Below are 56,014 nucleotides of genomic sequence, written 5' to 3' on the forward strand. Positions count from 1 at the left end.
CCATCACGCCGAGCACGCGCGCGACCACCGGTTCGGGCAGGCCGCGGGAGAACAGCGCCACCGCCGAGGTCCACAGCGCCAGCACCAGCGCCCACAGCAACAGCGAGCCCTCGTGCGCGCCCCAGACCGCCGAATAGCGGTACAGCATCGGCAGCAGCGAGTTGGAGTTGTCGGCCACGTACTTGACCGAGAAGTCCTGGGTGACGAAGCCCACCGTCAGGATCGCGAACGCGCCGGCCACCAGCAGCAGCTGGGCATGCGCGGTGGGCCGGGCCAGCGCCATCAGGGCGGCATTGCCGCGATGGGCGCCGATCAGCGGAAGCGTGCCCTGCAGCAGGGCGACGAGCAGGGCCAGGATCAGCAGGATCTGGCCGATTTCAGGAAGCATGCGGAGCTCCGGTTGCGTGCGCGGCGACGCCGTCGGCCGGCGTCAAGGCGCCTGCTCCGCCGGCGGCGGGGTCGGCACGTTGTGCTTCTCGTGCGCGAGGCCCATCTTGTCGGCCACTTCCTTGGGCATGTAGGTCTCGTCGTGCTTGGCGAGCACGTCGTCGGCGACGAACACCCCGTCCTGCATGCGACCGGTGGCGACCACCGACTGGCCCTCGCGGAACAGGTCCGGCAGCAGGCCGGTGTAGCTGACCTCGAGCAGGGCATCGCCGTCGGTCACCAGGAACCTGGATTCGAGCGAGCCTTCCTCGCGCTTGAACGAGTTCTTCTCGACCATGCCGCCGAGGCGGAAGCGGGCGCGCTCGCCGGCGTCGCCGCGCAATACCTCGACCGGCGTGTACAGGTAGGCGACGTTGCGCTGCAGGGCCATGGCCACCAGCGCGGTGGTGGCGCCGGACGCGAGCACCAGCAGCATCACGAAGATCAGCCGGCGGCGGCGGACGGGGTTCATCGGCTCAGTTCTCCCTGGGGGGCGGCGGCAGGGCGGGCACGGCGTGCACGCAGGCGCGCGGCACGCAGCTCACGGCGGATCTGCAGGCGCGGGGCGAGGAAATCCCAGAGCAGAACCACGACGAACACGGCGTAGGCGCCGATCACGTACGGAAGATAGCTCATGGCGCATCTCCGGAGAGGCGACGGATCCAGTCCTTGCCGGCCTCGCGGCGCAGGTTGTCGGCGCGCGCACGCGCCAGCAGCGAGCCGACGAACCAGAACTTGGTGCCGATCACCATCCACCACAACGGCGCGATCATGCTCGCATCCATGCTCGACTCGCCGAACACGCGGATGGTCTGGCCCTGGTGCAGCGAATCCCACCATTCGACCGAGTAGCGGATGACCGGCAGCAGGGCGACGCCGACGATGGCCAGCAAGCCGGCCGCGCGCGCCGCGCTGCGGCGGTCGTCGCTGGCGTGGTACAGGCCGATCACGCCCAGGTACAGGAACAGCAGGATCAGCTCCAGGGTCAGACGCGGGTCCCAGTCCCACCAGGTGCCCCACATCGGCTTGCCCCAGATCGAGCCGGTGGCCAGGGTGATGACGGTGAAGGCGGCGCCGATCGGCGCGCAGGCCATGGACAGGATCTCGCACAGCTTGATCCGCCAGACCAGGCCGATGGCGGCGTACAGCGCCATCAGGGCGAACACGAACATGCTCATCCAGGCCGCTGGCACGTGGATGTAGAGGATGCGGGCGCTGTCGCCCTGCTGGTAGTCGGCCGGCACCTCGAACAGGGCCAGCCAGATGCCCACGCCCATCGTCAGCAGCGCGGCCAGGAAGCACCAGGGTGCCCAGCGCGCCGCGAAGCGGTCGAAGTACGGGGGTGAGCCCAGTTGGTGGAACCAGCGCATCACCGGATTCATGGACAGAGTCGCATCGCTTGCTGGGGTCAACGCCGGCCTGGACCAGCGCCTGGCAGGCATCGGGCCTTGCATTTTTTCAGACTATGCCCCGCTAGCCAAGCGAAGCCGGGCCACGGTCGCCAGGACCGTGGCCCGCGCTGGATCACGGCTTGAGCGTGATCGAGCCCTTCATCATGGTCGAATGACCCGGGAAGCTGCAGAAGAACGCGTACGGGTCGGTGCCGGCCAGCTTGGCCACCGGGATCTTGAACGAGGTGGTTTCGCCGCCGCCGATCACCTTGCTGTGGGCGATGACGCGGGCGTCGCCGGCCTTGACGTAGTCGGCGGCGATGCCGGCCTTGACGCCGTCGGCGTCCACGCCCTTCATGTCGGCGGTCTTGGCGATGACCACGTTGTGGCCCATCACGTTGCGGGCCATCTTGCCGGTGTGCTTGAAGTTCACGGTGAACTCCTTGCAGCTGCGGCTGATGTCGATGTTGCCCAGGTTGTACTTCATGGCGTCGTTGCCTTCCAGATCGATCGAGCAGGTGGCGGCCTGGGCGAACGGAGCGGCAGCGAGCAGGGTGGCGGCGAGCAGCAGTTTGCGGATCATTCGGGGTCTCCTGTGACCTTGCGGTGTTGTGCAGTGCGATTCTGTCCCCGCCGCGCGCGGGGTGCCTTGATCCGAGTCAAGGACAGCCGGTGGCGGGCGCGGATGCGACAACCGTTCAGCCCTGCGAGATACGGATCGCCGCCGCCGCCGCGATCGGCGCCAGCACCGCCGAGGCGACCAGGCCGGCCGCCATCAGCAGCAGCGCGCCGCTGGCATCCAGGCCCTGCGCGCTGGCCGCGACCGACCCGGCGCCGAACACCAGCACCGGCACGTACAGCGGCAACGCCAGCAGCGCCACGAGGATGCCGGAGCGCTTCAGGCCGACGGTCAGCGCGGCCACGACCGCCCCGAGCAGGCCCAGCACCGGCGTGCCCAGCAGCAGGGTCAGCATCAGCATGCCCAGCTGCGCGTGCGGCAGGTACAGCAGCTCGCCCAGCACCGGCACGGCCAGCAGCAGCGGCAGGCTGGTGGTCAGCCAGTGGCTGGCCACGCGCACTGCCACCAGCCAGGCCAGCGGCACCGGCGCCAGCAGCCACTGCTCCAGCGAGCCGTCCTCGGCATCGCCGCGGAACAGACTGTCCAGCGACAGCAGGCCGGCCAGCAGCACCGCCACCCAGATCGCGTACGGGGCCACGTGCTTTTCCAGCACCTGGCGCTCGCCGCCCATGGCCAGCGCGAACATCACCACGACCATCAGCGCGAACAGCGCCGGCTGCAGCGCATCGCCGCGGCGCCGCCAGACCAGACGCAGATCGCGCTGCAGCAGGGCCCGGGCCGCGCCGAGCAGGGACGGCGCGCTCATGCCGCCGCTCCCAGTTCCAGCATCCGCGTGCGCACCGGCGGCGCGGCGTAGGCGCCATGCGTGGTCAGCAGGGTCGCGCCGCCCTCGCGCAGATGCGCGGTGACCATCCGGTTGACCAGGTTGATGCCTTCCAGGTCCAGGTTGGCGTACGGCTCGTCCAGCAGCCACAGCGGTGCCGGCGACAGCCACATCCGTGCCAGCGAGAGCCGTTTCTTCTGCCCGGCCGACAGCTGCCGGGCCAGCGCGTCCTCGTAGCCTGACAGGCCGACGATGGCCAGCGCGTCTTCCTGGCGCTGGTTCGCCCGCTGGCCATGCAGGCCGCACAGGAAGTCCAGGTTCTCCAGCACCGACAGGTCGCCCTTCTGCGCATGCAGATGGCCCAGGTAGGCGATGGCCTGCGCGCGCAGCGCCGGCGCGGCCGGGCGGCCCTCGATCGCGATGATGCCGCTGTCGGCCTGCAGCAGGCCGGCCAGCACGCGCAGCAGCGTGGTCTTGCCCGAGCCGTTGCCGCCCTGGACCAGCAGCGCTTCGCCCGCGTCGACCGCGAAGTCGAGCGGGCCGAACACCGGCGTCTCGTTGCGCGAGAACGCCAGACCATGTGCGGCCAGCAGCGGGGCAGGGGTAGGCGTGGCGGTCATTCGGGGCGCGGCACGGGACACCGCTGTCTGCATCCGGGAACGGCGCGCATTGTAGCCGGCCGCATGTCCGCGGCCTTGATCGCGATCATGGGGCCGCCCAGTGGGTGCTGCGTGGGATGATGTCGGCCCTCGCATGGCACCGGTCGTGCGCAGCACGGGAGCGGGACGGCGGATGCGGTGGCGTTGGCAGGAGGCGTGCGGTCGGATCACGCGTGCGGTGGCGGGGCCGCCGACGCGCTGGCGCCTGCTGCGCTGGATTCTGGCCGGCCTGCTCGTGCTGCTGCTGGCGTTCGACCTGGCGTTCCCGCCGCCGTTGCCCGAGGCGGCGGGCACGGCGACGGTAGTGGTGGCCGCCGACGGAACGCCGTTGCGTGCATTCGCCGACCGCGAGGGCGTGTGGCGCTACCCGGCGCAGGTCGATTCGGTATCGCCGCTGTTCGTGCAGGCGCTGCTCGGCTACGAGGACCGCTGGTTCCGGCGGCATCCGGGGATCAATCCGCTGGCGATGGCGCGCGCGGCCTGGCAGTGGCTGCGCAGCGGCGGCATCGTGTCCGGCGGCTCCACCCTGACCATGCAGGTCGCGCGGATCCTCGACGGCGGGCAGACCCGCAGCGCCGGCGGCAAGCTGCGGCAGATGCTGCGTGCGCTGCAGCTCGAAGCGCGGCTGTCCAAGGACCAGATCCTGGCGCTGTACCTGCAGCGTGCGCCCTATGGCGGCACCATCGAAGGCGTCGAGGCCGCCAGCTGGGCCTACCTGGGCAAGTCCGCCGCGCAGCTGTCGCACGCCGAGGCCGCGCTGCTGGCGGTGCTGCCGCAGGCGCCGAGCCGGTTGCGTCCGGACCGGCACCCGGAGGCGGCGCGTGCGGCGCGCGACAAGGTGCTGCGGCGGATGCAGGATCTCGGCGTCTGGGACGCGGCCGCGGTGGACGATGCCAGGATCGAACCGGTGGTGGCGCGGGTGCTGCAGCCGCCGATGCATGCCGCGTTGCTGGCGCAGCGGCTGCGTGCGGCCGATCCCCGCGCGCAGCGGATCGAGACCACGCTGGACATGGACCTGCAGCGCGCACTCGAGGAGCGGGTCACCGCGTACTTCTCGTCGCTGCCGCCGAAGACCTCGGCCGCGCTGCTGGTGGTCGACAACGCCAGCATGGAGGCGCGCGCCTACGTGGGCTCGGTCGCGTTCGGTGACGCCGCGCGCCTGGGGCACGTGGACATGGTGCGCGCCTGGCGCTCGCCGGGCTCCACGCTCAAGCCGTTCCTGTACGGCATGGCGCTGGACGACGGCCTGATCCATTCCGAAAGCCTGCTGGTGGACGCGCCGCAGGATTTCGGCGGCTACCGCCCGGGCAATTTCGACACCGCCTTCAACGGCCCGATCGGCGCGGCCAGCGCACTGCGGCTGTCGCTGAACGTCCCGGCGGTGGACCTGCTCGACCGGGTTGGCCCGGCGCGCTTCGCCGCGCGCCTGGACAATGCCGGCGTCGGCCTGCGCTTTCCGCGCGGCAGCCGGCCCAACCTCGCGCTGATCCTGGGCGGCACCGGCGTGCGCCTGGAGGAACTGGTGGGCGCGTTCGCCGCCTTCCAGCGGGGTGGCGTGGCCGGGCAGGTGCGCTACACCCCGGCGCAGCCACTGCGCGAGCGGCGTCTGCTGTCGCCGGGCGCCGCGTGGATCGTGCGCGAGGTCCTGCAGTCCAATCCCCGCCCCGGCTATGGCGGTGGCGCCTTCGATACCGGCAGCCGCCCCGGCGTCGCCTGGAAGACCGGCACCAGCTACGGCTTCCGCGATGCCTGGGCGGTCGGTGGCACGCGCCGCTACACGGTCGGGGTCTGGGTGGGCCGGCCCGATGGCACCGCGCTGCCCGGGCAATACGGTGCGGTGACCGCGCTGCCGCTGCTGTTCGAGACCATCGACAGCCTGCCGCGCCAGCCGGGCGATGCCGCACCTGTGCCGCGACCCACGGAGGTCGCCGAGGTGGAGATCTGCTGGCCGCTGGGCGTGGCCGCCGCGCAGACCCCGCCGGCGCTGTGCGCGCGCCGGGCACCGGCCTGGAGCCTGGATGACGTGGTGCCGCCGACCCTGCCCGAACGCGAGGCGCGGCTGTGGAGCGCCGGCCGCGAGCGCTTCCGGGTGGACGCACGCAGCGGCCTGCGGCTGTCGGCCGACTGCAGCGCCGCACATGCGTCGCGCGAGGCCGAGATCGCGCGCTGGCCCGCACTGCTGTCGCCCTGGCTGAGCGCCGGGCAGCGCCGCGCCGCGCGGCTGCCGCCGCTGTCGCCCGACTGCGCGGACGACGGGCGCGAGGCGGTCGAGACCCTGCGCATCGAAGGCCTGCGCGACCGTGCGACCTTGGCCGCCGCCCCCGGCAGCCGTGCCGGCCTGCGCCTGCAGGTCCGTGCGCTGGGCAGCGCCGGTCGGGTGCAGTGGCTGCTCGACGGGCGCTGGATCGCCACCAGCGAAGGCGGCCGGCCGTTCGAACACGATTACGGCCGGCCCGGCGAGCACGTGCTGACCGCGCTGGCCGACAGCGGCGCCTGGGCCCAGCTGCGGTTCCGGGTGCTGGACACCGGCGCGGGCATTGCATCAGGACCTGCCGGCACCGCGCTGGACGGCGCTGCGGCTACCGACTGAGCAGCGGCCGAGGTCCGCGCGATGTGAGCGCGATGTCTGCCTCAGGCACGGGCGAGCCGCTATGCTCAGCCGCTCGCTTCCGACGGGCCACGACGATGGGTGCTTCTCCGACAATCGCCGCAGAGCTGGCCGCGGCCATCGGCACCACGCCGCTGGTGCGCCTGCGCGAAGCCTCGGCGCTGACCGGCTGCGACGTGCTGGCCAAGCTCGAATCGGCCAACCCGGGCGGATCGATCAAGGACCGCACGGCACTGGGGCTCGTCCTTGACGCCGAACGGCGCGGCCTGCTGCAGCGTGGCGGCACCATCGTCGAGGGCACCGCGGGCAACACCGGCATCGGACTGGCGCTGCTGGCCGGCAGCCGCGGTTACCGCACCATCATCACGATGCCGCAGACCCAGAGCCGGGAGAAGATCGACGCGCTGCGCGTCACCGGTGCCGAGGTGCGTCTGGTCCCCGCGGTGCCCTACGCCAACCAGGATCATTACGCGCACGTGGCGCGGCGCCTGGCCGAGGCGATGAACGCGGCCGATCCGGGCAGCGCCTGGTTCGCCAACCAGTTCGACAACACCGCCAACCGCGACTTCCATGCGCGCACCACCGGCGTGGAGATCTGGGAGCAGACCGCAGGGCGGGTGGACGGATTCGTCTGCGCCACCGGCACCGGCGGCACCCTGGCCGGCGTCGGCCAGGCGCTGAAGCAGTTCAAGCCGGGTGTCTGCATCGCCCTGGCCGACCCGGCTGGCTCGGCCCTGGCGAACTACGTCACCACTGGCGAGCTCAAGGCCGAGGGGGGATCGATCACCGAAGGCATCGGTTCGAGCCGGATCACCGCCAATTTCGATGGCGCTCCGATCGACCTGGCCTGGTCGATCCACGACAGCGAATCGCTGCCGTGGGTGCATGCGCTGATGGTACGGGAGGGGTTGAACGTGGGCGGTTCCAGCGGCGTCAACGTCGCCGGCGCGGTGCGTCTGGCGCAGCAGCTCGGCCCGGGGCACACGGTGGTGACGGTGCTTGCGGATGCGGGCACGCGCTACCAGTCAAAGCTGTTCAATCCGGCGTTCCTGCATGCGAAGGGATTGCCGGTGCCCAAGTGGCTGGAGGCGGCGTTCCCGCAGGAGTGACACCGCGGCAATCTACGCCGTTGCCGTTGCCGTTGCCGTTGCCGTTGCTTGTACTTTGCTTTTGCCCCGGCTCCTGCTCCAGCACTTGATCGTGATTCTGATCTTCGGCGCCTTAAAGCAAGCCGAGCATCGCAGGCGGTCAGGGCCGAAGAGGCGCCCTTGTTTGAGCGCAGCGAGTTTGGGCGCCGTGCCCTGATCGCCGAGAAGCACAGGGGACCGGCGCATAGCGCCGGATTGCGTCGGCGCCTGCGGTTTTGCTTACTTTTGCCAAGACAAAAGTAAGCCGCACGACAGTGCGGAAGCTGTTGCTGCCAAGCTTTGGTTCTGGCGTGAGCAGTTGCTCCGCTTCCGCAGTGCTGTGGTCTTCGCTTCAGTGCGAGCGAATGCATGGAGCAGAATCTTGAGGCCAAGGCCAGCGGCTTCCGCGCTGTTGCGCGGGTTCCTTTTGTCTTGTCAAAAGGAACCAAAACCGCCGTCGCCTGCCCCGAGAAGGGGGTCCGTAGAACGCGATCCAACCGGCTGCGCCGGTCGGTTCCCTGCGCTTCTCGCGTCGATGGGGGATTTATCCCCTTTTCGGGACGGCCCACAACTCGCTTCGCTCAGACACGTGGGCCTCTACGCCCCTATCGCCACTGCGATGCTCGGCTCGCTTCAAGGCTCGAATGGATCAAGGTCCATGGCAACAGCAGAGCGCAAGCAACAGCAATAGCAGGTCCCGCAGCAGGATCAGCTGCCTGTGCAGCCGATCCCGGGAAACAGGCTCAGCCCAGGTGCTCGAGCACGTACTCGGCCGCCGAGACCTTGAACTCTCCCGGCGCCTCGACGAACAGCTGCTTCACGATGCCGTCCTCGGCATACAGCGCGAAGCGCTTGGCGCGCACGCCCATGCCGTAGCCGCTGGCATCCATTTCCAGGCCGAGTGCGCGGGTCAGCTCGGCGTTGCCGTCGGAGACCAGCTGCAGACCGGCCGGGGCGTCGAGGGTGCGGCCCCAGGCCTGCAGGACGAAGGGGTCGTTCACCGCCAGGCAGATCACGTCGATGCCGCGGCTGCGGAACTGCTCGAAATGGGCGACGTAACCGGGCAGGTGCTTTTCCGAGCAGGTCGGAGTGAAGGCGCCGGGCACGGCGAACAGCAGCACCTTGCGGCCGTCGAACAGGGTCGGGGTGTCGATGCTCTCGACGCCTTCGCGGATGCGCTTGAGCACGACTTCGGGAATGCGGTCGCCGATGTTGACGGTCATTGGACGGTCCTGGAAAAGGAGGCTGAACGGATTCTAGCGCCGCCGGCGCGACGCCGTGGCCGACGCTTGAAAGCCCGTTGCCCGCACCTACGTTCCTGTCATCGCCGCGCGCCACTGCAGCGGCTTCCCACAGACAGGAGAAGTTCCATGGCAATCGTCCATTACCGTGCGTCCTTGCCGGCCCAGCTGCAGGGCGAGATCGGCCGCCTGTTCGGCGCCTCCCAGGGCGGCAGTGCGTCCGGCCAGTGGTCGCCGCGTGTCGACATCCACGAGGAGGCCGGCCGTTTCGTGATCCTCGCCGACATTCCCGGCGTCGACCCGCAGTCCATCGAGATCCAGATGGACAAGGGTGTGCTCAGCCTGAAGGGTGAGCGCACCGCCGAGGCATTCGCCGAAGGGGGGCAGCAGACCCGCAGCGAACGCGTCCATGGTGGATTCGAGCGGCGTTTCGCGCTGCCCGACAGTGCAGATGCCGACGCGATCACCGCCAGCGGCCGTCATGGCGTGCTGCGGATCGACATCCCCAAGCGGGCCGATGTCGCACCGCGCCGGATCCAGGTGCAGTGATCCGGATGGCGTCAGGGAGGTCTGCGGGCGCGTGAGGCGCAGGCGGGACGGCGGTGGGCCGGTGATTGCCGGCCACACTCGCTAGAATCACGGCCCGTGGCGTCCGCGTCGCGGGCCGTTCTCGTTCCAGGCCGTGCGTTCCGTGTGGAAGGCAGGGCCGCAACCGCAGGCATGGTGAGTCGATGGAGTTCAAGGATTACTACGCGATTCTGGGGGTCGAGCCCAGCGCAGGCGAGGCGGAGATCAAGTCCGCCTACCGCCGTCTGGCGCGCAAGTACCATCCGGACGTGAGCAAGGAGGCCGATGCCGAGGATCGCTTCAAGGCGATCGGCGAGGCCTACGAGGCGCTGCGCGATCCGCAGAAGCGCGCGGCCTACGACCAGTTGCGCGCGCAGGGCTACCGGCCGGGCGAGGAAGTCCGGCCGCCGCCGGGCGGCTTCGGAGGCGCCGACTTCGACTTCGGCGAGGTGTTCGGCGACATGGGCGGCCGCGGCGGCCCGGGCAACGGAGGCTTCAGCGATTTCTTCGAGAGCCTGTTCGCGCGCCAGCGGGCGGCCGGCGCCGGGCCGCGTGCGGGCGGTGCGCCGCCGCGTGGCGACACCCGGGCCAAGCTCGCGGTGCCGCTGGAGGCGGTCTACAAGGGCGACAGCGTGCGCATCACGCTCAATGGCCGTCAGCTCGACGTGCGGGTCCCCAGGGGCATCCGTGCAGGCCAGTCGATCCGCCTGACCGGGCAGGGCACCGGTGGCGGCAACCTGCTGCTGGAGGTGGAGTACCAGGCGCATCCGCAGTTCGAGGTCGACGGGCGCAACATCCTGTACACGCTGCCGGTGCAGCCGTGGCAGGCGGCGCTCGGCACCACCCTGAGCGTGCCGACCCTGGGCGGCCCGGTGGAGCTGAAGATCCCGGCCGACTCCGATTCGGGCCGCAAGCTGCGGCTGCGTGGCCGCGGGCTGCCGGGCGAGCCGGCCGGCGACCAGATCGTCGAGCTCGAGGTGCAGGCGCCGGCGCCGGTCACCGAGGCGCAGCGCAAGGCCTACCGCACGCTGGCCAAGGCGTTCGGCGACGAGTGATGGAGCGGATGCAACGGCCCGGATCCCGGGCCGTTGTGGTTCAGGCGGTCGGTGCGACCGGCGCCTCGCCGTTGAGCAGGCGGCCGATCAGCTCGGACAGGTCGCCTTCCGAGAACGGCTTGGTGAGGTAGGCGCGCGCGCCCTGGCGCATGCCCCACATCCGGTCGGTGTCCTGGTCCTTGGTCGTGACCAGCACCACCGGAATGTCGCGGGTGCTGGCATCGCGGCTGAGCGTCCGCGTGGCCTGGAACCCGTTGAGGTTGGGCATCACCACGTCCATCAGGATCAGGTCGGGCAGCGTAGCCTTGGCCACGTCGACACCGGCGGCGCCATCTTCGGCGGTCAGCGTTTCATGTCCCAGTTTCTCGACGATGCGCTGGATGCCGAGCAACTGCGACGGCGAATCGTCCACGATCAGGATGCGAGCCATACCAAATCCCCGGATTGTCCCCGCGGCGAGTATAGCCATTCGCCGGGAGCGCGCCACCGCGTCTCCCGGCCCGGCCGACGCCCGCGAAACGGTTCATGATCCGGGGCCGGCAAAGGGGCGATCGCCGGATGCGCGGTACAGCTCGCCGGACCCTGCCTCGGTGTACGGACACGTCGCGCTGCAGGGCGGCGGCGGGCAGGCACGCAGCGCGCCTTATGGCAGGCGCACCACGGTGCGGCCGAGCGAGCCGCCGGCCAGCATGGTGTCGAAGACCTCGGGCAGCTGTTCCAGGCTGGCTTCGCGCGTGCAGATCGTCTGCAGGCTGGACGGCTTCCACTCGCTGGCGAGCAGGTGCCAGATGTCGTCGCGCACATCACGCGCGGTGCCGGCCGAACCGATGCCCAGCAGGGACACGCCGCGCAGGATGAACGGCATCACCGTCATGTCCAGTTCGGGCGTACCGGCCAGGCCGGCCGCGGCGACGTTGCCGTAGGGCGTCGTCTGGGCGAGCAGGCTGACCAGCATCGGCCCGCCCACGTTGTCCAGGCCGCCGCCGAAGCGGACCGATTCGAGCGGGCGCCTGGCCTCGAGCGCATCGCGGCCGAGGACCTCGGACGCGCCGAGCGCCTTCAGGTAGCCGGCCTGGTCGGCCTTGCCGCTGATCGCATGCACCTCGTAACCGGCCTTGCTGAAGATCGCCACCGCCAGCGAGCCGACGCCACCGGTGGCGCCGGTGACCGCGAGCGGGCCGAGGGCGGGTGTCTGCCGGTTCTCGCGCATCCTGTACAACGCCAGCGCGGCGGTGAAGCCGGCCGTGCCCAGGATCATGGCCTCGCGCGGATCGAGGCCGGCAGGCAGCGGAATCACCCATTCCGCCGGCAGGCGCGCATAGGCCGCGTAGCCGCCATCGCGGGTTTCACTGAGGCCGCAGCCGGTGACCAGCACCGGATCGCCTTCGCGGAAGCGCGCATCGCTGGAGGCGACGACATGGCCGGCGACGTCGATACCGCCGACCAGCGGGAACCGTCGGAGGATCTTGCCCTTGCCGGTGCCCGCCAGCGCGTCCTTGTAGTTGACCGACGACCAGGCGGCCTTGATCACGACCTCGCCCGGCGACAGCGCTTCCAGCGGCAGCGCCTCGATGCCGCTGCGGTAGCCGCTGTCGTCGTTATGGATGCGGAAGGCGGGAAAACTGGCCGGTACCGACATGATGGATCCTCGTGCAGGTGTGCTCCGATTCTGTCATGGGATGCCCGCGGTCGATGTCCGACCTTTGTCGGAGCGGTGGGCTTCACAGCGTCGGGGCTCGGACGTTGTACGCGGCACATGCCTGTGACGCATTACGCTACTGGCGGGCTCCTGCAGGAGCGGCTGCAGCCGCGACCGCCATGCGTCCGTCGTTGCAGTCGCATCGTCATGCATGGCGGTCGGCCTCGGGCGGCCTCCTGCAGGCGCCCCGATATTGTCGGCGCATGTCTGGAGCGTGCGTCAGTGACGCGCCAGGCGCGAGGGCTCGATCCTGTAGGAGCGGCTGCAGCCGCGACCGCCATGCGTCCGTCGTTGCAGTCGCATCGTCATGCATGGCGGTCGGCATTGGGCGGCCTCCTGCAGGTGCCCCGATACTGTCGGCGCATGTCTGGAGCGTGCGTCAGTGACGCGCCAGGCGCGAGGGCTCGATCCTGTAGGAGCGGCTGCAGCCGCGGCGGCCACGCGTCCGTCGTGACAGTCGCATCGTCATGCATGGCGGTCGGCCTCGAGCGGCCTCCTACAGGCGCTCCGACACTGTTGGCGCGTGTCTTCGGCGTGCGTCAGTGACGCACCGCATCACGCGGCGCCTCCTACTTCATGATGCTTCGACGCTTTTCGTCGATCCACTTGGACGCCTGCGCCGGTTCATACGTCCGCATCCACGCCAGCATCGCGTCGATGTCGCTGCCGTACCAGAGATCGGCGCGCTGGTCGGGGTGCAGGAAGCGCTCTTCGACCATGCGGTCGATCATCCCGATCAGCGGGGCGTAGAAGCCGTCGATGTCGAGGAAAGCGCAGGGCTTGCTGCCGATGCCGAGCTGACGCCAGGTCAGCATCTCGAAGATCTCCTCCATCGTGCCGAAGCCGCCGGGCAGGGCGACGAAGGCGTCGGAGAGCTCGAACATGCGCATCTTGCGCTCGTGCATCGAGCCGACGATCTCCAGCTCGGTCAGGCCACGATGCGCCACTTCCCAGTCGGCCAGCTGCTTTGGGATCACGCCGGTGACTTCGCCGCCGCCGGCGAGCACGGCATTGGCGACCGTGCCCATCAGGCCGACGTTGCCGCCGCCGTAGACCAGGCGCAGGCCATCCCTGGCCAGGCGATCGCCTAGGGCGATCGCGCGTTCGGTGTAGATGGGTTTGCTGCCGGCGTTGGAGCCGCAATAGACGCAGAGGGAGCGCATGTCAGAGTCCGGAGGAGAGTGGGGCGGGAGCGGGCGTCGGCGCCGGGCGGCCGCATGCGACCTCCTCGACCACGCCACCGCTGGAACGGATGCTGGAGATGAGGGGACGGTTCCGGGCGTCGACGCTGTTCCAGGCATCGATCGCGTAGCTGCCTGCGGGTGGCTGCCCGTCGGGGCCTGCCTCCGCATGCCCGGAGAGCGTGCTGTCGGGATCGCGGCCCATCGTGGCCAGTGCGTCCCGGTAGGACATGCCGACGCGCACCAGCGCACAGCGGTCATGGGCGGGACGGGCGTTTTCGATGACGGGCTCGGTCATGGCATGGGCACCGGATGACAGCGTGCAGAGCAGCAGGACGGGCAGGAGAACGGGAGGAAGGCAGGTTCGCATCGAGTGGGGTCCCCAAAACGCAACGGCCCGGGGCGAGCCCGGGCCGTTCTGGTGCCTGCGCGGCGATCAGTTCGCCTTGTGGATCGCGCGCTTGTCGACCGCCATCGCCGCGTCGTGGACGACCTCGGACAGCGAGGGATGCGCGTGGCAGATCCGGGCCAGGTCGTCGGCCGAGCCGCTGAACTCCATCGTCAGCACGCCCTCGTGGACCAGCTCGGAGACGTTGACGCCGACCAGGTGCATGCCCAGCACGCGATCGGTTTCGGCATGCGCCAGCACCTTCACGAAACCGGCCGGTTCGGCCATCGCCACCGCACGGCCGTTGGCGGCGAACGGGAAGCTGCCGGCCTTGTACGGAATGCCCTCGGCCTTCAGCTGCTGCTCGGTCTTGCCGGCCCAGGCCAGTTCCGGCTCGGTGTAGATGACCCACGGGATGGTGTCGAAGTTGACGTGGCCCGGCAGGCCTGCGATCAGCTCGGCCACCGCGACGCCTTCCTCGAAGCCCTTGTGCGCGAGCATCGGGCCGCGCACGCAGTCGCCGACCGCCCAGATGCCGTCGACGCCGGTGTGGCAGTGGTCGTCGACCTCGATCTGGCCACGCTCGGTCAGCTTCACGCCGGTGCCCTCGGCCAGCAGGCCCTTGGACGCGGCCTTGCGGCCCACGGCGACCAGCAGCTTGTCGACGGTCAGGGTCTGCTCGCCGGCGCCGTCGGTGTAGCTGACGACGACTTCCTTCTTCTTGCCCTTGCCGGTGACTTCGGTCTTGCTGACCTTGGCGCCCAGCTTGATGTCCAGGCCCTGCTTCTTGAATTCCTTCAGCGCGACCTTGCCGACTTCGGCATCGGCGGCGGCCAGGAAGTCCGGCAGCGCCTCGAGGATGGTGACCTCGGCGCCCAGGCGCTTCCACACGCTGCCCAGCTCCAGGCCGATCACGCCGGCGCCGATCACGGCCAGGCGCTTGGGGACTTCGGTGAAATCCAGCGCGCCGACGTTGTCGACGATGGTCTCGCCGTCGAACTTCGCGAACGGCAGTTCGATCGAATCCGAACCGGCGGCGATGATGATGTTGGTGCCGGTCAGCTCGACCTCGGTGCCGTCGTGCTGGGCGACCTTGACCAGGCGGTTCGGGTGCAGGGTGGCGAAGCCGTAGTACGGCGCGACCTTGTTGGCCTTGAACAGCTGGGCGATGCCGCCGGTGAACTGCTTGACGATCTTGTCCTTGCGGCCAACCATCGCCTCGACGTCGATCTTCGCGTCCTTGAAGCTGATGCCATGGTCGCCAAAGATGTGGCCCATGTTCCAGAACTGGCGCGAGGAATCGAGCAGCGCCTTGGACGGGATGCAGCCCACGCGCAGGCAGGTGCCGCCGAGGGCGGGCTTGCCGTCCTTGCCGAGCGCCGCGTCGATGCAGGCGGTCTTCAGGCCCAGCTGGGCGGCGCGGATGGCGGCGTGGTAACCGGCCGGGCCGGCACCGATGACGACGACGTCGAAGTGCTGTTGTTCGCTCATGGACAGAAACCTTTTGCTGGATGTCTGGCGCTCATCGCGTGATGAGGCGGTACATGGCGAAGGGAAGGGTGGCGCGCCACCTCTCTCCCTCGCCATCGAGCGCGCCAGGCGCGCTCCCTTGACGCTTCCCGGCCCTTACAGGCTCAGCAGCATGCGGTGCGGGTTCTCGAGCTGGTTCTTGATGTCCACCAGGAACAGCACCGCGTCCTTGCCGTCGATGATGCGGTGATCGTAGGAGATCGCGATGTACATCATCGGCGCGATCACGATCTGGCCGTTCTCCACCACCGGACGCTCCTTGATGGCGTGCATGCCCAGGATCGCGCTCTGCGGCGGGTTGACGATCGGGGTCGACATCAGCGAGCCGAAGGTGCCGCCGTTGGTGATGGTGAAGGTGCCGCCCTGCAGGTCGTCCAGGCCCAGCTTGCCGTCGCGCGCCTTCTTGGCGTACTCGGCGATGCCCTGCTCGATCTCGGCGAAGCCCAGGCGCTCGACGTTGCGCAGCACCGGGGTCACCAGGCCCTTCTCGGTCGACACGGCGATCGAGATGTCGGCGTAGCCGTGGTAGATGATGTCGTCCTTGTCCACCGAGGCGTTGATGATCGGATAGCGCTGCAGCGCGTTGGCGGCGGCCTTGGCGAAGAAGCTCATGAAGCCGAGCTTGATGCCGTGCTCCTTCTGGAACTGCTCGCCGAGTTCCTTGCGCAGCGCCATCACCTTGCCCAGGTTGACCTCGTTGAACGAGGTCAGCATCGCGATCGAGTCCTTGGACTGCATCAGGCGCGAGGCGATGGTCTTGCGGATGCGGGTCATCGGCACGCGCTCTTCCGGACGTGCGCCGCCGGCCTTGCCGGCGCCGCCGTTCTTCGCGTAGTTGATCAGGTCTTCCTTGGTCACCGCGCCACGACGGCCGGTGCCGTCGACCTGCGACGGATCGATGCCTTCCTTCGCGGCGGTGAAGCGCGCGCCCGGCGGCAGCTCGCCACCGGCGGACTTGGCGGCCGGTGCCGGAGCGGCGGCCTTGGCCGGCGCAGCGGCCGGGGCGGCAGCGGCAGGCGCCTCGGCCTTGGCTTCGGCGGCCGGAGTTGCCTCGGCGACCGCACCTTCCTCGATCACGGCCAGGACCTGCGAGCTGGTGACGGTGTCGCCTTCCTGGAACTTGATCTCCTTGAGCACGCCGTCGACCGGCGAGGGCACCTCGAGGACCACCTTGTCGGTCTCCAGGTCGACCAGGTTCTCGTCGCGCTTGACCGCCTGGCCGGCCTTCTTGTGCCAGCTGGCGATGGTGGCGTCGGATACGGATTCGGGGAGGACCGGAACTTTGACTTCGGTGGCCATGGGGCGTCCTGAGCGTGTGTTTTCTGAGTCGGAAGGAGGGGCGTCTTACTCGGCAGCGATGTGGCTGCCGAGCGGGTTGACCAGCGCGTCGGCGACCAGCTTCAGCTGCTCCTCGACGTGGTCGGCGAAGTGGCCGACGGCCGGCGACGGCGAACGGGTGCGGCCGGCGTAGTGCAGGCCCTGGCCGTCGGCCAGCACGGCCTGCAGGTGATGCTTGATCTGATACCAGGCGCCCTGGTTCTGCGGCTCTTCCTGGCACCAGACGACCTCGGTGGCCTTGCCGTACTTCTTCAGCTCGGCGGCCAGCAGTTCGCGCGGGAACGGGTAGAGCTGCTCGACGCGGACCAGGGCGACGTCGTCCTGGCCACGCTTGGTCGCGTCCTCGAGCAGGTCGTAGTAGACCTTGCCCGAGCACAGCACCACGCGCTTGACCTTCTTCGGGTCGGCCTTGGCATCGGGGATCAGGTGCTGGAACTCGCCGTTGGCCAGCTCGTCCAGGGTCGACACGGCCAGCTTGTGGCGCAGCAGCGACTTGGGCGACATCACCACCAGCGGCTTGCGGGTGGTCATGCGCATCTGCCGGCGCAGCATGTGGAAGCACTGGGCCGGCGTGGTCGGCACGCAGACCAGCATGTTCTCCAGCGCGCACAGCTGCAGGAAGCGCTCCAGGCGCGCCGAGCTGTGTTCCGGGCCCTGGCCCTCGTAGCCGTGCGGCAGCAGCAGGGTCAGGCCGGAGATGCGGCCCCACTTGGCCTCGCCGGAGGCGATGAACTGGTCGATCACCACCTGCGCGCCGTTGGCGAAGTCGCCGAACTGGCCTTCCCAGATGTCCAGCGTGTTGGGATCGGTGGTCGAGAAGCCGTACTCGAACGCCATCACCGCCTCCTCGCTGAGCAGCGAGTCGATCACGGTGACCGTTTCCGGCGCATCCACCAGCTGGCGCAGCGGCAGGTAGTAGTTGTCGGTCTGCTGGTCGTGCAGCACCGCGTGGCGGTGGAAGAACGTGCCACGGCCGGCATCCTGGCCGACCAGGCGCAGGCTGTGGCCTTCGTCGAGCAGCGCCGCGTAGGCCAGGTTTTCGGCGAAGCCCCAGTCGCCCGGGATCTCGCCGGCCGCCATCTTGCGGCGATCCTCGTAGATCTTGGCGACACGGGCGTGCAGAGTGACGCCTTCGGGGATCGTGGTGATGACCTTGGCCAGTGCCTTGAGCTTGTCGGCATCGAAGGTCGTGTCGACCGCATCGGACAGCTTGCCCGACAGGTACCTGGACCAGTCGATGGTCAGCTCGTAGTCCTCCGGCTTGGAGGTCGACAGCTCGGTGGTGACTTCGCCGGCGTCGAGCTTGTTGCGGTAGGCATCGGCCAGCGCCTTGCCCCCGTCCTTGGCGAGGACGCCGGCCGATTCGAGCTTGGCCGCATACATCTCGCGCGTGGTCGGGTGCTTGCGGATGGTCTGGTACATGACCGGCTGGGTCGCCGCCGGCTCGTCGGCCTCGTTGTGGCCCCAGCGGCGGTAGCAGACCAGGTCGATGACCACGTCCTTCTTGAACTGCTGGCGGAAGTCGTAGGCCAGGTTGGCCACGTACAGCACCGCTTCCGGGTCGTCGCCGTTCACGTGGAAGACCGGTGCGCCGACCATCTTGGCGACGTCGGTGCAGTACAGCGTGGAGCGCGCGTCTTCCTTGTTGCTGGTGGTGAAGCCGACCTGGTTGTTGATCACCACGTGCAGCGTGCCGCCGACCGCGAAGCCGCGGGCCTGCGACATCTGGAACAGCTCCATCACCACGCCCTGGCCGGCGAACGCGGCGTCGCCGTGGATCAGGATCGGCAGGACCTGCGCGCGCTCGGTGTCGCCACGACGCTCCTGGCGCGAACGCACCGAACCGGCGACCACCGGGTCGACGATCTCCAGGTGCGAGGGGTTGAACGCCAGGGCCAGGTGGACCGGCGCGCCCGGGGTCGCGATGTCGGCCGAGAAGCCCATGTGGTACTTCACGTCGCCGGCGCTGGCGCGCTCGTCGTGCTCGAACTTGCCTTCGAACTCGTCGAACAGCTTGCGCGGGTTCTTGCCCAGCGTGTTGACCAGGACGTTGAGGCGGCCGCGGTGGGCCATGCCGATCACGATGTCCTTGACCCGGTCGCCGCCGGCCTTGCGGATCATGCCGTCGAGCAGCGGGATCAGCGAATCGCCGCCCTCCAGCGAGAACCGCTTCTGGCCGACGTACTTGGTGTGCAGGTAGCGTTCCAGGCCCTCGGCGGCGGTCAGCCGCTCGAGCACGCGCTGCTTGGCCTCGGCGCTGAGGTTGTAGTCGCCGCCGGCGGCCTCCAGGCGCTGGTACAGCCACTGGCGCTGCTCGACCTCGGAGATGTGCATGAACTCCGCACCGACCGGGCCGGTGTAGGTGGCCTTCAGCCGGGCCAGCAGGTCGCGCAGCTTCATGCGCGGCTGGCCGGCGATGCCGCCGGTGCTGAACTCGCTGTCCAGGTCGCGTTCGGACAGGTTGTGGAACGGCAGGCCCAGATCCGGCGGATTCATCGGCGGAGTCAGGCCGAGCGGATCGAGGTTCGCGCCCAGGTGTCCGCGGTAGCGGTAGGCGGTGATCAGGCGGCCGACGTTGCGCTCGCGCTCGTCGCCGGCACCGGCCGTCGCGGCGCTGGTGCCATGGCTGGTGGCCTGGCGCGCGGCCTCGGCCACGTGGGCGATGACGGCCGAATGCGGGATGTCGCCGGCCTCGCGGCCCTTGAAACCATCGAAGTAGGTTTTCCACTTCGGGTCGACGCTATCGGGGGAGACCAGGTACTGCTCGTACAGGTCCTCAAGGTAGGCGGCATTGCTGCCGAGTTGCGAAGACTGTGCGAACTGCTTGAGTAGATTGTCCACGATGGAGGTCGTCTGGATGGGAATGCGGCCCTTGAGGCCCGCCGGACGGACCGACACGGGCGCGACAGCCGCAAAAGTATACCCCCAATGCTTTTGGCTGCGGGCTTAGTCGTTTGGCGAATGCGCCTGCGGAGGCGGCCGTGGCCTGCTGCGGTTCACAGTTCGAGCGCGCGCAGCGCGCTGCACGCGCCGGCGCGTTCCCATACGGGATCGAAGCGTGCGCGCAGCTGGCGCGCGGCCACCGGCGCATCGACGCCGGCCTCGCCCTCGAAGCGATGGCCGAGCGGCCGGAACAGGCTGCCGGCGGTGTCGTTGAAGGCATAGGCGGCCGGATAGGCCAGGTCCGACGGTTCGCTGATCTGGCGGAAGGCGAACACACTGGGCAGGCGCTGGGCCAGCCCGATCAACGGCGCGCGGCCACGCTGTGGCGCGTCCACGTCCTGCAGCAGGATCCGGACCTGGCGGTCGCGACCGCCGGTCGCGAAGCGGCGCAGCGCATCGACCACCTCGCCGCGGTCGAGCAGGCCCGGGTCGAGTGCGCGGCTGTAGAGGCCCAGGCTCCGCCGCGCGCTGGCGGCCAGGCCGAGCAGCGCGGCCGCCGCGGCATCGGCGTCCTCGCAGGCGACCAGCCCGTCGAGCCGGCGCTGCATCGCGCGATGCTCGATGCCGGCCTCGGTGAAGCGCGGACCATGCGGGATGAAGCCGCCGCGGGCATAGAAGTCCAGCGCGTGGACCTGCGCATGCAGCCCGATCACCGGCCAGCCCAGCTGCCGTGCCTGCGCGACCAGGGCGGCGAGCATGGCCTCGCCGACGCCCTGGCCGCGGCTGTCCTCCAGTACCGCCATCCGGCCGATCCGGCGTTCCGGGGTGAGCCGGGCGGTCCCGATCGGGCGGCCCCCGCGTGCGCGGGCGAGGACATGCACGCTGAGCGGATCCAGCGCATCGCGTTCGAGCCCGGCCGGCACGCCCTGGCCGAGCACGAACACGGTCTCGCGCAGCGCATGCACTTCGACGTGGTCACGGGCGTAGTCGGCCACGACGACATCGAAGTGCGGGCTCATGCCTGGCCGTCTCCGTCGTCGGCATCCTCGTCCCCGGCCTCGTCGGCCAGCACGTAGAAGCCGGCCTGCTGCAGGGTCAGCACCGCCGCGCGGCCCTGTGCGCCCAGCGCGGCGTAGGCGGGTGCGTCGATCGTGTCCAGGTCGGCCAGGCGGCGCGCGTCGGCCACGCCCATCGCCAGGCTGCGGCCGCTGCAGAACAGCGTGGCGCCGCGGGTGTTGCGGCGCCAGGCCAGCCGCGCCCACGGATGCCGCGACAGGGTCATGCCGGCCGCCAGCGCCTGCTCCAGGTCGCCGTGGTCCAGCTGCGGGCCGTGCGCCATCACATCGCCGGCGGCGCGGTAGTTGGTGATGAAACGGCCGAACCAGTCGCCGAGGCGGTCGGGGTCGTTCATGCGGATGGCGTTGAGCGCCTCGACCACGCGGTTCATCGAGGACACGTCGATCTCGTTCGGATCGGCCGGCACCGCCAAGTCCTCGTCGTGGTAGCGGATCGCCTCGTCGGCGTCGATCAGCACCTCGTCCAGCCAGTCGCCCATCAGCTCGGACGAGGATGGCGCGCGCATGCCGACCGAGAAGGTCAGGCACGGATCCTCGGCCACGCCGTGGTGCGGCACCAGCGGCGGCAGGTACAGCATGTCGCCCGGCGCCAGCACCCAGTCGTGGGTGGGGGTGAACTCGCGCAGCAGCTTGATCGCCACGTCGTCACGGAACTCCAGCGACGGCGCCCCGCGGCCCATCGCCACGCTGGAGTCGATCATCCAGCGGCGGTGGCCGTGGGCCTGCAGCAGGAACACGTCGTAATGGTCGACATGCGCGCCGACCGAGCCGCCGGTGGCGGCGAAGCTGATCATGATGTCGTCGATGCGCCAGCGCGGCAGGAAGCGGAACTGCTCCAGCAACGCGCGCACGTCCGGGTCCCAGCGGTCGACGTCCTGGACCAGCAGGGTCCAGTCGTGGTCGGGCAGGCCGGGGAAGTCCTCCTCCTGGAACGGTCCAGTGCGCACGTTCCAGGCGCCGCTGTGGCGGTCGTGCTGGATCAGGCGTGCCAGTACGCCGTCCTCGCAGGCCAGGCCGGCCAGGTCCTCGGGCATCACCGGCGTCTGGAAATCCGGGAACGCGTTGCGGATCAGCAGCGGGCGCTTGTGCCAGTAATCGCGCAGGAACCGGGCGGCCGGCATGCCCAGTGGATGGGCGCGGGTGGCCTGGATCTCGAACGGCAGGGACGGAGCGGCGGTCTTCTTCTTCATCGGGATGCTGGCGGTGGCCGAGGGCGGCGAGGCGCGCATTGTCGCCCACCTGCGCGGCGTCCGCCTTGCGCTGGAGCAAGACGGCGCGCGAACGCCGCCGCCCTGCACCCGGTCAGATCACGCGGTTGCCGGTGCCGGTGTCCTCCAGCGCCGGGCTGTTGCTGGTATTGACCGAATTGCGGTCGCCATCGAAGCGCACGCTGCGCAGGGTGCGGCCGAGCACGGTGTTCTCGCTGCCGCCGATGCGGACCTGGCCGGCATCGGTGAGGTTGAGCGTGTTGCCGTTGCCGCTGACCTCGATCGTCTCCACTTCCTCGTTGAGCACGGTGAAGCGGTCGCCCCGCACCCGGATGCTGCGGGCCTTGTCCAGGTTCAGCGAGCCGTTGCTGGCGCTGATCACGACCTCGCCGCACTGGCCGTGGATGACCAGGCGACTGTCGTGGCGGGTGATGTGCAGGTCCTTGCCGCCACAGTCGGCGCCGGAGGCGGGGTCGGTGAGGGCGGTGGCCGCCTCGGCGGCGGAGGTGATGCCGGTGCTGGCCGGGTGCTCGCCGCAGGCGGTGGTCGACAGCAGGAGCAGCAGCGCGGACGCGGTTCGAATCGGACTGGCCATCCCGAGGGTCCCAAGTGGAGATGGCCGGATGCTCGCAGCGCCGATGTTCAGCCGCCGTCAGCGCTGTCCGCTTCCTGGCGCAGGCGGGCCTCGAGCCGGGTGCGACCGCCATCGGCATAGGCCTGGCAGGCGCCGGGTTCGGACAGGGGGCGGTCGGCGCCCGGGCCCAGCCGCGACCACAGCGCGCTGGCCGATGGGTGCGGTGTCAGCAGGATGTCGCAGGGCAGGGCGGCGACATCGGCCAGGGTCTGGCGGAAGGCAGCCACTGCGGCCGGGTCGTCGCTGTAGCGGTACTGGTCGTCGGTGAAGGCGGTGATGCTGTCGACGTAGGCGATGTCCAGGCAGCGGTCCGCCTCGCAGGAGCGCCAGGTCCAGCTGGTGCCGCCGGGGGTGTGGCCAGGCGTGGCATGCGCGGTCAGCCGGTTGCCGCCCAGTTCCAGCACCCGGCCGGCCTCGATCGGCTGGACGGTGCCGACCGCGGGGAAGGGCTTGAGCGTGAGCAACTGCGGGTCGCGGCGATCGCTGCTGCCGCGGGCGACGACCTCGGCGGCCACGCCACGGGCCAGCACCGGCGCACCGGTGGCGCGCTGCAGCGCGGCCAGACCGCCGGCGTGGTCCATGTGCTCGTGCGAGAACACGATGGCGCGCACGTCGGCGGGATCGAAACCGAGGGCGCGGATGTTGGCCAGGATCAGCGGCGCGGCGCGTTCGGTCGCGGCGTCGACCAGCACGTGGCCCTGCGGCGAGGTCACCAGCAGCGCGCCCAGACCGCAGGTGCCGACGTACCAGGTGTTGCCGTGGACGTGGTACGGCGACGAAGGATCGTTCCAGCCGGCATCGGCGGCACAGGGGGCGGCCGGCGCGGGCGTGGCCGCAGCGGAACCCGGCGCTTCGGCGAAGGCCGGGAACGCCGCGATGGCCAGCAGCAGGCAGGACAGGTATCGGGTCATGACGCGATCTCTTCGTAGCCGCGGCCGACGAACTGGAGCAGGCACCAGCCATGGCCCCAGGGGTCGGCCAGGCGGACGATGCGGCCCCAGGGCGTCTCGCGGATCGGGGTTTCCTGGAGCAGGCCGGCGGCCAGCGCGCGCTCCAGTGCGGGTTCGAGCAGTTCGACCACCACATCCAGATGGATGGGCGTCCAGTGGCGGTCGTAGTCGCGCAGGGAGCCGGCGGCGGCGAGACTGCCGCCGGCATTGGCCAGCAGATAGAGCGGCGCCTGCGCGCCGAGCAGTTCCACGCCGGCATCGCCGAAGCGGCGCGCCGGCCGCAGCCCGAAGGCCCGGCAGTACAGTGCCTCAGCGGCGGGCAGGTCGGGAACGTCGATGTTGATCAGCAGGTGCATGGCGGAACTCCGGGGCCCATCGCAATGCCGCTGCACGGTCCGCATGCCCGGCCACCGCGTGCACGATGGCCGGGACCGCGCCGGCGTCAGATCGCCTTCGCCAGCCGTTCGGCCAGGCCGGCATAGCCACCCGGGGTCAGCTCACGCAGGCGCTGCCTGGCGTCTTCCGGCAGTTCCAGCGATTCGACGAAGGCACGCATCGACTCGGCGGTGATGCCCTGGCCGCGGGTCAGCGCCTTCAGCTGCTCGTAGGGGTTGGGCAGGCCGTGGCGGCGCATCACCGTCTGCACGGCCTCGGCCAGCACTTCCCAGGACGCGTCGAGGTCGGCGTCCAGGCGCTGCGGATTCACTTCCAGCTTGCCCAGGCCCTTGGCCAGCGAGTCCAGCGCGACCTGGGTGTGGCCGAACGCAGTGCCCAGCGCACGCAGCACGGTGGAGTCGGTCAGGTCGCGCTGCCAGCGGCTGATCGGCAGCTTGGCGCTGAAATGCTCGAACAGCGCGTTGGCGATGCCGAAGTTGCCTTCGGCGTTCTCGAAGTCGATCGGATTGACCTTGTGCGGCATCGTCGACGAGCCGACTTCGCCTTCCTTCAGGCGCTGCTTGAAGTAGCCCAGCGAGATGTAGCCCCAGATGTCGCGCGACAGGTCGACCAGGATGGTGTTGGCGCGGCGCGCGGCGTCGCCGATCTCGGCGATGGTGTCGTGCGGCTCGATCTGGGTGGTGTAGGGATTGAACACCAGGCCCAGGCCGGTGACGAAGCGTTCGGCGAAGGCCGGCCAGTCCACGTCCGGATAGGACACGACGTGGGCGTTGTAGTTGCCGACCGCGCCGTTGATCTTGCCGGTCAGCTCGACCGCGGCGATCTGCCGGGTCTGGCGTTCCAGGCGCGCGACGACATTGGCGATCTCCTTGCCCAGCGTGGTCGGCGAGGCGGTCTGGCCATGGGTACGCGACAGCATCGGCTGCGCGGCCTGGGCGTGGGCCAGCGCGCGCAGGCTGGCGGCGATGCCTTCGAATGCCGGCAGCAGCACTTCGCGGCGGGCCTGCTCGAGCATCAACCCGTAGGACAGGTTGTTGATGTCCTCGCTGGTGCAGGCGAAGTGCACGAACTCCAGCGCGGGCCCCAGCTCGGCATCGGCCTTCAGCTGCTCCTTGATGAAGTACTCCACGGCCTTGACGTCGTGGTTGGTGGTGCGTTCGATCTCCTTGACCCTTGCTGCCTGGGCCGGGCTGAAACCGGACGCCAGCGCGCGCAGGCGCAACTGGGCGGCGTCGGAGAACGGCGCCAGCTCGACGATGCCCGGCTCGGCGGCCAGCGCCAGCAGCCACTCGATCTCGACGGTGACGCGGGCCTTGATCAGACCGTACTCGGAGAAGATCGGGCGCAGCGCATCGACCTTGGACGCGTAGCGGCCATCGAGCGGGGACAGGGCGAGCAGGGCGGCTTCTGGACGAGTCGGATCCGACATGGCGGTCAGGCTGGGCAGCGTAGGGAGCCGGCTAGTGTAAGGGCAACGCCCACGAGGCGGGTCCGGGAGCCGTGCGGCCGGCGTCCGGATGCCCCGGCCGCGGCATCGCCGCTGGCCCGTCGGCCACGGCGGTCCCGGCCGCCTGGCGTATGCTGGCCGGCCCCAGCCAGCCGCCGTGTGTCATCCGGCAGCCCGCCGTAATCCATTACGCCAACACTGGAGACGGTTCATGAGCAAGACCCCGCGCGCGCCGAAGAAGACGCGTACTCCCGACGACACCGCACCGGCCCGCACCCGCATCGAGCACGACAGCATGGGCGAGCTGCGGGTGCCCGCCGACGCCCTGTGGGGCGCGCAGACCCAGCGCGCGGTGCAGAACTTCCCGGTCTCCGGCCAGCCGATGCCGCGCGGCTTCATCCGCGCGCTGGGCCTGGTCAAGGCCGCCGCGGCCGAGGTCAATGCCGGCCTGGGCCTGCTGCCCAAGGGCGTGGCCAGAACGGTCAGCGCCGCCGCGCTGGAAGTGGCCGACGGCCAGCATGACGCGCACTTCCCGGTCGATGTCTACCAGACCGGCTCGGGCACCTCGTCGAACATGAACGCCAACGAGGTCATCGCCACGCTTGCTACCCGCAGCGGCAGGGCCGGCAAGGTCGCCGTCCACCCCAACGACCACGTCAACCTGGGCCAGAGTTCGAACGACGTGGTCCCGACCGCGATCCGGGTCGCCGCCCAGCTGGCGGTGGTCGAGGATCTGCTGCCGTCGCTGAAACACCTGCGCCGCACCATCGACAGGCGCGCCAGGGCGCTGCAGAAGGTGGTCAAGACCGGCCGCACCCACCTGATGGATGCGATGCCGCTGACCTTCGGCCAGGAGTTCGGGGCGTGGTCTTCGCAGATCGCCTCGGCGGAAGGCCGCATCACCGACGCGCTGGCGCGGCTGCGCCGGCTGCCACTGGGTGGCACTGCGATCGGCAGCGGCATCAATGCCGATCCGCGTTTCGGCGCACGTGCGGCCAAGGCGCTGTCGACGCTGTCGGGGACCCGTTTCGAAAGCGCGGCGGACAAGTTCGAAGGCCTGGCCGCGCAGGACGATGCGGTCGAGCTGTCCGGCCAGCTCAACGCGCTGGCCGTGGCCCTGATCAAGATCGCCAACGACCTGCGCTGGATGAATGCCGGTCCGCTGGCCGGCCTGGGCGAAATCGAACTGCCAGCGCTGCAGCCGGGCAGCTCGATCATGCCGGGCAAGGTCAATCCGGTGATTCCGGAGGCCACGGTGATGGCGGCCGCGCAGGTGATCGGCCACCACACCGCGATCACCGTCGCCGGCCAGACCGGCAACTTCCAGCTCAACGTGACCCTGCCGCTGATCGCGGCCAACCTGCTCGACTCGATCAGGCTGCTGGCCAACGTGTCGCGGCTGCTGGCCGACTCGGCCATCGACGGGCTGGTGGTCCGCCAGGACCGCGTGCAGGAGGCGCTGGCGCGCAATCCGATCCTGGTGACCGCGCTGAACCCGGTGATCGGCTACGAGAAGGGCGCGGCGATCGCCAAGCAGGCCTACAAGCAGGGCCGGCCGGTGCTGGAGGTGGCGGTCGAGGTCACCGGTCTGCCGGAGAAGACCCTGCGCGCGCTGCTGGACCCGGCGGTGCTGGCCAAGGGCGGGATCCACGGCAAGCCGGGCGGTGGCGGCGGCTGAGGCCAGCCGCGTCGGCGATGCTCCGGTTGCTGCACGCGCGAGCGCAGCAACCGTGAGCTGCACCGCCCGCGTCGCAGCCGGCAGCGACGCGATGCGCCGGGCCGGTCAGCGGCGCGCGGCGGCGGCGTCCGCTTCGGCAGCGGCGTCCATCGCCGGCGCATCGGCCTCGACCCTGGCCGCTGCATCGGCGTTGCCAGCCGTGGAGCGGTCGGGGGCCTGGGTCAGCGCCTCGCCGGTCTGGCCGCCGGCCTCGTCGTTTCCGGCATGCCTGGTGCGGCAGCCGCTGACGTCGCTGGCGTCCATCGTGGCGTAGGGCGCGAAGGCCGGCAGCGCGGCGGCCACGGCCTGCTGCGATGCGAGCAGGTCCGGCAGCAGATCACAGATCTTCTGCGCCTCGGCTTCCATCCGCGCGCCCTCGGCCTCCATCTGCTTGCTGAACTCCTCGCTGTTGCCGCCGAGCAGGCTCTTGAGCGCGCCCCCGGCGGCCCGGGTGCCGAGGTTGGCGCCCTGCATGCCGATCGCGATCCCGGCTTCGGCCACCTTCACGATGTTGCCGCGATGGGCCAGCAGCAGCGCGCGCTGCGTCTCGTCCACCGGCACCGGCTTGCCATCGATCAGCAGGTCGCCGCGCGGGCTGATCTTGGCCTTGGTCTCGCCTTCGCCGACGTCGATGTCGGCGTCGGCCAGCTCCCGCCGGGCGCGTTCGATCGCGTCGCGCGAGGTTTTGCCCATCGCGTCGGCCGCGGCGGCAGTGGCCTGCTGGGCCGCGCTGCGGGCGGTGTCGGCCGGCTGGCAGGCAGCCATCGGCAGCAGGGCGACGAGCAGCAGGGTGCGGGTGATGGTCATGGCAGTGTCCCCTTGGTGATGTCAGCGCTTGCGCGGCAGGTCGACCCCGCCGCTGACGGTGCGGTGGGCAACGTCGCCGCTGCCCAGCGAACGGACGCTGAGCCGGCCGCGCACGTCGCGCACGTCCAGGTCGCCCGAACCGATGGAGCCGATGCGGACGTCGCCGTCGATGTCGGCGAGGGTAGCGTCGCCCGAGCCGATCGACTCGATGCGCACGTTGCCGCGTGCACCGGCGAGCTCGAAATCGCCCGAGCCGATGCTGCCGACCTCGACCTGGCCGCCGATGTTGCGCGCGATGAAATCGCCCGAGCCGATCGAGCCGGCCGCCAGGCTCGCGGCACCGTCGACCATGACGTCGCCCGAGCCCACCTTCGCCACCACGGGGCCGCGCACGTTGCGCACCTCCAGGTCCCCGGAGCCGACCGTCGCGTCCAGCGAGGCGATCCCGGTGACGTGCACGTCACCCGAGCCCATCGCCAGCTGCACCGCGATGCCGGCAGGGACGCTGCCGCTCAGGTCCAGATACGCATGGCTGTCGCCGAGCGACAGGCCGATGTTGCCGGCGTCGCGTGCGGCGCGTACGACCAGCGTGTCGCCGCGCTTTTCCTGGGTCAGCGTCAGCTGTTCCAGCCAGGACGCCTTGGCCGCGCAGGCGCGGCCGGTGACGGCATGCGCACCGCCGGGGAGGGCGTCCAGCCGCAGCGTGTGCTGCGCGGTTTCGAAGCGGACCGACGTCACGCCCGCCAGATCCAGCTGCAGCGCGCGCGGTGCCGAGTGCGTGCAGTGCTCCGCGGCGATCGCGCCGAGCGGCATCAGGCAGGCCAGGGCGGTGGCGAGGCCAAGCATGGTCTTGTTCATGGATCGGGACACTCCTTGAGGATGGCGGCAGGCGGCAGGCGGCAGGCGCGCGCCGGGACGGACGGTCAGCGCGAGGCGAACTGGCTGCTGAACTCGCGCTCGCAGGATTCGGCGTCGCCCGGTTCCAGCGTCGCGTAAGGCTGGAAGGCAGGCAGCGCCTGTGCCAGCTGCTGCTGGGTGTCCAGCAGTGCCGGCAGGCGCCGGCAGATGCCGCGGACGCCCGGCTCGACGTGCTCCCTGACGGTCTTCTCGATCCGCCTTTCCAGGCTGCCGGTCATCGCGCCGACCATCAGGCTGAACAGCCCGCGGTCGACCGCATCGACCGCCGCCAGCGCGGTGCGCTCGCCGATGTCGATGCCGCTCTGCGCGATTTCGATGACCAGCCCGCGGTAGGCGAGCAGGTGCTGGCGCTGGCGGGCGTCGACCTCGACCTGGCGTCCGTCGATCAGGAAGTCGCCGGTCGGGGTGATCTCCGCCTTCGGCACGCTGTCGTCCTGTTTCCTGCGGCGTCCGTCCTTGCCGAAGCTCAGGCTGCTGCCCAGCGCCAGGTTGTCCGTTTCCAGCTCCCGCCTGGCCTGGGCCAGTTCGGTCCGGATCTCCTTGCGTGCGTCGACCATCTCGCGGCGGATCTCTGCATTGACGCCTTCGTCCCGCGGCGGTGCCGACCAGGCCGACAGTGGCATGCACAGGGCCAGTCCCAGTCCCACCAGAGGTGCGTACTTCATGAGCGTGTCTCCTTTGCGGGGCCAGGCGGGATCAGGCTTCGTCGCGCCAGCGGCGCAGGTAGATGGCGGCGGCGATGAAGGCCACGCCGACGGCGACGCCGATCCACAGGTCCAGGTTGGCGTAGATCTTCCAGCTGGTGGTCTGCTCGAGCACCATGCGGATCACTTCGCCGGGGTTCTCGATCTGGCGGTCGCCGACGTCGAACTGGCCCTGCAGCGCGGCCGGCGCCCAGGTGCCGGGGATGACGCTCATCAGGCCGCGGTAGACCACCACGTACCAGATGGTGCCGTGCGGAACGCTGATGCCCGGCATCGCGCCGACGATGCTGATGATCAGGCAGCCCAGGAACGGCAGCAGCACGGCCCACAGGAACGGCTTGCTGCGCACCCAGGCCGAGCAGAACATCAACCAGCCCACTGCCGGCAGCGACCACAGCACGCCGAGCGGAAGGGTGATCAGGGCATTGCCGAACACGCGCAACGGATGGGCGTGGGTGAAGATCGCAGCCGGCTCCGGGGCCCCGCTGGCGTACATCGCGACGCCGGCGACGATCCACAGCAGCAGGCCGAACGCCAGGCCGACCACGACCGAGATCACCGGCGCCAGCAGCGCCGCCCAGACCGCCTTGGACAGCACGGTCTGCGTGTCCGAGACCGGCAGCGACTTCCAGAACAGCGCGCTGCGGTCGCGGCGGTCGTCGTAGAGGCTGCCCAGTGCGTAGAAGAACACCACGAAGGCCAGGACGATGCCGGTCAGGCTGAATCCGGTCAGCAGGATGCCGTCGGCCGCCGCACCCACGTTGTGCGCGTAGCGGGCGAGGTCCTCGATGCCGGCCGGTGCATCGTCGGCGATGTTGTCGCGGACCTGGATCACGCCGATCACGGCCACCAGCACCGTGAAGAACAGCGCGATCCCGCAGCTGATCAGCTGCGCCCACAGGAACCCGCCGCGGTTCTCCCAGTACTCGCGGCGCAGCAGCCAGCCGAAGGTCTGCATCCAGCTGCGTGGAACGGTGGAGGTCATGGCGTTCATGCGTAGGTCCCCTTCATCAGTGCCACGAACAGGTCGGCCAGGCCGGGATTGCGGATCTCGCCGAGCGCGGCCAGCCGGTCGCGCGGGGCGTTGTCGAACAGCAGCACGGTCTTGCCGAACGGCAGGCTGCGTTCCTCGACCGGACCGAGCGCGCGGGCTTCTTCCAGCCGGTCGGCCGGCACCAGCACTTCGGCATAGCGTTCGGCCAGGTGTTCCATGTCGGCCGACAGCACGATCCGGCCGTCGCGGATGAACAGCACGTCGGTCAGGATGTGCTCGATCTCCTCGACCTGGTGGGTGGTCACCAGGATGGTCTTGTTCTCGTCGAAGTAGTCTTCCAGCAGGCGCTGGTAGAACTGCTTGCGGTACAGGATGTCCAGGCCCAGGGTCGGCTCGTCCAGCACCAGCAGACGCGCATCGATGGCCATCACCAAGGCCAGGTGCAGCTGCACGATCATGCCCTTGGACATCTCGCGCACACGCAGGCCGGGCTTGAGCTGGGTGTTGGCCAGGAAGCGCTCGCACTTGGCGCGGTCGAAGCGTGGATGGACGCCGGCGACGAAGTCGATCGCCTCGCGGACCCGGATCCAGCGCGGCAGCACCGCCACGTCGGCGATGAAGCAGACCTCGTTCATCAGCGCATCGCGCTGGGTACGCGGATCCATGCCCAGCACGCTCAACTCGCCATCGAACGGGGTCAGGCCGAGGATGGACTTCAGGGCGGTGGTCTTGCCCGCGCCGTTCGGGCCGATCAGGCCGACGATGCGGCCGGCGCCGATCTCGAAGTCGGCGCCGGCCACCGCCAGCTTGTTCTTGTAGGCCTTGCGCAGGCCACGGGCGGAGACGACGGAGTCGGTCGCGGCGTTCATTCAGTGTTTCCCCGTTGAATTGAGCAGGTCCTGGATCGTCAGGCCCAGCCGCTGGATGCGTTCGGCCACGGCCGGCCACTCGTCGTTGAGGAAGCGCTCGCGCTCGCTGCTGCGCAGCTGCTTGGACGCCTCCTCGGTGACGAACATGCCCAGGCCGCGCCGTTTCTCCACCAGGCCTTCGTCAGCCAGTTCCTGGTAGGCGCGGGAGACGGTGATCGGATTGAGCTGGTATTCGGCCGCGACCTGGCGGACCGAGGGCAGGGCTTCGCCCGGCTTGAGGATGCCGTCCAGCATCATGGCGATCACGCGCTCCTTCAGTTGTCGATAGATCGGAGCGCCGTCGCTCCACTGGATGTCGCTCATGTCAACCCCGAGTACGCAATGCATGCGCAAAGGAGAAATAGGGCATGGCGGAGGAAGCACGGAGCCTGCGCACGGGCCGCTCCGCGGCATCGCCCAGGTCGCTGTCGCCGCGTTCCGCGGCGGCCTCCTCCCGGCCATAATGGCCACGGAGTCCATCGTGGTCGGGCAGCGCTCGGCTGCCCCCCAGTACCAGCAGGGCAACGCCCGTCGCCAGCAGGCTGGAGCGAAGTGCGGGAGACATGCGAGTCATCGGCGTTTCCTGCTTTGGGTGACTGGTGTTGTATTCAACTATAACACCTAAACACATCCAGTCAACTGTCCAGCCACCCAACCAATGGCCTAGTCCCACAATCCCTCAGGAGCGCCCCGGATGAATTTCTTCAAGTGTCTGATCGTCATTGCGATTTCGGCCTCGGCGGCGATGCCGGCCGTCGCCGCCGGCCCGGCTGGCGTGCTGGACGGTATCCGCCTGCGGCCGCTGGCGGGCGATACGTCCGTGGATCTGGCCACGCGCCACAGGGGCCAGGTGCTGCTGGTGGTCAATACCGCGAGCAAGTGCGGCTTCACGCCCCAGTACGAAGGGCTGGAGGCGCTGCAGCAGCGCTTTGCCGGGAAAGGGTTTTCGGTGCTCGGCTTTCCGTCCAACGACTTCAAGGGCCAGGAGCCGGGCAGCGAAGCGGAGATCCAGGAGTTCTGCACGCTGACCTATGGGGTCAAGTTCCCGATGTACGAGAAGCTGCACGTGACCGGTGCGCAGACCGCGCCGCTGTACCAGCGGCTGCAGGCGGCGACCGGAACCGCGCCGGGCTGGAATTTCCACAAGTACCTGGTGGCACGGGACGGGCGCGTGGTCGGCAACTGGCCGAGCAAGGTCAAGCCCGATGATCCGGCGCTGGTGGCGGCGATCGAACGCGAGCTGAAGGCCCCCGCACCCGCGCGCTGAACCCGGCTGCGGCGCACATCGCCGCTCAGCCACGGACCGCCCTGGATCGGCCGCCGCATGCGACAATGCGGCGGTTCCGGCCAGGCCGGAGACGACGATCCAATTCCGGGAAGCAACAGATGAACAACCGCGTGCGTGGCGCGATGGCGTCGCTGATGATGGGAGCAAGCATGATGGCAGGAGTGGCTGTGGCACAGGACAAGACCGTACTTGCGACCGAGAAGGACAAGGTCAGCTACGCGATCGGCCTCGACGTGGCGCGCTCGTTCGAGCCGATCGCCCAGGACATCGACGTGGCCGCGCTCGAGCGCGCCGTCGGCAACGCGCTGGCCGGCAAGGAACCGCTGCAGTCCGAAGAGCAGGCCCGTGCGACCGATGCAGCGCTGCGTACCGCGCTGGCGGCCCGTTCTGGCCAGCGCGTGCCGGGCATGGCGCCTGGCAGCGAGCCGCAGGCGCCGTCCAAGGACCAGGTCGGTCTGCTGGTCGGCGACCGCATGGTCGGACCGTCGCTGCAGCCGCTGAAGGACGACATCGATCCGGCGGTGCTGTTCCAGGCCGTGCGCACCGCGCTGGCCAAGGGCACGCCGCTGCTGAACGAGCAGGAGGCCATGGCCACCCTGCAGGCGTTCATGACCCGCAAGCAGTCGGCGGTCGGCGACAAGAACCGCGCCGACGGTGCGGCGTTCCTGGCCGAGAACGGCAAGCAGAAGGGCGTGATCACCACGCCGTCGGGCCTGCAGTACCAGGTCCTGCGCGAGGGCAGCGGCCAGCGCCCGGTCGCCAGCGACACCGTGCGCGTGAACTACGAAGGCAAGCTGCTGGACGGCACCGTGTTCGACAGCTCCTACGCGCGTGGCGAGGCGATCGAGTTCGGCCTGGGCCAGGTCATCCGCGGCTGGACCGAAGGCGTGAGCCTGATGCCGGTCGGCGCGAAGTACCGCTTCTGGATCCCGTCCGACCTGGCCTACGGCCCGAACGGCGCGCCGGGCGGCAAGATCGGTCCGAACGCGACCCTGACCTTCGACGTCGAGCTGCTGGGCATCGCCCCGTAAGCAGGAGCAGGGCCGTGTCCGTGACGATGTCTTCCGGCCCGCAGCGGCGGTGGCGCGCGTGAGCGCCGCCACCGATCCGCTCGAGCTGCGCCTGGTCGAACTGGAAACCAGGCTCGCATTCCAGGAGCAGGCGCTCGGCGAGATGAGCGAGGCGCTGGCCGAGGCGCGGATGGAGCGCACCCGCAGCGATGCGTTGCTGCAGGCCGTGCTCGCCGATCTGCGTGGCCTGCGGGGCGCGCTGTATGCCGATTCCGGCGTCGAGCCGCCGCCGCCGCACTACTGAGTGCGGCGCTCCCGTCCTTTCAACGTTTCCGTGTTGTCCCGCTTCGTATGACCGATACCCTCCGCGATCAGCTGATGCACCTCGGCTTCAGGCCGGCCCCCAAGCCCGAGCGCAAGCCGGAGCGGCGGCCCGACGCGCGTCGTCCGGACGGCACCGGCAACAAGCGGCCGGGCGGGCAGGAGCGGAGTGGTCCGGGCGGCAAGCCCGGTCAGCCGCCAGCCGCGCAGGCGCGCGGTCCGCGCAAGGGTGGTGGCCGCGGTGCCGAGATGGACCTGGGCAAGGCCTTCGCCTTGCGCGCCGAGCAGGAAAAACGCGAGCGCATCGAGGCCGAGCAGCGCCGGCAGGAAGAGGCCCGGGTGCGCCGCGAGGCACGGGCAAAGCTCGACGAGCTGCTGAAGGGCAAGGCGCTGAACGACCCGGCCGCCGAGATCGCACGGCATTTCGATTACGGCGGCAAGATCAAGCGTGTCTACGTCACCGAGGCGCAGCTCAAGGCGCTCAACGCCGGCGAGCTGGGCGTGGTGCAGAGCAATGGTCGCTATCTGCTGGTGACTGCCGACATGCTGGCGCAGGCCGAGACGGTCTTCGCGGCGGCCGTGGCGCTCAAGGTCGATCCGGACGCGCCGGTCGAGCAGCCGGCCTATTCCGATCCCAGGTTCCAGGTGCCGGACGACCTGGTCTGGTGATCCGTGCGCCCGCCCTCCGGGCGGGCTGCGTCCGTGCTCTTGGCACGTGTCGCTTCGCCGGCTTTCATGGCTGATGCCTGCGGCTGCGTCCGCTTGCATGGCACCGGCAATGCCACATTCAATCCAGCCGCGTTGCCATGCGCCTGCACGCACCGGGGCACCGTTGTGCGCGCATGACCAGGGCGCACGCAGGGGCGGTGGCTGCCGCGGTCGCTCCAGCCGTCGATGGGCCTCCGGGACACGCCGCGATGGCGCGCCCCGGAAGTCATGCCTACTCGGCGTGCACCTGGTAGCCGGCGACCGGGCCGGCGACCTGCTGCCCCGCCTGCCAGACCGCTTCGATGCTGCGCGTGTTGCGGATGTCGGCCAGCGGATCGGCCGACAGCACGACGAAGTCGGCGCGCCTGCCGGCCGCGAGCACGCCGCGGTCGTCCAGGCCCAGCAGTGCCGCCGCATCGGCAGTGGCGGTGCGCAGGGCCTGCCGCGGGGTGAAGCCGGCCTGGATCATCAGTTCCAGTTCGCGATGCTCGGCCACGCCGATCACCCGCTGCGGCATCGCTCCCGAATCGGTGCCGAAACCGATCCGGACGCCGGCCTCGTGCAACGCCTTGAGGTTGGCCAGGTTGGTGGCCACGGCGCGGCGTGGCGCGTCGGCCTTGCCGAGCTGCTCGCGCCGCCAGCCGGGGTCGGCGATGCGAGCACGCATCGCCGGCGGCAGCGCATTGGCCACGAACGGATCCTGCAGCCATCCGGGATGTTCGGCATACAGGTAGTTCGCCTCGTCGATGTTGACCGTCGGCACGTACCAGGTGCCGTGCCGTTTCATCGCGGCGATGAATGCGGCATCGACAGGCCGGTCGCGCACGCCGTGGGCGATGATGTCCAGCCCGTGCGTGACCAGGTCGCGCGCCGGCTCGAGGTCGTGGATGTGTGCGGCGACCTTCAGTTCATGGCGGTGCGCCTCGTCGATCGCGGCGCGGTAGACCTCGGGCGTCATCGGCGGGAAGCGGCCGCCGAGGTCGTCGACCCACAGCTTGATCAGGTCGACGCCGGCCTCGGCCTGGCTGCGGACGGCGGCGCGCGCCGCCTCGGCCGTGGCCGGGCGCGGCATCGGATCCTGCTCCAGCCCCATGATCGCGGCCGGGGGTGCGCCTTGCGGTGCGCCGATCCCGGGCCCGGCACCGAGCAGTTGCGCGCCCAGGCGCGGCGCGTCGGACACCCGTGCGCGGATCGCGTAGAAATCGGGTCCGTTCATGCCCAGCGCGGTCACCGTGGTGATGCCGTAGGCCTGGAACTGGCGCAGGTCGCGCAGCACCACCTCCTGCGTGTAGAAGCGGTCGCCATGTTCGGTGCCGGAGGTGTTGCCCACGTGCGAATGGTCGCTGACCAGGCCTGGCACCAGATGGCATCCGGCGTAGCTGTGGCGCACGGCATCAGCGGGGATCTCGATCGTGCCGGCCGCGCCGATTGCCTGGATGACGCCATCGCGCAGCAGCATGGTCACCTGGCCCAGATCCTCGCGGCCATCGAACACGCGTGCGCCTTCGATCGCGATGGTCGTAGCGTGGGCGCCGCCGGACGGCAGCAGCGCAATGCCTGCGAGCAGCAGGGGCGGGAGCAGGCGGGCGTGGAGCCGCATCGATACCTCCATCGTTCAGCGGGATGTCGCCGGCAGGATAGCGGTGCGCGGATGACCGCAAGGTGGCGACGCTTGCCGGCGACCTGCGCGCGCCGCTAGCCTTGCGCCATGAACATCTCGCCGATCCGCCTGTTGATCCATGGAGCATCCGGCCGCATGGGCCAGGCATTGCTGCGCCTGGCCGCCGAGGCGCCCGCGCAGTGGCAGGTGGTCGCCGCGGTGAACCGGCGAGCGCCTGCGCAGCGCGTGGTGGAGGGTGTGGCGTTCTTCGCCGCGTCCGAGCTGTCGGCGGTGCCGCCGTTCGATGTCGCCATCGACTTCAGCCTGCCCGAGGGCTTCGATCCGGTGCTGGCGCTGTGCGTGCAGCGCGGCCGGCCGCTGGTGTCGGGAACCACCGGTCTGGAGCCGGCCCAGCGTGAGGCGCTGGCTGCGGCGGCGACGCGGATCCCGTTGCTGTGGGCCTCCAATTTCAGCGTAGGCGTGGCTGCCTTGACCGAGCTTGTCGAGCGCGCTGCCGGCGCGCTGCCGGGCTGGGACTGCGACATCGTCGAGTCGCACCACGTGCACAAGAAGGACGCGCCTTCCGGCACCGCCCTGAGCCTGGGCGAAGCCGCGCAGAGCGGCGGCGCGACCCCGCGGTACGCCAGCCTGCGCGCCGGCGACATCGTCGGCGAGCACCTGGTCCAGTTCGCCGGGCAGGGCGAGCGGATCGAGCTGGTGCACCGGGCGACCAGCCGCGACGTGTTCGCGCGCGGCGCGTTGCAGGCCGCGACCCGCCTGAACGGACGCGCCCCCGGCGCGCACACGCTGCGCGGGCTGCTGTTCGATCCTGCCTGAACGCATGAACGGCCGTTCCCTTTTCGGGGGCGCGCCGGTACAATTCTCGCTCGCCTGTACACCCACGCCCCGGACCGGAGAAAGACCGAGTCCGCGGTTTTTTGCAGCCCCGATCCGGGCAGCCGGAGCGGCGGTGGCGAAGCAGGGCTCCTCCATTCCAGGGCGAACGACGTGACCCATACCGCAATCCTTGTCCTCGAAGACGGCACCGTGTTCGAGGGCGATTCCGTAGGCGCCAGCGGCCTGTCCGTCGGCGAGGTGGTGTTCAACACCGCGATGACCGGCTACCAGGAAATCCTGACCGATCCCTCCTACGCCCGACAGCTGGTCACGTTGACCTATCCGCACATCGGCAACACCGGCTGCACCGACCAGGACGACGAGGCCGCACAGGTCTGGGCCTCGGGCCTGATCGTACGCGACGTGCCGCGCCGTCCCAGCAACTGGCGCAGCCAGGCCTCGCTGCAGGACTGGATGACCACGCGCGGCGTGGTCGGCATCGCCGGCATCGACACCCGCAAGCTGACCCGCATCCTGCGCGAGAAGGGCGCCCAGAACGGCGCGCTGCTGGCGGTCGAGCCAGGCCAGGTGCCGGACGTGGAGCAGGCGCTGGAAGCGGCGCGCAAGTTCCCCGGCCTGAAGGGCATGGACCTGGCCAAGGTCGTCTCGACCGACAAGGCCTATCCGTGGCGCGACGGCCAGCTGGACCTGGACGACAACGCCTTCGTCCAGGCCGAGCCGAAGTTCAAGGTCGTGGCCTACGACTACGGCGTGAAGCTCAACATCCTGCGCATGCTGGCCGAACGCGGCTGCGAGGTCACCGTGGTGCCGGCGCAGACCCCGGCGGCCGAGGTGCTGGCGATGCAGCCCGATGGCGTGTTCCTGTCCAATGGCCCGGGCGATCCGGCGCCGTGCGACTACGCGATCACCGCGATCCGCGAGTTCATCGCGAAGAAGATCCCGACCTTCGGCATCTGCCTGGGCCACCAGCTGCTGGCGCTGGCCGCCGGCGCGCAGACGGTCAAGATGGGCCATGGCCACCATGGCGCCAACCATCCGGTCCAGGACCTGGACAGCGGCCGGGTGATGATCACCTCGCAGAACCACGGATTCGCGGTCGACGAGACCTCGCTGCCGGCCAACGTGCGCGTGACCCATCGCTCGCTGTTCGACGGCACCAACCAGGGCATCGAGCTGACCGATGCGCCGGCCTTCAGCTTCCAGGGCCACCCGGAAGCCTCGCCGGGACCGCACGATGTGGCCCCGCTGTTCGACCGCTTCGTCGCCCTGATCGAGCGCGGCGCGTGAGGCGCAGGCTGCCTGCGCTGTGCGTGCTGCTGGCCGGCCTGGTGCCGGTGGCGCACGCGTCGGCGCAGGACGCACCCGCCGTGTCCGACGCGCAGATCGCGCGCATGGCCGAGCTGGTCGGGCAGACGCTGCCGCTGCACGTGGTGCTCGACGCGGTCGTCGCCGGCGACCCGCAGTGGCCGTTCCAGGACCGTCCCGAGGTGGTCGACGCCACGCAGCTGGCCTGCGTGCGCGGCGAGATGGGATCCACCCAGCTGGCCGCGCTGCTGGACAGGCGCGTGCGTACCTATGCGCGCAGCCATGCGGCGCGCATGCCGGGCGATATGGAACTGCTCGAAGGCGGCGGCGCGCGGCTGTTCTCGAAGATCATGCTGGCCGGCATGGCGACCCAGACCGACGGCATCGAGAGCGAAGCGCCCGAAGCACTGATCGCGCAGGCCACGCCGCAGGACTTCGCGGCGATGTTCGAACTGTTCCGCGACGCCCAGTACGGCCCGCTGCGCGAACTGCTCGGGTTTCCCGCGCACAGCATCGACATGGAGCAGGGCGAGGCGACCGGCCGCGCGGTCGGCGCCACCTTCCTGATCCCGATGATGATGGACGCCTTCACCCGCTGCCAGGTGCCGATGTCGGTCCTGACCGGCGCCGGCGCTGCCGGCGACGATGCACGGAAAAGCAAGACCAAGCCGGGCGGCAGCCACTGAGCGCGCCCGACGCCGCAGCCCCACTCCCTCCTGATCGACCGCGTGCGATCACCCCGGTCCACGCCGTACAGACGTAGAGAAGAACATGCCCAAGCGCACTGACATCAAGACCATCCTGATCATCGGCGCCGGTCCGATCGTCATCGGCCAGGCCTGCGAGTTCGACTATTCCGGCGCGCAGGCGTGCAAGGCGCTGCGCGACGAGGGCTATCGCGTGGTCCTGGTCAACTCCAATCCGGCCACGATCATGACCGACCCGGAAATGGCCGACGCGGTCTACATCGAGCCGATCAACTGGCAGACGGTCGAGAAGATCATCGCCAAGGAAAAGCCTGATGCCCTGCTGCCGACGATGGGCGGGCAGACCGCGCTGAACTGCGCGCTGGACCTGGCCGACAACGGCGTGCTGGAGAAGTACAACGTCGAACTGATCGGCGCCAAGCGCGAGGCCATCCGCATGGCCGAGGACCGCGAGCTGTTCCGCGTGGCGATGGGCGAGATCGGCCTGGAATGCCCGAAGGCGGCCGTCGCGCACACGCTGGAAGAGGCGCTGGAGATCCAGACCACGGTCGGCTATCCGACCATCATCCGCCCGAGCTTCACCCTGGGCGGCAGCGGCGGCGGCATCGCCTACAACCGCGAGGAACTGGTCGAGATCGTCAACCGCGGCCTGGAGCTGTCGCCGACCACCGAAGTGCTGGTGGAAGAGTCGGTGCTGGGCTGGAAGGAGTTCGAGATGGAAGTGGTCCGCGACACCGCGGACAACTGCATCATCGTCTGCTCGATCGAGAACCTCGATCCGATGGGCGTGCACACCGGCGACTCGATCACCGTCGCCCCGGCGCAGACCCTGACCGACAAGGAATACCAGCGCCTGCGCGATGCCTCGATCGCGGTGCTGCGCAAGATCGGCGTCGACACCGGCGGTTCCAACGTGCAGTTCGGCATCAGCCCGACCACCGGCCGCGTGGTCGTGATCGAGATGAACCCGCGCGTGTCGCGTTCCTCGGCCCTGGCCTCCAAGGCCACCGGCTTCCCGATCGCCAAGGTCGCGGCCAAACTGGCGGTCGGCTACACGCTCGACGAACTGAAGAACGAGATCACCGGCGGCCTGACCCCGGCCTCGTTTGAGCCGTCGATCGACTACGTCGTCACCAAGATCCCGCGCTTCGCGTTCGAGAAGTTCCCGCAGGCCGACGCGCGCCTGACCACCCAGATGAAGTCGGTGGGCGAGGTGATGGCGATGGGCCGCACCTTCCAGGAATCGATGCAGAAGGCGCTGCGCGGGCTGGAGACCGGCAAGGTCGGCTTCGACCCGACCGGCCTGGACCTGGCCAGCGAGGACGACCTGACCACGTTGCGCCGCGAGCTGAAGGCCCCCGGCCCGGAGCGGCTGTTCTACGTGGCCGATGCGTTCCGCGCCGGCATGAGCGTGGAGGACATCTACAACCTGTCCTTCATCGATCCGTGGTTCCTGGACCAGATCGAGGAGATCATCGCCGCCGAGACACAGCTGGCCGCCGACGGCATCGACGCGCTCGATGCCGCGCGCCTGCGCCGGCTCAAGCGCGCCGGTTTCTCCGATGCGCGCCTGGCCCAGCTGACCGGCACCAACGAGGCCGCCGTGCGTGCGCTGCGTCGTGCGCACAAGGTGCGCCCGGTCTACAAGCGCGTGGATTCCTGCGCGGCCGAGTTCGCCACCAGCACCGCCTACCTGTACTCGACCTACGAGGACGAGTGCGAGGCGCAGCCGAGCAACCGCGACAAGATCATGATCCTCGGCGGCGGTCCCAACCGCATCGGCCAGGGCATCGAGTTCGACTACTGCTGCGTGCATGCCGCGCTCGCCCTGCGCGAGGACGGCTACGAGACCATCATGGTCAACTGCAACCCGGAGACCGTGTCGACCGATTACGACACCTCCGACCGTCTGTACTTCGAGCCGCTGACGCTGGAAGACGTGCTGGAGATCGTCGAGCTCGAGCAGCCCAAGGGTGTGATCGTGCAGTACGGCGGCCAGACCCCGCTGAAGCTGGCGCGTGCGCTGGAAGCCAACGGCGTGCCGGTGATCGGCACCTCGCCGGACTCGATCGACCTGGCCGAGGACCGCGAGCGCTTCCAGCAGCTGGTCGACAAGCTCGGCCTGAAGCAGCCGCCGAACCGCATCGCCAAGAACGACCAGGAAGCGCTGCTGCTGGCGCGCGAGATCGGTTACCCGCTGGTGGTGCGCCCGAGCTACGTGCTGGGCGGCCGTGCGATGGAGATCGTGTACGGCGAATCCGACCTGGCCCGCTACGTGCGTGACGCGGTCAAGGTGTCGAACGATTCGCCGGTGCTGCTGGACCGCTTCCTCGACAACGCGGTCGAGGTCGACGTCGACCTGATCGCCGACGCCCAGGGCAACACCCTGATCGGCGGCGTGATGGAGCACATCGAAGAGGCCGGCGTGCATTCGGGCGACTCCTCGTGCTCGCTGCCGCCGTACTCGCTGTCGGTCGAAACCCAGGACGAGCTGCGCCGCCAGGTCATCGAGCTGGCCAAGGCGCTGAACGTGGTCGGCCTGATGAACACCCAGTTCGCGATCCAGGCCAACGACGACGGCGCCGACACCGTCTACCTGCTGGAAGTGAACCCGCGCGCCTCGCGCACCGTGCCGTTCGTGTCCAAGGCCACCGGCGTGGCGCTGGCCAAGATCGCGGCGCGCTGCATGGCCGGCAAGACCCTGGAAGAGCAGGGTGCGACGAAGGAAGTCGTGCCGGACTACTACTCGGTGAAGGAAGCGATCTTCCCGTTCGCCAAGTTCCAGGGCGTCGACCCGATCCTGGGCCCGGAGATGCGCTCCACCGGCGAGGTGATGGGCGTGGGCCGCACCTTCAGTGCCGCGTTCGCGCGCGCCCAGGAAGCCGGCGGCATCCGCGCCGCGCAGCCGGGCAAGGCGTTCGTCTCGGTGCGCGACCCGGACAAGAAGCGCGTGCTGCCGGTGGCCCAGGCCCTGGTCGAGCGTGGCTTCACCCTGGTCGCGACCCGCGGCACCGGCGCCTGGCTGCAGCAGCATGGCCTGGAATGCGAGATCGTCAACAAGGTGGTCGAAGGCCGTCCGCACATCGTCGACTCGATCAAGAACGGCGAGATCTCCTACATCGTGAACACGACCGAAGGCCGCGCGGCGATCTCCGACTCGTTCTCGATCCGCCGTGAGGCGCTGCAGCAGCGCGTCACGTACTCCACCACGATCGCCGGCGCCAAGGCGCTGGTCCAGTCGCTGGAATTCCGCGGCACCGGCCCGGTGTGGTCGCTGCAGGAACTGCACAAGGAGCTGCAGGCATGAGGGCACCGATGACGTTGAAGGGCGCGCAGCGCCTGCGCGAGGAGCTGGATCACCTGAAGGGCGTCAAGCGCCCCGAGGTGATCGCCGCGATCGCCGAGGCCCGCGGCCACGGCGATCTGAAGGAGAACGCCGAGTACCACGCCGCGCGCGAGCAGCAGGGTTTCATCGAAGGCCGCATCAAGCAGCTGGAAAGCGAGCTCTCACACGCCGACCTGATCGACGTGAGCAAGCTCAACGCCGGCAGCAAGGTGGTGTTCGGCGCGACCGTGACCCTGGCCGACGTCGAGACCGATGAAGAGGTCCGCTACCAGATCGTCGGCGACCTCGAGGCCGACATCAAGCAGGGGCTGATCGCGATCTCCTCGCCGGTGGCGCGTGCGCTGATCGGCAAGGAAGAGGGCGATGCGATCGTCATCGACGCGCCGGGCGGCAAGCGCGAGTACGAGATCGCCGGCGTGAGCTACGCCGGCTGACGCCGATGAGCCGCATGCTGTTGCTGCTGCCGGAGCGCGCGCGCCTGGCCGGCCCGCTGCCTGCGGTGGTGGCCACCGCGCTCGGCCGCGGCGCCCAGACCGGTGCCGCGGCCGGTACCCGCGCGCAGCTGCAACGTCATTTCCGCCTGCTGCCGGCGCACTGGCCGGTCGCGGCGCTGACCCGCCAGATGGATGCCGGCGACGCGGGCGACGCATGCTGGCTGCGTGCCGATCCCGCCTACGTCGCGCCGGAGATGAACGGTGCGCGGCTGCTCGGCTGGAGCGAAGGCCTGGGCGTGGATGCCGACGACGTGCGCGAGCTGCTGCCGGCGCTGCGTCCGCTGTTCGGCGATGCCGGCTTCGCGCTGGACTCGCCGCATCCGGCGCGCTGGTACCTGCGGCTGCCGGCGGGCACGGTGCTGCCGGCGCTGCCCGACCCGGGCGATGCGGTCGGCGCCGACCTGTTCGCGGCGATGCCGCAGGGCAGCGATCCGGCCGCCCGCCGCTGGCGTGCGCTGATGACCGAAGTGCAGGTGACCCTGCACCAGCACCCGCGCAACCGGGTGCGTGCGGCCGCCGGCCGGCCGGCGATCAACGCGCTCTGGTTCTGGGGTGCGGGACGCATGCCCGATGCGGTCGACAGCGACCTGCGCCATCTGCGCAGCCCCGATCCCACGCTGCGTGCGCTGGCCAACGCGGCCGGCGTGGCGCTGGACAGCGAAACCGGCAACGGCCGCGGCACCGGCGACAGCCTGGTCGACCTGCGCCATCTGCGCGGGGTCGAGCCGTTCGCGGGCCAGGCGCTGATGCCGCTGCTGGATGCGCTGGCGCGCGGCGAGATCGACCAGCTCCGTCTGGACTTCGAGGACGGCCTGCTGATCGACCTGCGCCAGGCGCAGCGACGCTGGCGGTTCTGGCGCCGTCCGTTGCCCGATCTGGGCGTCTGATGGCCGCCACGCGCATCGTCCGACGCGCCACGGTCGCGCCGGAAGGCCTGTGGCCGGAGTCCGTGCCGCCGCTGCTGCGGCGCATCTACGCCGCGCGCGGGGCCGCCTCGGCCGAGCTGGCACGGCCGCGTCTGGCCGGTCTGCTGCCGCCCGATGCGCTCAGCGGCATGGATGTCGCGGTCGACCTGTTGCGGCAGGCGATCGCCGACGACCGCCACATCCTGGTGATCGGCGACTTCGACTGCGACGGCGCCACGGCCTGCGCGGTCGGCGTGCGCGGCCTGCGCATGCTCGGTGCGCGACGCGTCTCGCACGCGGTGCCCAACCGCATGGTCCACGGTTACGGCCTGTCGCCGGCGCTGGTGGAGGAACTGGCCGCGCTGCAGCCGGACCTGCTGCTGACCGTCGACCACGGCATCGCCTGCCATGCCGGCATCGCCGCCGCGCGTGCGCGCGGCTGGCAGGTGGTGGTCACCGATCATCATCTGCCGGGGCCGTCGCTGCCGGACGCGCATGCCATCGTCAATCCGAACCTGGCCGGCGACGCATTCCCGAGCAAGGTGCTGGCCGGTGTCGGCGTGATCTTCTACCTGCTGCTCGCGCTGCGCCGGAGGCTTGAAGGTGATCCTTCGGATGGCGAGGATCGGACGGCGGCCGTCGATGGCCGCACGCCGCCACAGGCGCGCGCGGATCTCTCCTCGCTGCTGGACCTGGTCGCGGTGGGCACCATCGCCGACCTGGTGCCGCTGGATGCGAACAACCGCACCCTGGTCGCCGCCGGCCTGCGTCGGCTGCGCAGTGGCCAGGGCTGCGTCGGCCTGCATGCGCTGATCGCCGCCTGCGGCCGCGACGCCAGCCGCCTGAGCGCGGCCGACATCGGTTTCGCGATCGGTCCGCGGCTCAACGCGGCCGGGCGGCTGGAAGACATGGCGGTCGGCATCGCCTGCCTGCTCAGCGAGGATCGCGATGAAGCGTGTGAGCTGGCCGCACTGCTGGACCGGATCAACGCCGAGCGGCGCGCCGTGCAGCAGGACATGACCGATGCGGCCGAGGCCGCGATCGCCGCGGCGATGCTGGCCGACGGCCAGACCACGCCGCTGGCGCCGTGCCTGTTCGACCCGGACTGGCATCCGGGCGTGGTCGGCCTGGTCGCCTCGAAGATGAAGGAACGCCTGCACCGGCCGGTGCTGGCGTTCGCTCCGGCTGAACCGGGCAGCACGCTGCTGCGTGGCTCGGCGCGTTCGATTCCCGGATTCCACATCCGCGATGCGCTGGCGGCGGTGGACAGCGCCCATCCCGGCCTGATCCCGCGCTTCGGCGGGCATGCGATGGCCGCTGGCCTGAGCCTGGATCTGGCGCAACTGCCGGCGTTCGAACGGGCCTGGCAGGCGCATGCGGCCACTGCGCTGGACGCGACGCTGCTGCAGGCCGAACTGCTCAGCGACGGCGAACTGCTGCCGCGCGAGTTCGACCGCTTCCACGCCGAGGCGCTGCGCGATGGCGGCCCGTGGGGGCAGGGCTTCGCCGAGCCGCTGTTCGACGGGCACTTCGAAGTGCTGGACTGGCGCACCGTGGGCGAGCGCCACCTGAAACTGACCCTGCGCCATCCCGACCGGCGCGAGCCGCTGGCGGCCATCCACTTCGGCGGCTGGCGCGGCACGCCACCGGCACGGCTGCTGCACCTGGCCTACCGGCTGACACCGGACGATTACCGTGGCGGTGGTGCGATCCAGCTGGTGGTCGAGCACGCATTGCCGGCCTGAGCCGGCAGGCCGGTGCCAGGGGCGATGCCGGCACCAGCCATGCTTCCCGCCGGGTCAGTCGCGCAGCGCGTGCAGGGGCGGCGCGTCGTGCTCAGCGCACCACATCCGCCACCCGGGTGGGCAGCGACCAGGCGCCGCCGGCGGTGATGCCGCGGCACAGGCCGGTGGTCTCTTCGCTGGTCTGCACGAAGCCGCGTCCATCCCAGGTCCAAGCGGCGGTCCAGAAGCAGTCGCCGAGCCCGCGCCCCTTGTGCCCGGCGAACAGCTGGCCGTCCTCGTAGCCGACCGCATCCATGGTGACCAGCTCGGCCTGCCACGGCGCGCTGTCGCGCATCACCCAGTAGCCGGCGCCACCGTTGTAGGCGCCGGTCCAGCATCCGGTGGTGACCAGCACATGCTGCGCGTCCAGGCGCGCGGCCACTTCCAGGGGCTGGCCGCTGTATTCCGGCTCCAGCCCGTCGCAGGTCTGGTCCACGTCCAGGCTCGCGCGCAGGGCGTCGGCGACGGCCGGCAACGCCGCCAGCCCGGCGTCGTCGGGCCGCAGCGCGGGAACGGCGGCCGCGCGGACCTGCGGGACCGGCACGGCCGGCAGCACATCGCGCTCGTCGCGCGCGCCGCGGCGCACCAGCGCACCGGTGCTGCCGAGCCGCCCCTGGGCCTCGTCCATCTTCAGCAGCACGGCCGCGGCGCCGGCATCCGACAGCGGCCAGCGCGCCCGCTGGCCGTCGACGAAGACGATGCGGCTGTCGCGCAGCAGCGCGCTCCGCAACGCGTCGACCTGGGCCGGGCGCAGCGTGGTCAGTGCCGGATCGTCGGGGGCCGGCGCGGGCAGCGGCCCCAGGTCGCGGCCATCGATGTGCAGGTGGACCGGCGCCTGCGGCAGGGCCTCGTCGTACCAGTCGGCGAAGCGGACCTCGGCGGTGACCGGCTGGCCTGGCCCGGCCTTGCGGGTCAGCAGGACCGAGACGCCGCCAGCGTCCGATGCGTCGCCGCGGTCGGCCTCGGCGGTGTAGCCGGCGGCGCGACAGGTGCGGGTGTTGTCGCAGGCCAGCTGCCAGTCGCGATGCTCGAACTGCTGGCCGGCCGACGACGCCAGCGACGGCGTGGCCACCAGCAGCAGGCCCAGGGACAGTGGCGGCGACAGGCGTGGCATCGGCATCGGAAACCCGGTCGTTGGGGAGGACCGCCGCATCTTGCTGGGCCTGCCCGCGCACGTCCACCGTGGCAATGCGCGCGTCGTGGCCGCGCGCGAATGCACGGCGGCCCGGCCTGTGCACCTCGCGGCACGCGGCGCCGCGCTTGCGCTCTGCGTTGGGCGACGATGCGAGCCGGTCTGATCGCCGCACGACCATCTTCCGACGCGACACCCCGCGACGCGGCGCCGTGGCGCACGCAGACGATGCGCCTGCGTGCGCGGCTCAGAGCTGGGCGACCGCGTCCTCGAGGCTGCGTGCGCGCAGGCGCTCGCGGTCGCGCGGCTGGCTGGAGAACACGTCGACGATGCCACGCGCCGCCTCGGGGAACTCCAGCGCGGCTTCGGCGGTGGCGTCGTCGGGCAGGCGCGCGCCCCAGTAGGCGACCCAGGCGTCGCGGTGCTCCTTGGCCGCATACAGCGCACGGTCGGCCATGCGCATCGCGTAGTCCCAGCGCCGCGCGACGTGGCCCTCGGGCGCGTCGTCGAAGAACGGGATCGGCGCCAGTCCCAGCGAGACGGTCACCGGCCGTGGTTCTGCCCCCAGCTCCAGCGTGTAGGCCATCGACCGGCACAGGTGGCGCGCCATGACCTGGGCCTGGGCCGCGTCCAGGTCGGCGCAGGCGACCAGGAACTCCTCGCCGCCCCAGCGTGCGACCAGATCGCCCGGCCGGCAGGCGGCTTTCAGCCGCGCCGACATCACTTCCAGCACGTGGTCGCCGGCGTGGTGGCCATGGGTGTCGTTGATGCGCTTGAAGTGGTCGATGTCGATCAGGAAGAGCACGTGCCGGGTCTCGCCGCGGCCGCGCTGGGCGGCCAGCACGTTCAGAGCCTGGGTGGCGGCGTGACGGTTGGACAGGCCGGTCAGCAGGTCGCGTTCGCTGAGCTCGCGCAGCTGGCGGTGACGGTGGCGCTGCAGCAGGCCGAAGGCGACCGCGGCCACCGCCAGCAGCAGCGCCAGGGCGATGCCGACCAGGCGCAGCACGCGGGATTTTTCCTCGGCGAGCGAGCGGATGCGGTCCTCGTAACGCATCCGCTCGAGTTCGCGCTGCGAGGTCGCATCCTGGTTGCGGGCCTGCAGGTCGGCGAGCAGGTCCAGGCGTTGCTGGCGCAGCGCGTCGAGCTTCATCGCATGCATCCGGCCGGCGTGCAGCAGCGCCTGGTCGGTATGGCCCAGGAGGCGGTGCGCGTCGATCAGCGCCTGCAACGCCTGGTAGGTCTCCTGCGGGCTGTGCGCGGTGGTGGCCAGCGCGAACGCGCGCTGCGCGGTGCCCAGCGCCTGCTCCGGGTGGCCGGCCTCGGCCTGCAGCGTCGCCATCCGGGCCAGGGTCGCCGCTTCGCCGGCCGGATCGGGCAGCGACGCCTGGTCCTGGCGCAGCTGCTCCAGGGCCGCCAGGGTCCCGGGCACGCCGTGCTCGCGGCGCAGCATGAGCAGTGCGCTGCGCACGCGTTGGGCGATCAGCAGTTCGCCGCTGCTGGTGCTGGCGGCCGCGGCCTCCTCCAGTGCAGGCAGGGCGGCCGCGGGATCGTCCAGCCGCATCTGGTTGATCGCGAAGTTGTACAGGGCCGGCGCATTGACCCGGCCGATCGAGCGGCTCAGCTCGATCGCCTGGCGGAAGTGGCGGTCGGCGGCCTGCGGCGCGTCCAGATAGTCGGCGTGGATCAGGCCGATGTTGTTGAGCGTGCTGGCCTGGGCCAGCACCGCGTCGGTATCGCCGATGCCGGCGCCGACCGCCGCGGTCTGCGCATAGACCTGCTCGGCGCGGTAGATCTGGCCGGCGCCATGCAGGATCCGGCCCAGGTTGGACAGGGCCCGCATCCGGTACGGCGCCGGCAGCTCGGGGTGCGCCTCCAGGTCGGCGGCGATCCGGTCGGCCACGGCGACCGCCGCATCGCTGTCGCCGGCGAGGTTGGCGGCCACGCCCTGGCAGCTGAGCGCCTTGATCCGACGCTCGACGTCGAGCGGCTGCGCCAGCAGCGCCCGCGCCAGGGTGATGGCCTGCTGCGGATGGCTGCCGCGCAGCTCGAAGCAGCGGTCGATGCGCGCGTCCACGTCGCCGGGCGCTTCGACGTCCGCCGGGCCCGCATCGGTGCCGGTGCCGGCCTGCGACACGGACGCCGGCAGCAGCACCGATGCGAGGATCAGCGGCAGCGCACGCAACAGGGACGGGACGTGGCAGGGGCGCATCGTGGCGGGATGGCGGCGGGTGCCTGTGCCGATGCAAGAAGCGTGCCCCGGTGGCGCCCCGCAGACACCGCCCACCGATGCCGACGACGTCCCCCGCGCCATGGCAGGTCCGCCATCCTTGCGGATGGCCCCGCCGCCCGGACCGTCATCGGGCCGGTCCGGCAGGCGACGGCCGATCCAGCCGCAGCAGCCTGCAGGCCCCCGCCGTGGCGATGAACACCAGTGCCGTGCCCAGGCAGGCGAACAGCAGCGCCACCGGATGCCCGTCGTGCCAGTCACCGGCCTCGTACGCCAGGCCGGACAGCCACATCACGCCGTAGCCGAGCGCGAGCACGCAGACGCCACGCGCGATCCGCTGCCACCAGGTGCCGGGTGCGGGCGGCAGGCCATGCCGCTCGAACCAGGCGATGCACAGCAATGCCCCCACCACGTAACCGGCGCTGCCGGGCGGCGGCATGCCCAGCGCCAGCGACGCCACGACCAGCGCGGCGGCGATACCCGACATCGGCAGCCAGCGGCCGATGCCGGCCCCAGCCAGGCGGCGCATCCAGGCCGCGACCCACCACGCCACGCCCAGACCGAGCGCCAGTCCGCCAAGGACGTCGCCAAGAAAGTGGCGGTCCAGATGCATCCGCGACAGCCCCATCGCTACGGCAGCACCCACCGCCAGCACGATCCAGCGCCGGCGCCCGCCACCGAAACCCAGCGCCAGCGACAGCCCGAATGCCGCGGCCGCGCTGGTGTGGCCGCTGATGAAACCGAACGCCGGTTCCGGCCTGGCCCGGGCCGCGGCGATGGCCGCGTCCGAGGGCAGGGCGAAGAAGCCAGGCGCGCCGCCGTGTTCGACCAGATGGCGCCCGCTGCGGTTCTTGTCCAGCACGCGTGCGTCGACCTCGCTGGGTCGCGGCAGGCCGAACCGGCTTTGGCCAGGTCGGTGAGCGCGCCGGTCAGGGCCATCGCCAGCAGCAGCGCCAGCGCGGGCCGCAACTTGCCGGCGAAGGCCAGCAGCAGGATCGCCGGGGTGTACAGCCAGCCTTCGCCCAGCCAGCTCAGGGTGGTCATCAGGTCGAAGAACAGCCGGCCTTGAAGGCCTGCAGCCAGAGGATCGGTTCGACTTCAAACACTGGAGGTTCCTTGTGGGCGATGTGCGGTGACGACCGGGGCCGCGATCGGGCCCAGCCCGAACAGCGGACGCAGCCAGGACACGCGGCGGATCAGCTCGTAGCCGGCGAAGCACAGCGCGAAGGTGGCCAGCACCAGCAGCGGGCCCTCCAGCGACACCGGCAGCGCCGCGGGGCGGAGGGTGTACGCCAGGGTCACGGTGACGGTCTGGTGCAGGATGTAGACCGGAAATACAGCCGGCACCAGGTAGCGCAGCACCGGCCCGTCGCCCGGTGCGAGACGGCGGGCGAAGCCGAGTACGGCCACGATCGCCGCCCACTGGTCGATGCCCCAGACCAGGCGCATCGCCAGACGCAGTGCGTCCGGCGGCGTCGCATCGGCGAAGGTGCGGAAGTAGCCGATGATCCCGGCCCAGCTGGCCAGCCACAGCAGCAGCGCCGGCCAGCGCAGGCGCTCGATCGCGTCCCAGGCCGGCGCCTGCCGGGCGATCAGCACGCCGAGCAGGAACACGCCGAAGTACTGCACGTGGTTGTACCAGTCGCCGACCAGCGCGTGGGTGGAGGGAAAGGGGCCGACCAGCAGCCGGGCCAGGCCGAGCAGCAGCGCCGGCCAGACCAGCATGCCCCAGCCGCGCAGGCCCCGTTCCACGAGGCGGCGTCCGGCGTCCAGCAGCAGGGGAGCGAACCGCCACAGCGCCCACAGCACCAGGGTGTAGACCCACAGATAGGCGACGAACCAGAGATGGTTCCAGGTCGGGATGGTCAGGCAGTCGTTGGCGTCGCAGAAACTGCCGTCGGCCTGCAGGTAGCGGGCCCAGAACGCCAGGAAGCCGTCGTGGTACCCCCCGGGCAGCTGCTCCAAGACCTGGTAATAGGACTGCGGCGGCACGATCACCAGCATGCCGAACGCCAGCGGCAGCAGCAGTCGCCAGGAGCGCGCGCCGATGAAGCGTGCGCGCCGTCCTTCCGCCTTGGCCGCGCGGCCGGCCTTTTCGATCAGGAAGGCGGTGGCCACGCCCGAGACCAGGAACAGCAGCGACAGCCGCCACGGGCTGCTCAACAGCATCACCGGCTCCAGCGCGGTGACCGGCTGCGGACTGTTTACGTGCCAGGACCAGCTCACGTAGTACATGCCGACGTGGTACAGCACGAGCAGCCCGAAGGCGCAGACGCGGACCCAGTCCAGATCGTGGCGGCGTTGCATGGGGAGAACTCCAGTGGGAATGCCGGCACAGGCTGGCCACCGCGGCAGGCGTCTGCCAGCGCGAAGGGACCGCATGCGACGGTGTGGTGACCAGACGCGGAACGCGGTGACCGGTGGCGTACGCCGGGTGGCGCATCGCCCGCCCGGACGTGGCGGGCGGCCGCATCGGCGCGGTGCGGGCCAGGGACGAGCGGCGGGACCGCAGGGACGAAAAGCGGGCTGGTCCGGCCGCGTCAGCGGCAGACGGCCGGCGATGGTGCAGGAGCGGCGGGCAGGCGAGCGGTGGCCGATGCACGCTGCGGCAGCGGACCGCTCATCCGATGCTCCGTCGTGACCGATGGGATGGGAGCGGCAATGGCGCACTGGCTAGACTGGCGCGATGCACGACCGTCGCCACACCTTGTCGTACGAACGCTACCTGCCATGGAAACGCTGGTGCGAGATCGGCTTCTGGCTGCTGCTGCTGGGCGCCAACTGCATCGGCAATGGCCTCACCACGCTGATGGAGCTGCGGCGTGGCGAGTCCGGCATCCTCGCTTGGGAACCCTTCGTGTGGGAGGCCAGCAGTGCGCTGGTCTGGCTGCTTGTGATCCTGCCGGCCACGGCGTGGTTCACCGCCCGGTATCCGGTGCAGTGGGGCCAGTGGGGGCGGCAGCTGTCGCGCTATCTGGCGGCCAGCGTGGTGGTCTGCCTGGTCCACGTGCTGCTGATGGTCGCGCTGCGCAAGGCGGCCTACGCGACCCAGGGCATGGACTACGACTTCGGCCTGTGGCCGCGCGAACTGGCCTACGAATACCTGAAGGACGTCCGCGGCTTCGCCTACATCGTGCTGTTCATCGAGGTCTACCGCGCGCTGCTGCGGCGCTGGCAGGGCGAGGCCAGCCTGCTGGGCGAGCCGGACGAGGGCCCGCCGGTCGAGCCGGTCGAGCGGCCGGAGCGCTTCCTGGTACGCAAGCTCGGCCGCGAGTTCCTGGTCGCGGCCGACGACATCGAATGGCTGCAGGCGTCCGGCAACTACGTGAACCTGCGCGTGCGCGGCCACGACTACCCGCTGCGCAGCACCATCGCCGGGATCGAGGCGCGGCTGGACCCGCGCCGCTTCGCGCGGGTCCACCGCAGCTACATCGTCAACCTGGACCAGGTCGCCTCGATCGAGCCGGTCGACAGTGGCGAGGCCCGCCTGCACATGAAGGACGGCGGCACGGTGCCCTGCAGCCGCCGCTACCGGCAGGCGCTGCGCGGCCGGATCGACGGCGGCGAGTGAGCCGCACGCCGGCACGGAATGCCGGCGGCGCGTGGTCCCGTCATGCGCCGCGAGGCGCGCTGCCGCCGCGGCTCAGGGCAGCACCGGCTGCAGGCCCACGCCCAGCCGGTTCCAGGCGTTGATCACGGCCACGCCCATCGTCAGCTCGGCGATGCCCCGGTCGTCGAAGTGGGCGCGCAGCGCCTCATAGGTCGCATCAGCCGGCGCACCGGCGGGCAGCGTGGTCAGCTGCTCGGCCCAGGCCAGCGCCGCGCCTTCGCGGGCATCGAAGAAGCGGCTGTCGCGCCAGCCGGCGACGGTGTCCAGCTTGCGCTGCTCGACCCCGGCCTTGCGCAGCGCGGTGCTGTGCATGTCCAGGCAGAACGCGCAGCCGTTGATCTGCGACACCCGCAGGAACACCAGTTCCAGCAGCTCCTTGCCCAGCGAGCCGTCATGCACGGCCATGCTGGTGGCATACAGGCCCTTGAAGGCCTCGGGCAGATGCTTCGGATAGTCGACGCGGTGGAACGTCATGGTCATGGCAGTGCTTCCGTGACGGCCACGGTGGCCGCCTTCACTACCAGGACGGGGCAGCGACCGGATCCGTGACAGCGGTGGCGGCGGCGCCGAGTTTGTCCGGGTTGGCCACGGTCAGCAGCTCGAGAATGCGCTCGCCGTCGCTGACCGCGACCATCACGCCGAGCAGCACGCCTTCGCGGTAGCGCAGGATCGCCGGCTCGCCGTTGACCATGCCCATCCGCCATTCCAGCAGCGGGTCGTGGCGGCGCCAGACCGCCCAGAACAGGCGGCCGATGCGCTCGGCACCGAACAGCGGGCGCCGGACCGCGATCGCCTTGCCGCCGCCATCGGAGGTCAGGCGCGCGTCGGCATGCAGCAGCGCGCCGATCGCCTGGCGGTCGCCATCGCGCGCGGCCTGCATGAAACGCTCGAGCAGGCTGCGGTGCTTGTCGGGTCGCACCTCGAAGCGGGGCCGCCCGGCCTCCAGCCGCTGCTTCGCCCGGTGCACCATCTGCCGGCAGTTGGCCTCGCTCTGCTCCAGCAGCGCGGCGATCTGCGCGTAGTCGTAGTCGAAGGCCTCCCTCAGCAGCCAGGCGGCGCGTTCTTCCGGGCCGAGCCGTTCGAGCACGGCCAGGAAGGCCAGCGAGACCTGCTGGGTGCGTTCGGTCAGCTGCGCCGGCCCGGGGGCGTCGTCGATGCGCTCGGGTTCGGGCAGCCACGGGCCGATGTAGGTTTCGCGCTGGCTGCGCGCCGCGCGCAGCCGGTCGATGCCGAGCCGGGTGGTGGCGGTGACCAGCCAGGCTTCCGGGTCGCGGATGTCGGCGCGGTCGGCCTGGTGCCAGCGCAGCCAGGCGTCCTGGACCAGGTCCTCGGCGTCGCTGCGGCTGCCGAGCAGGCGATAGGCCAGCGCCGACAGGCGCGGACGGTGCTGCTGGAAGGTGTCGGTGGCGTTCATGACGTCCAGGACGGAACAGGGCGTGCCGCCGTGACAACCGGGGGCAGGGCGGTCACTTTGCCCTAAAATGGGCCGGTTCCCCCGCCAGCTCCCGAGCCAGCCGTGACTTCGATCAAGCAGGAAGACCTCGTCCAGTCCGTCGCCGACGCACTGCAGTACATCAGCTACTACCACCCGGTCGACTACATCAGGAGCCTGACCGCCGCCTACGAGCGCGAAGAGTCGCCGGCCGCCAAGGACGCGATGGCGCAGATCCTGATCAATTCGCGGATGTGCGCCGAAGGCCACCGCCCGATCTGCCAGGACACCGGCATCGTCACCGTGTTCCTGGAAGTGGGCATGGACGTGCGCTGGGAAGGCTTCACCGGCTCGCTGGAGGATGCGGTCAACGAAGGCGTGCGCCGCGCCTACAACCATCCGGACAACAAGCTGCGCGCCAGCGTGCTGGCCGACCCGGCCGGCAGGCGCCAGAACACGAAGGACAACACCCCGGCGGTCATCAACGTCAAGATCGTGCCCGGCAATACGCTGGACGTGATCGTCGCCGCCAAGGGCGGCGGCTCGGAGGCCAAGTCCAAGTTCGCGATGCTCAACCCGTCCGACTCGATCGTCGACTGGGTCCTCAAGACCGTGCCGACGATGGGCGCCGGCTGGTGCCCACCGGGCATGCTCGGCATCGGCATCGGCGGCACCGCCGAGAAGGCGATGCTGCTGGCCAAGGAATCGTTGATGGAGCACATCGACATCCAGGAGCTGATCGCGCGCGGCCCGTCCAACCGGATCGAGGAACTGCGCATCGAGCTGTACGAGAAGGTCAACGCGCTGGGCATCGGCGCGCAGGGCCTGGGTGGCCTGAGCACCGTGCTCGACATCAAGATCAAGGATTACCCGACCCACGCGGCCAACCTGCCGGTGGCGCTGATCCCCAACTGCGCGGCCACCCGCCATGCGCATTTCACGATGGACGGCAGCGGCCCGGTGTCGCTGGAACCGCCGTCGCTGGAAGACTGGCCGAAGCTGACCTACAACCCGCAGAACGCGCGCCGCGTCGACCTGGACACGATCACGCCGGAGCAGGTGACCACGTTCAAGCCGGGCGAGGTGCTGCTGCTCAACGGCAAGCTGCTGACCGGCCGCGACGCCGCGCACAAGCGCATGATCGACATGCTCAACAAGGGCGAGAAGCTCCCGGTCGATTTCACCAACCGCTTCATCTACTACGTCGGCCCGGTCGACCCGGTCGGCGACGAAGTGGTGGGCCCGGCGGGCCCGACCACCGCCACCCGCATGGACAAGTTCACCCGGCAGATGCTGGAGCAGACCGGCCTGCTCGGCATGGTCGGCAAATCCGAGCGCGGCGATGCGGCGATCGAGGCGATCCGCGACAACAAGGCGGTCTACCTGATGGCGGTGGGCGGCTCGGCCTATCTGGTGTCCAAGGCGATCAAGGCCAGCCGGGTGCTGGCGTTCGAGGACCTGGGCATGGAGGCGATCTACGAGTTCGAGGTCAAGGACATGCCGGTGACCGTCGCGGTCGATTCCAGCGGCGAGTCGGTGCACAAGACCGGCCCGCGCGAATGGCAGGCGAAGATCGGCAAGATCCCGGTGGTCGTCGTCTGACCGATGCAGCATCCAGAAGCCGGCCTCGTGCCGGCTTCTTTCTTTCCACATCAAGGAGTCGCCGATGTCCGTGGTGCTGTATGGCTCGCCGAGTACCGCCTCGCTGGTCGTCCATTGGCTGCTGATCGAGCTGGACATCGCGCACACGCTGCACCAGCTGGATTTCGATGCGCGCGCGCAGAAGTCGGCCGAGTATCTGGCGCTGAACCCGCAGGGCAGGGTGCCGACGCTGCTGATCGGCGACCAGGTGCTGACCGAGTCGGCGGCGATCGCGATGCAGCTGGCCGACCTGCATCCGCAGGCGGGCCTGGCGCCGGAGGTCGGCACGCCGGCGCGCGGCGACTACTACCGCTGGATCTGCTTCTGCGTCTACACGCTGATGCCGGCGTACCGCGCCTGGTTCTATCCGGACGAGCCGGCTGGTGTCGAC

General features: G+C 70.3%; 53 protein-coding genes (2 of these 53 cut by a window edge). 19 read left to right on the forward strand and 34 right to left on the reverse strand.

Features of this window, described 5'->3' with window-relative positions:
- The 7 genes from IB242_RS10455 to ccmA form a co-directional block, all read right to left on the reverse strand.
- A protein-coding gene (locus IB242_RS10455; protein WP_192278861.1) for a heme lyase CcmF/NrfE family subunit crosses the window boundary here: on the reverse strand, positions 1-388 show its 5' end (the start). It extends 1,532 nt beyond the left edge of the window; only the first 388 of its 1,920 coding nucleotides appear in the window; it begins with the start codon at positions 386-388; its stop codon lies beyond the left edge, outside the window.
- A gap of 42 nt (positions 389-430) precedes the next feature.
- Positions 431-898, reverse strand: coding sequence for a cytochrome c maturation protein CcmE (gene ccmE, locus IB242_RS10460; RefSeq protein ID WP_192278863.1), 468 nt, complete (start codon positions 896-898; stop codon positions 431-433).
- Positions 895-1,062, reverse strand: a complete 168-nt coding sequence (gene ccmD, locus IB242_RS10465; protein ID WP_192278865.1) for a heme exporter protein CcmD — start codon at positions 1,060-1,062, stop codon at positions 895-897. Before ccmD ends, ccmE begins: the two co-directional genes overlap by 4 nt.
- Positions 1,059-1,808, reverse strand: coding sequence for a heme ABC transporter permease CcmC (gene ccmC, locus IB242_RS10470; RefSeq protein ID WP_192278874.1), 750 nt, complete (start codon positions 1,806-1,808; stop codon positions 1,059-1,061). The genes ccmD and ccmC overlap by 4 nt, the downstream gene beginning before the upstream one ends.
- 142 nt (positions 1,809-1,950) lie before the next feature.
- The gene (gene azu, locus IB242_RS10475) at positions 1,951-2,400 is read right to left on the reverse strand and encodes an azurin (protein WP_192278876.1); all 450 of its coding nucleotides are present in this window, start codon (positions 2,398-2,400) and stop codon (positions 1,951-1,953) included.
- Between the two features lie 115 nt (positions 2,401-2,515).
- The gene (ccmB, locus tag IB242_RS10480) at positions 2,516-3,202 is read right to left on the reverse strand and encodes a heme exporter protein CcmB (protein WP_192278878.1); all 687 of its coding nucleotides are present in this window, start codon (positions 3,200-3,202) and stop codon (positions 2,516-2,518) included.
- Positions 3,199-3,840, reverse strand: coding sequence for a heme ABC exporter ATP-binding protein CcmA (ccmA, locus tag IB242_RS10485; protein ID WP_192278880.1), 642 nt, complete (start codon positions 3,838-3,840; stop codon positions 3,199-3,201). The genes ccmB and ccmA overlap by 4 nt, the downstream gene beginning before the upstream one ends.
- A gap of 217 nt (positions 3,841-4,057) precedes the next feature.
- Between ccmA and pbpC the strand changes: the two genes are divergently transcribed.
- Positions 4,058-6,469 carry a penicillin-binding protein 1C gene (gene pbpC, locus IB242_RS10490; protein ID WP_343237126.1) on the forward strand — a complete coding sequence of 804 codons (2,412 nt, stop codon included), beginning with the start codon at positions 4,058-4,060 and terminating at the stop codon, positions 6,467-6,469.
- Positions 6,470-6,564: 95 nt separating this feature from the next.
- A complete protein-coding gene (locus IB242_RS10495) occupies positions 6,565-7,596 on the forward strand; it encodes a cysteine synthase A (RefSeq protein WP_192278884.1) in 1,032 nt (343 codons plus the stop codon).
- A 761-nt stretch (positions 7,597-8,357) separates the two neighbouring features.
- Here the strand turns inward: IB242_RS10495 and IB242_RS10500 are convergent.
- Complete coding sequence (locus IB242_RS10500; protein ID WP_192278886.1) at positions 8,358-8,837, reverse strand: peroxiredoxin; 480 nt, start codon at positions 8,835-8,837, stop codon at positions 8,358-8,360.
- A 147-nt stretch (positions 8,838-8,984) separates the two neighbouring features.
- Between IB242_RS10500 and IB242_RS10505 the strand changes: the two genes are divergently transcribed.
- Together IB242_RS10505 and IB242_RS10510 are read left to right on the forward strand one after the other, a co-directional pair.
- Positions 8,985-9,404: an Hsp20/alpha crystallin family protein gene (locus IB242_RS10505; protein WP_192278888.1), complete on the forward strand. Its 420-nt coding sequence runs from the start codon at positions 8,985-8,987 to the stop codon at positions 9,402-9,404.
- Positions 9,405-9,586: 182 nt separating this feature from the next.
- Positions 9,587-10,477, forward strand: a complete 891-nt coding sequence (locus tag IB242_RS10510) for a DnaJ C-terminal domain-containing protein (RefSeq protein ID WP_192278898.1) — start codon at positions 9,587-9,589, stop codon at positions 10,475-10,477.
- Between the two features lie 40 nt (positions 10,478-10,517).
- On the opposite strand, the gene pilH is transcribed toward IB242_RS10510, so the two are convergent.
- The 13 genes from pilH to purB form a co-directional block, all read right to left on the reverse strand.
- On the reverse strand, positions 10,518-10,907 hold the full coding sequence (pilH, locus tag IB242_RS10515) for a twitching motility response regulator PilH (RefSeq protein ID WP_192278906.1): 390 nt from the start codon (positions 10,905-10,907) through the stop codon (positions 10,518-10,520).
- 213 nt (positions 10,908-11,120) lie between these two features.
- Complete coding sequence (locus tag IB242_RS10520) at positions 11,121-12,116, reverse strand: YhdH/YhfP family quinone oxidoreductase (protein WP_192278908.1); 996 nt, start codon at positions 12,114-12,116, stop codon at positions 11,121-11,123.
- 629 nt (positions 12,117-12,745) lie between these two features.
- Positions 12,746-13,339, reverse strand: coding sequence for a TIGR00730 family Rossman fold protein (locus IB242_RS10525; RefSeq protein WP_192278910.1), 594 nt, complete (start codon positions 13,337-13,339; stop codon positions 12,746-12,748).
- A gap of 1 nt (position 13,340) precedes the next feature.
- A complete protein-coding gene (locus tag IB242_RS10530; protein ID WP_192278912.1) occupies positions 13,341-13,655 on the reverse strand; it encodes a hypothetical protein in 315 nt (104 codons plus the stop codon).
- A gap of 138 nt (positions 13,656-13,793) precedes the next feature.
- Positions 13,794-15,236, reverse strand: a complete 1,443-nt coding sequence (lpdA, locus tag IB242_RS10535) for a dihydrolipoyl dehydrogenase (protein WP_192278914.1) — start codon at positions 15,234-15,236, stop codon at positions 13,794-13,796.
- 135 nt (positions 15,237-15,371) lie between these two features.
- Positions 15,372-16,574, reverse strand: a complete 1,203-nt coding sequence (sucB, locus tag IB242_RS10540) for a dihydrolipoyllysine-residue succinyltransferase (RefSeq protein ID WP_192278916.1) — start codon at positions 16,572-16,574, stop codon at positions 15,372-15,374.
- 45 nt (positions 16,575-16,619) lie between these two features.
- Positions 16,620-19,454, reverse strand: coding sequence for a 2-oxoglutarate dehydrogenase E1 component (locus IB242_RS10545; protein WP_192279284.1), 2,835 nt, complete (start codon positions 19,452-19,454; stop codon positions 16,620-16,622).
- A 155-nt stretch (positions 19,455-19,609) separates the two neighbouring features.
- On the reverse strand, positions 19,610-20,515 hold the full coding sequence (locus IB242_RS10550; protein ID WP_192278918.1) for a GNAT family N-acetyltransferase: 906 nt from the start codon (positions 20,513-20,515) through the stop codon (positions 19,610-19,612).
- Complete coding sequence (locus IB242_RS10555) at positions 20,512-21,762, reverse strand: cupin domain-containing protein (protein ID WP_192279286.1); 1,251 nt, start codon at positions 21,760-21,762, stop codon at positions 20,512-20,514. Before IB242_RS10555 ends, IB242_RS10550 begins: the two co-directional genes overlap by 4 nt.
- 112 nt (positions 21,763-21,874) lie before the next feature.
- A complete protein-coding gene (locus IB242_RS10560; protein WP_192278919.1) occupies positions 21,875-22,375 on the reverse strand; it encodes a DUF3060 domain-containing protein in 501 nt (166 codons plus the stop codon).
- 47 nt (positions 22,376-22,422) lie between these two features.
- Entirely contained in the window at positions 22,423-23,325 is a 903-nt protein-coding gene (gene bla / locus IB242_RS10565) for a subclass B3 metallo-beta-lactamase (RefSeq protein WP_192278921.1), read from the reverse strand.
- On the reverse strand, positions 23,322-23,720 hold the full coding sequence (locus tag IB242_RS10570; protein ID WP_192278923.1) for a VOC family protein: 399 nt from the start codon (positions 23,718-23,720) through the stop codon (positions 23,322-23,324). The genes bla and IB242_RS10570 overlap by 4 nt, the downstream gene beginning before the upstream one ends.
- Before the next feature lie 86 nt (positions 23,721-23,806).
- Positions 23,807-25,189, reverse strand: coding sequence for an adenylosuccinate lyase (gene purB, locus IB242_RS10575; RefSeq protein WP_192278925.1), 1,383 nt, complete (start codon positions 25,187-25,189; stop codon positions 23,807-23,809).
- A 313-nt stretch (positions 25,190-25,502) separates the two neighbouring features.
- Between purB and IB242_RS10580 the strand changes: the two genes are divergently transcribed.
- Positions 25,503-26,885: a class II fumarate hydratase gene (locus tag IB242_RS10580; protein ID WP_225540503.1), complete on the forward strand. Its 1,383-nt coding sequence runs from the start codon at positions 25,503-25,505 to the stop codon at positions 26,883-26,885.
- A gap of 105 nt (positions 26,886-26,990) precedes the next feature.
- On the opposite strand, the gene IB242_RS10585 is transcribed toward IB242_RS10580, so the two are convergent.
- From IB242_RS10585 to IB242_RS10610, 6 genes are all read right to left on the reverse strand, one after another.
- Entirely contained in the window at positions 26,991-27,731 is a 741-nt protein-coding gene (locus IB242_RS10585; RefSeq protein WP_192278929.1) for a hypothetical protein, read from the reverse strand.
- A gap of 21 nt (positions 27,732-27,752) precedes the next feature.
- Positions 27,753-28,589: a DUF4097 family beta strand repeat-containing protein gene (locus tag IB242_RS10590; RefSeq protein WP_192278931.1), complete on the reverse strand. Its 837-nt coding sequence runs from the start codon at positions 28,587-28,589 to the stop codon at positions 27,753-27,755.
- 65 nt (positions 28,590-28,654) lie between these two features.
- Complete coding sequence (locus tag IB242_RS10595) at positions 28,655-29,314, reverse strand: hypothetical protein (RefSeq protein WP_192278933.1); 660 nt, start codon at positions 29,312-29,314, stop codon at positions 28,655-28,657.
- A 31-nt stretch (positions 29,315-29,345) separates the two neighbouring features.
- On the reverse strand, positions 29,346-30,347 hold the full coding sequence (locus IB242_RS10600; RefSeq protein ID WP_192278935.1) for an ABC transporter permease: 1,002 nt from the start codon (positions 30,345-30,347) through the stop codon (positions 29,346-29,348).
- Positions 30,344-31,216 carry an ABC transporter ATP-binding protein gene (locus IB242_RS10605; protein WP_192278937.1) on the reverse strand — a complete coding sequence of 291 codons (873 nt, stop codon included), beginning with the start codon at positions 31,214-31,216 and terminating at the stop codon, positions 30,344-30,346. Before IB242_RS10605 ends, IB242_RS10600 begins: the two co-directional genes overlap by 4 nt.
- Positions 31,217-31,579, reverse strand: coding sequence for a GntR family transcriptional regulator (locus IB242_RS10610; protein WP_192278939.1), 363 nt, complete (start codon positions 31,577-31,579; stop codon positions 31,217-31,219).
- A 370-nt stretch (positions 31,580-31,949) separates the two neighbouring features.
- Between IB242_RS10610 and IB242_RS10615 the strand changes: the two genes are divergently transcribed.
- The 4 genes from IB242_RS10615 (at position 31,950) to IB242_RS10630 (ending at position 34,543) form a co-directional block, all read left to right on the forward strand.
- Positions 31,950-32,522 (forward strand): glutathione peroxidase, encoded by a 573-nt coding sequence (locus tag IB242_RS10615; RefSeq protein ID WP_192278941.1) that lies wholly within the window; start codon positions 31,950-31,952, stop codon positions 32,520-32,522.
- Positions 32,523-32,641: 119 nt separating this feature from the next.
- Complete coding sequence (locus IB242_RS10620; RefSeq protein ID WP_192278943.1) at positions 32,642-33,574, forward strand: FKBP-type peptidyl-prolyl cis-trans isomerase; 933 nt, start codon at positions 32,642-32,644, stop codon at positions 33,572-33,574.
- A 58-nt stretch (positions 33,575-33,632) separates the two neighbouring features.
- Positions 33,633-33,857, forward strand: coding sequence for a SlyX family protein (locus tag IB242_RS10625; protein ID WP_343237127.1), 225 nt, complete (start codon positions 33,633-33,635; stop codon positions 33,855-33,857).
- A gap of 47 nt (positions 33,858-33,904) precedes the next feature.
- Positions 33,905-34,543, forward strand: coding sequence for a DUF2058 family protein (locus IB242_RS10630; protein WP_192278947.1), 639 nt, complete (start codon positions 33,905-33,907; stop codon positions 34,541-34,543).
- A gap of 271 nt (positions 34,544-34,814) precedes the next feature.
- Here IB242_RS10630 and IB242_RS10635 read toward each other — a convergent pair whose 3' ends face one another.
- Positions 34,815-36,182: an amidohydrolase family protein gene (locus IB242_RS10635; protein WP_192278952.1), complete on the reverse strand. Its 1,368-nt coding sequence runs from the start codon at positions 36,180-36,182 to the stop codon at positions 34,815-34,817.
- 108 nt (positions 36,183-36,290) lie between these two features.
- Between IB242_RS10635 and dapB the strand changes: the two genes are divergently transcribed.
- The 7 genes from dapB to recJ all read left to right on the forward strand — a co-directional run bounded on the left by dapB (position 36,291) and on the right by recJ (position 45,542).
- Positions 36,291-37,019 (forward strand): 4-hydroxy-tetrahydrodipicolinate reductase, encoded by a 729-nt coding sequence (gene dapB, locus IB242_RS10640; RefSeq protein ID WP_192278954.1) that lies wholly within the window; start codon positions 36,291-36,293, stop codon positions 37,017-37,019.
- Positions 37,020-37,190: 171 nt separating this feature from the next.
- Entirely contained in the window at positions 37,191-38,327 is a 1,137-nt protein-coding gene (carA, locus tag IB242_RS10645; RefSeq protein ID WP_192278964.1) for a glutamine-hydrolyzing carbamoyl-phosphate synthase small subunit, read from the forward strand.
- The gene (locus tag IB242_RS10650; RefSeq protein ID WP_192278966.1) at positions 38,324-39,031 is read left to right on the forward strand and encodes a hypothetical protein; all 708 of its coding nucleotides are present in this window, start codon (positions 38,324-38,326) and stop codon (positions 39,029-39,031) included. Before carA ends, IB242_RS10650 begins: the two co-directional genes overlap by 4 nt.
- A gap of 85 nt (positions 39,032-39,116) precedes the next feature.
- Positions 39,117-42,359: a carbamoyl-phosphate synthase large subunit gene (carB, locus tag IB242_RS10655; RefSeq protein ID WP_192278975.1), complete on the forward strand. Its 3,243-nt coding sequence runs from the start codon at positions 39,117-39,119 to the stop codon at positions 42,357-42,359.
- On the forward strand, positions 42,356-42,832 hold the full coding sequence (gene greA / locus IB242_RS10660; protein ID WP_192278977.1) for a transcription elongation factor GreA: 477 nt from the start codon (positions 42,356-42,358) through the stop codon (positions 42,830-42,832). Before carB ends, greA begins: the two co-directional genes overlap by 4 nt.
- A gap of 5 nt (positions 42,833-42,837) precedes the next feature.
- Positions 42,838-43,779 (forward strand): phosphoglycerate mutase, encoded by a 942-nt coding sequence (locus tag IB242_RS10665; protein WP_192278979.1) that lies wholly within the window; start codon positions 42,838-42,840, stop codon positions 43,777-43,779.
- Positions 43,779-45,542 (forward strand): single-stranded-DNA-specific exonuclease RecJ, encoded by a 1,764-nt coding sequence (gene recJ, locus IB242_RS10670; protein WP_192278981.1) that lies wholly within the window; start codon positions 43,779-43,781, stop codon positions 45,540-45,542. Before IB242_RS10665 ends, recJ begins: the two co-directional genes overlap by 1 nt.
- A gap of 91 nt (positions 45,543-45,633) precedes the next feature.
- Here recJ and IB242_RS10675 read toward each other — a convergent pair whose 3' ends face one another.
- From IB242_RS10675 to IB242_RS10690, 4 genes are all read right to left on the reverse strand, one after another.
- Positions 45,634-46,701, reverse strand: a complete 1,068-nt coding sequence (locus tag IB242_RS10675; protein ID WP_225540391.1) for a DUF1176 domain-containing protein — start codon at positions 46,699-46,701, stop codon at positions 45,634-45,636.
- Between the two features lie 259 nt (positions 46,702-46,960).
- Positions 46,961-48,922, reverse strand: coding sequence for a diguanylate cyclase (locus tag IB242_RS10680; protein WP_192278989.1), 1,962 nt, complete (start codon positions 48,920-48,922; stop codon positions 46,961-46,963).
- A gap of 145 nt (positions 48,923-49,067) precedes the next feature.
- Positions 49,068-49,802 (reverse strand): phosphatase PAP2 family protein, encoded by a 735-nt coding sequence (locus tag IB242_RS10685; RefSeq protein ID WP_192278991.1) that lies wholly within the window; start codon positions 49,800-49,802, stop codon positions 49,068-49,070.
- Positions 49,803-50,038: 236 nt separating this feature from the next.
- Positions 50,039-51,247, reverse strand: a complete 1,209-nt coding sequence (locus tag IB242_RS10690) for an acyltransferase family protein (protein WP_192278993.1) — start codon at positions 51,245-51,247, stop codon at positions 50,039-50,041.
- A gap of 379 nt (positions 51,248-51,626) precedes the next feature.
- Here IB242_RS10690 and IB242_RS10695 point away from each other — a divergent pair, with 379 nt between their 5' ends.
- Positions 51,627-52,511, forward strand: a complete 885-nt coding sequence (locus tag IB242_RS10695) for a LytTR family DNA-binding domain-containing protein (protein WP_192278994.1) — start codon at positions 51,627-51,629, stop codon at positions 52,509-52,511.
- Positions 52,512-52,583: 72 nt separating this feature from the next.
- Here the strand turns inward: IB242_RS10695 and IB242_RS10700 are convergent, their stop codons facing one another.
- Positions 52,584-53,024, reverse strand: a complete 441-nt coding sequence (locus tag IB242_RS10700; RefSeq protein ID WP_192279290.1) for a carboxymuconolactone decarboxylase family protein — start codon at positions 53,022-53,024, stop codon at positions 52,584-52,586.
- 43 nt (positions 53,025-53,067) lie between these two features.
- Positions 53,068-53,964 (reverse strand): RNA polymerase sigma-70 factor, encoded by an 897-nt coding sequence (locus tag IB242_RS10705; protein WP_192278996.1) that lies wholly within the window; start codon positions 53,962-53,964, stop codon positions 53,068-53,070.
- Between the two features lie 102 nt (positions 53,965-54,066).
- On the opposite strand from IB242_RS10705, the gene IB242_RS10710 reads away from it, so the two are divergent.
- Both IB242_RS10710 and IB242_RS10715 read left to right on the forward strand, forming a co-directional pair.
- On the forward strand, positions 54,067-55,584 hold the full coding sequence (locus tag IB242_RS10710) for a fumarate hydratase (RefSeq protein ID WP_192278998.1): 1,518 nt from the start codon (positions 54,067-54,069) through the stop codon (positions 55,582-55,584).
- 64 nt (positions 55,585-55,648) lie between these two features.
- On the forward strand, positions 55,649-56,014 hold the 5' portion of the coding sequence (locus IB242_RS10715) for a glutathione S-transferase family protein (protein ID WP_192279000.1). The gene runs 270 nt beyond the window's last position; 366 of the gene's 636 nt are visible here — the first part of the coding sequence; it begins with the start codon at positions 55,649-55,651; the stop codon falls past the right edge of the window.

The organism is Xanthomonas sp. XNM01 (genome assembly GCF_014851915.1).
GTDB lineage: Bacteria > Pseudomonadota > Gammaproteobacteria > Xanthomonadales > Xanthomonadaceae > Pseudoxanthomonas.

Bases quoted from the DNA above. Each gene is read 5' to 3' on its own strand.
- ccmE (WP_192278863.1), bottom strand. From the start codon at position 898: ATGAACCCCGTCCGCCGCCGCCGGCTGATCTTCGTGATGCTGCTGGTG.
- ccmD (WP_192278865.1), bottom strand. From the start codon at position 1,062: ATGAGCTATCTTCCGTACGTGATCGGCGCCTACGCCGTGTTCGTCGTG.
- ccmC (WP_192278874.1), bottom strand. From the start codon at position 1,808: ATGAATCCGGTGATGCGCTGGTTCCACCAACTGGGCTCACCCCCGTAC.
- azu (WP_192278876.1), bottom strand. From the start codon at position 2,400: ATGATCCGCAAACTGCTGCTCGCCGCCACCCTGCTCGCTGCCGCTCCG.
- ccmB (WP_192278878.1), bottom strand. From the start codon at position 3,202: ATGAGCGCGCCGTCCCTGCTCGGCGCGGCCCGGGCCCTGCTGCAGCGC.
- ccmA (WP_192278880.1), bottom strand. From the start codon at position 3,840: ATGACCGCCACGCCTACCCCTGCCCCGCTGCTGGCCGCACATGGTCTG.
- IB242_RS10495 (WP_192278884.1), top strand. From the start codon at position 6,565: ATGGGTGCTTCTCCGACAATCGCCGCAGAGCTGGCCGCGGCCATCGGC.
- IB242_RS10500 (WP_192278886.1), bottom strand. From the start codon at position 8,837: ATGACCGTCAACATCGGCGACCGCATTCCCGAAGTCGTGCTCAAGCGC.
- IB242_RS10505 (WP_192278888.1), top strand. From the start codon at position 8,985: ATGGCAATCGTCCATTACCGTGCGTCCTTGCCGGCCCAGCTGCAGGGC.
- IB242_RS10510 (WP_192278898.1), top strand. From the start codon at position 9,587: ATGGAGTTCAAGGATTACTACGCGATTCTGGGGGTCGAGCCCAGCGCA.
- pilH (WP_192278906.1), bottom strand. From the start codon at position 10,907: ATGGCTCGCATCCTGATCGTGGACGATTCGCCGTCGCAGTTGCTCGGC.
- IB242_RS10520 (WP_192278908.1), bottom strand. From the start codon at position 12,116: ATGTCGGTACCGGCCAGTTTTCCCGCCTTCCGCATCCATAACGACGAC.
- IB242_RS10525 (WP_192278910.1), bottom strand. From the start codon at position 13,339: ATGCGCTCCCTCTGCGTCTATTGCGGCTCCAACGCCGGCAGCAAACCC.
- IB242_RS10530 (WP_192278912.1), bottom strand. From the start codon at position 13,655: ATGACCGAGCCCGTCATCGAAAACGCCCGTCCCGCCCATGACCGCTGT.
- lpdA (WP_192278914.1), bottom strand. From the start codon at position 15,236: ATGAGCGAACAACAGCACTTCGACGTCGTCGTCATCGGTGCCGGCCCG.
- sucB (WP_192278916.1), bottom strand. From the start codon at position 16,574: ATGGCCACCGAAGTCAAAGTTCCGGTCCTCCCCGAATCCGTATCCGAC.
- IB242_RS10550 (WP_192278918.1), bottom strand. From the start codon at position 20,515: ATGAGCCCGCACTTCGATGTCGTCGTGGCCGACTACGCCCGTGACCAC.
- IB242_RS10555 (WP_192279286.1), bottom strand. From the start codon at position 21,762: ATGAAGAAGAAGACCGCCGCTCCGTCCCTGCCGTTCGAGATCCAGGCC.
- IB242_RS10560 (WP_192278919.1), bottom strand. From the start codon at position 22,375: ATGGCCAGTCCGATTCGAACCGCGTCCGCGCTGCTGCTCCTGCTGTCG.
- bla (WP_192278921.1), bottom strand. From the start codon at position 23,325: ATGACCCGATACCTGTCCTGCCTGCTGCTGGCCATCGCGGCGTTCCCG.
- IB242_RS10570 (WP_192278923.1), bottom strand. From the start codon at position 23,720: ATGCACCTGCTGATCAACATCGACGTTCCCGACCTGCCCGCCGCTGAG.
- purB (WP_192278925.1), bottom strand. From the start codon at position 25,189: ATGTCGGATCCGACTCGTCCAGAAGCCGCCCTGCTCGCCCTGTCCCCG.
- IB242_RS10580 (WP_225540503.1), top strand. From the start codon at position 25,503: ATGGGCGAGCTGCGGGTGCCCGCCGACGCCCTGTGGGGCGCGCAGACC.
- IB242_RS10585 (WP_192278929.1), bottom strand. From the start codon at position 27,731: ATGACCATCACCCGCACCCTGCTGCTCGTCGCCCTGCTGCCGATGGCT.
- IB242_RS10590 (WP_192278931.1), bottom strand. From the start codon at position 28,589: ATGAACAAGACCATGCTTGGCCTCGCCACCGCCCTGGCCTGCCTGATG.
- IB242_RS10595 (WP_192278933.1), bottom strand. From the start codon at position 29,314: ATGAAGTACGCACCTCTGGTGGGACTGGGACTGGCCCTGTGCATGCCA.
- IB242_RS10600 (WP_192278935.1), bottom strand. From the start codon at position 30,347: ATGAACGCCATGACCTCCACCGTTCCACGCAGCTGGATGCAGACCTTC.
- IB242_RS10605 (WP_192278937.1), bottom strand. From the start codon at position 31,216: ATGAACGCCGCGACCGACTCCGTCGTCTCCGCCCGTGGCCTGCGCAAG.
- IB242_RS10610 (WP_192278939.1), bottom strand. From the start codon at position 31,579: ATGAGCGACATCCAGTGGAGCGACGGCGCTCCGATCTATCGACAACTG.
- IB242_RS10615 (WP_192278941.1), top strand. From the start codon at position 31,950: ATGAATTTCTTCAAGTGTCTGATCGTCATTGCGATTTCGGCCTCGGCG.
- IB242_RS10620 (WP_192278943.1), top strand. From the start codon at position 32,642: ATGAACAACCGCGTGCGTGGCGCGATGGCGTCGCTGATGATGGGAGCA.
- IB242_RS10630 (WP_192278947.1), top strand. From the start codon at position 33,905: ATGACCGATACCCTCCGCGATCAGCTGATGCACCTCGGCTTCAGGCCG.
- IB242_RS10635 (WP_192278952.1), bottom strand. From the start codon at position 36,182: ATGCGGCTCCACGCCCGCCTGCTCCCGCCCCTGCTGCTCGCAGGCATT.
- dapB (WP_192278954.1), top strand. From the start codon at position 36,291: ATGAACATCTCGCCGATCCGCCTGTTGATCCATGGAGCATCCGGCCGC.
- carB (WP_192278975.1), top strand. From the start codon at position 39,117: ATGCCCAAGCGCACTGACATCAAGACCATCCTGATCATCGGCGCCGGT.
- greA (WP_192278977.1), top strand. From the start codon at position 42,356: ATGAGGGCACCGATGACGTTGAAGGGCGCGCAGCGCCTGCGCGAGGAG.
- IB242_RS10665 (WP_192278979.1), top strand. From the start codon at position 42,838: ATGAGCCGCATGCTGTTGCTGCTGCCGGAGCGCGCGCGCCTGGCCGGC.
- recJ (WP_192278981.1), top strand. From the start codon at position 43,779: ATGGCCGCCACGCGCATCGTCCGACGCGCCACGGTCGCGCCGGAAGGC.
- IB242_RS10675 (WP_225540391.1), bottom strand. From the start codon at position 46,701: ATGCCGATGCCACGCCTGTCGCCGCCACTGTCCCTGGGCCTGCTGCTG.
- IB242_RS10680 (WP_192278989.1), bottom strand. From the start codon at position 48,922: ATGCGCCCCTGCCACGTCCCGTCCCTGTTGCGTGCGCTGCCGCTGATC.
- IB242_RS10690 (WP_192278993.1), bottom strand. From the start codon at position 51,247: ATGCAACGCCGCCACGATCTGGACTGGGTCCGCGTCTGCGCCTTCGGG.
- IB242_RS10695 (WP_192278994.1), top strand. From the start codon at position 51,627: ATGCACGACCGTCGCCACACCTTGTCGTACGAACGCTACCTGCCATGG.
- IB242_RS10700 (WP_192279290.1), bottom strand. From the start codon at position 53,024: ATGACGTTCCACCGCGTCGACTATCCGAAGCATCTGCCCGAGGCCTTC.
- IB242_RS10705 (WP_192278996.1), bottom strand. From the start codon at position 53,964: ATGAACGCCACCGACACCTTCCAGCAGCACCGTCCGCGCCTGTCGGCG.